This is a genomic window from Providencia sp. PROV223 (assembly GCF_028479245.1).
Taxonomy (GTDB): domain Bacteria; phylum Pseudomonadota; class Gammaproteobacteria; order Enterobacterales; family Enterobacteriaceae; genus Providencia; species Providencia rettgeri.
Genome location: NZ_JAMPNG010000014.1, coordinates 57,672 through 111,091 on the forward strand (window position 1 = coordinate 57,672; position 53,420 = coordinate 111,091).

The window sequence follows — 53,420 nt, forward strand, 5'->3', positions numbered from 1 at the left end:
CATGTTCTTTAGCGGGTACACTGAAATTAAATAAACTGATCGCATTCTATGATGACAACGGCATCTCAATTGATGGTGAAGTTGAAGGTTGGTTTACTGACGATACCGCAGCACGTTTTGAATCTTATGGCTGGCATGTTATCCGTGATATCGACGGACATGACGCATCACAGATCAATGCGGCAGTGAATGAAGCGAAAAACCAAGCTGATAAACCAACACTGATTATGTGTAAAACTATCATTGGTTTTGGCTCACCAAACAAAGCTGGTTCTGAGTCTGTCCACGGTGCACCTTTAGGTGATGCTGAAATTGCAGCAACTCGTGAAGCTCTGGGTTGGAGCTACGGTCCATTCGAAATTCCTAAAGATATCTACGAAGCTTGGGATGCTCGTACCGCAGGTAAAGAAAAACAAAGCGCTTGGGATAAAAAATTCGCCGCATATTCAGCCCAATTCCCTGAATTAGCTGCGGAATTTACTCGTCGTATGAATGGTGAATTACCAGCTAATTTTGACGCGGATGCAAAACAATTTGTTGAAAATCTGCAACAAAACCCAGCAAATATTGCCAGCCGTAAAGCATCACAAAATGCATTAGAAGCGTTTGGTAAAGTGTTACCAGAATTTATGGGTGGTTCTGCAGACTTAGCACCAAGTAACTTAACCATGTGGTCAGGTTCGAAAGCGCTGAATGTTGACCCAGCGGGTAACTATATTCACTACGGTGTTCGTGAATTTGGTATGTCAGCTATCATGAACGGTATCGCGTTACATGGTGGTTTCATTCCTTACGGCGCGACATTCCTGATGTTTGTTGAATACGCGCGTAATGCGGTTCGTATGGCAGCACTGATGAAAGTGCGTAGCATCTTCGTTTATACTCACGATTCTATTGGTCTGGGTGAAGATGGCCCGACTCACCAACCGGTTGAGCAACTGGCAAGCCTGCGTGTGACACCAAATGTCAGCACGTGGCGTCCTTGTGACCAAGTTGAATCTGCGGTGGCGTGGAAATATGCTATCGAGCGTAAAGATGGCCCAAGCGCATTAATCTTCTCTCGCCAGAACTTAGAGCAACAACCTCGTAGCGCTGAACAATTAGCCAATATCGAGAAAGGGGCTTACATTCTGAAAGATTGCGCAGGTACGCCTGAGTTAATCTTTATTGCTACAGGTTCTGAAGTGGAATTGGCTGTTAAAGCGGCTGATCAATTAACATCAGAAGGCCGTAAAGTTCGTGTTGTTTCTATGCCATCAACGGATGCATTTGATAAACAAGACGCGGCATACCGTGAAGCGGTTTTACCTGCCAATGTGACAGCACGTGTTGCTATCGAAGCGGGTATTGCAGATTACTGGTTCAAGTACACTGGTTTAAACGGCGCCATCATCGGTATGCATACCTTTGGTGAATCTGCTCCTGCCGAAGTTCTGTTTAAAGAATTCGGTATCACAGTAGAGAAAGCAGTTGAAGCTGCGAAATCTTTACTGAAATAAAATAAGAAGGAATGAGTTCCGAATTTCGGTTCTCATTTCTAATTATCTTGCTGAACAACGCCTAGCGATAAACTAGGCGTTGTTTTTTTGTGCACCAATATAGGATTTTCTATTGCGTTCTATAAATATATCCCTTAATCTAATCCTAGATAAGCTGAACCGTTTCAGTTGTATGTTGCAGAATGAAAATATTTTTTAAAAATGTCGGTTGAAGCACACTTTTGATGTTTGACAGCTAAAATGAGCAGTAGAGTTGGTGTGAGTCAGTTATCCTTAGCAACCGTGTGATTTTGCTCAGATACAAGGTGTAGAATGGCAATCAGGGTAGCAATAAATGGCTTTGGCCGCATTGGTCGAAGTGTTCTAAGAGCGTTGTATGAGTCTGGCCGTCGGGCAGAGATTGTCGTGGTGGCGGTTAATGAACTTGCTGAACCTGAAGGGATTGCGCATTTGCTGAAGTATGATTCCAGCCATGGGCGTTTTGCTTGGGATGTACGACTTAACGGAACACTTTTACAAGTTGGTGATGATAATATTCGTTTATTTCACCAATCTGAGCTGCATGAGTTGCCTTGGAAAGAACTGGGGATTGATGTTGTTTTAGATTGTAGTGGGGTTTATGGTTCACGGGATGACGGCTTATTGCATTTAGCGGCAGGGGCGAAAAAAGTATTATTTTCTCACCCGGGTACTGATGACCTTGATGCAACTATCGTTTATGGTGTTAACCATGAAAGTTTAACCGCTCAAGACAAGATTGTTTCCAATGCTTCTTGCACCACCAACTGTATTATTCCTATTATTAAATTGCTTGATGAGGCATTTTCGATTGAATCGGGAACCGTGACGACGATTCATGCGTCAATGAATGACCAGCCTGTTATCGATGCCTATCATAAAGATTTACGCAGAACTCGTGCAGCGAGTCAGTCTATTATTCCTGTTGATACCAAGTTAGCGGCAGGAATTACGCGAATTTTTCCGAAATTTAAAGACCATTTTGAAGCCATTTCTGTCCGTGTACCGACGACGAATGTGACAGCGATTGATTTGAGTGTTACCGTACATAACGATGTTTGTGTTGATAAAGTCAACCAACTACTGCGAAGCGCGGCACAAGGCCATTTTCGTGGTATAGTGGACTACACTGAATTACCGCTAGTTTCGATGGATTTCAATCATGATCCACACAGTGCTATTATAGACGGTACACAAACGCGAGTTAGTGGTAAGCATTTAATTAAAACCCTAGTTTGGTGTGATAACGAATGGGGGTTTGCTAACCGGATGCTAGATACAACATTAGCGATGGCAGCGACAGGTTTAAACTAATTGGCGACTGACAGACAGCAGGGCATGATAACTTTATTGTTTTGCACAGTCGCTGATGGAAACTTTATAGAGAATCAACGAGAGGATTCACCATGTCTGTAATTAAGATGACCGATTTAGACTTAGCGGGTAAACGCGTATTCATCCGTTCTGACTTAAACGTTCCTGTAAAAGATGGCAAAGTTACTTCTGATGCACGTATTCGTGCTTCATTACCAACAATTGAAGCTGCTCTGAAACAAGGCGCTAAAGTCATGGTCACTTCTCACCTTGGTCGCCCGACCGAAGGCGAGTACAACGAAGAGTTTTCACTGCAACCTGTTGTTGACTATCTGGCTGACAAAATGGATTACCCAGTCCGCTTAGTTAAAGACTACCTTAACGGTGTTGAAATCGAAGCTGGCGAGTTAGTTGTGCTGGAAAACGTTCGCTTTAATAAAGGCGAGAAAAAAGACGATGAAACCCTGTCTAAACAATACGCTGCATTGTGTGATGTTTATGTTATGGACGCATTTGGTACGGCTCACCGCGCACAAGCGTCAACACATGGTGTTGCTAAATTCTCTCCAGTTGCTTGTGCTGGCCCACTACTGAGTGGTGAGTTAGAAGCGTTAGGTAAAGCATTAGATAACCCAGCTCGTCCAATGGTTGCGATTGTTGGTGGTTCTAAAGTGTCAACGAAACTGACTGTATTAGATTCCCTATCTAAAATCGCAGACCAGCTGATTGTTGGTGGCGGTATTGCAAATACCTTTATCGCAGCGGAAGGCAATAATGTTGGTCGCTCATTATATGAAGTGGACTTAATCCCTGAAGCGAAAAAATTACTGGCAAACTGCCAAATTCCAGTACCAACGGATGTTCGCGTTGCAACCGAGTTCTCTGAAACTGCACCAGCAACTCTGAAAGCGAGTACTGAAATTAAAGATGACGAACAAATTCTGGATTTAGGTGATGAATCTGCACAGCGCTTGGCTGAGATCCTGAAAAATGCCAAAACCATTCTTTGGAATGGCCCAGTAGGCGTGTTTGAGTTCCCTAATTTCCGTAAAGGTACCGAGATCGTTGCAAAAGCGATTGCTGATAGCGACGCATTCTCTATCGCTGGTGGTGGTGACACCCTAGCAGCTATCGATTTATTCGATATTGCTGACAAAATTTCATATATCTCTACTGGTGGCGGTGCTTTCCTTGAGTTCGTTGAAGGCAAAAAGCTCCCTGCCGTTGTGATGCTAGAAGAACGTGCTAAAGCGTAATTAATTGTTCATACACAACAGGCAGCGTAGGCTGCCTGTTTACCACAGGACCTTTTCACATGTCTAAAATTTTTGATTTTGTTAAACCGGGTGTTATCACGGGTGATGATGTACAGAAAGTTTTCGCAGTTGCCAAAGAAAATAACTTTGCATTGCCAGCGGTGAACTGTGTTGGTACGGATTCAATTAACGCCGTACTTGAAACGGCCGCGAAAGTGCGTGCGCCAGTTATTGTTCAGTTTTCAAACGGCGGTGCCGCATTTATCGCAGGTAAAGGTTTGAAAGCAGAAGGCCAACAAGCTGCAATTTTAGGTGCAATTTCAGGTGCTTATCATGTGCATCAAATGGCAGAGCACTACGGTGTTCCTGTTATTCTGCATACTGACCACTGTGCGAAAAAATTACTGCCATGGATCGATGGCCTGTTAGATGCAGGTGAAAAACACTACGCGAAAACCGGTAAACCACTGTTCTCTTCTCACATGATTGACTTGTCAGAAGAATCACTGGAAGAAAACATCGAAATCTGTGCTAAATACTTAGCACGTATGGCTAAAATCGATATGACATTGGAAATCGAATTAGGCTGTACAGGTGGTGAAGAAGATGGTGTTGATAACACCGGAATGGACAGCTCTGAGCTGTATACTCAACCTGAAGATGTTGCATACGCATACGAAAAACTGAATGCAGTAAGCCCACGTTTCACTATCGCTGCATCTTTCGGTAACGTTCACGGTGTTTATAAACCAGGCAACGTTCAGTTAACGCCAAAAATTCTGCGTAATTCACAAGACTACGTTTCAGAAAAATATAATCTGCCACACAACAGCTTAGACTTCGTATTCCACGGTGGTTCTGGCTCAAGTGCTGCTGAAATCAAAGAAGCAGTTAGCTACGGTGTTATCAAAATGAACATCGACACTGATACTCAGTGGGCAACTTGGGATGGTATTTTACAGTACTACAAAAAGAACGAAGGCTATCTGCAAGGTCAGTTAGGTAACCCAGAAGGTGCGGATAAACCTAACAAAAAATACTATGACCCACGTGTATGGCTGCGTAAAGCACAAGAGTCAATGGTTGTTCGTTTAGAGCAAGCATTTAAAGAACTGAACTGTGTCGATGTTCTGTAATTAACACGCATTAAGTTTCTTGTGATGAATCCCTCAGTAAGGTGACTTACTGGGGGATTTTTTGATCATGTAGATAGCGAAGTTTCACTTAATTGTCAAAGTAGTTTTAAAAATAATGCTTCACTTTGTGTTAGCGGTTTACTGGCCTCAGTGATCGCACATATGCGGTTATGAAAAACAGGGGAATCGTTCATTTCTACCAGTGAATGGCGAAAATTAATATGAGAGGCATAGTTCTCGGGCAGAATTCCGACATAGTGACCTGAAGCGATAAAGGTGGCAACGGCCTCAAGGCCAGCGGCTTCAGGGCCTCGACTAAATTCACCCGATGCTAAAATACTTTCAGTGAATGGATGTGGCCGGTAAACCAATGCTAGATTATGCTTGTTGCTGGCGGTATTGGCAGAAACATAAAGCTTATGGTTTTCTATAAATAAGAATTGATAATTATAACGGCTATTTTCGTGATACTGCCCCCGAATACCAATTTGAATTGTTCTGTCGCTAAGTGCTTTATTTAATTGATTATGGTTGAGTATGCTTAGCTCTAATTTGACATTAGGCGCCTCTTGGGTAAATTGAGCGATAGTGGCTGATAAATGGCAGAGTGGATCCGTTAAAATATGTTCAATAACACCAATAACTAATGTGCCAGATAAAACCCCATGGCGTTCATCAACTTCAGTTTTGATATTATCTAATGCTTTCAAAGCAGTTTTTGCTTTTTCGATAACAAATAAACCTGATTCAGTTAGCTTAAAGCCTGAAGGTCCTCTTTCACATAATTGGACTCCGAGTTTTTCTTCAATTTCACGAATATGGCGGCTTATTGACGCTTTTGACATATTTAATTTTTTTTCTGCAATGGTAAAGCCACCGACTTCTGCAACAGAAGTAAAAACACGTAATGATTTTAAGTCTTTTTCCGTTAATTTTTTATTATGCATATTTATACCTATTACGTGAAATGAATCACTAAATGCTAATCTAGCTTAATTTTTGTTGGGACACAAATGACACAAATAATGTTGTTTTATTTTAATTATTAAAATTATTTTTATTTTCTATAAAAGGTTTCATTTTATGAAACCATAGGATCAAAAATATCACTTTTATTCCTATCAGATACGTATATCTTAAAGTTGTAGTTGTTAATAGATTATTACCAAAGTGGCGCCACAAAATAATAATTAATCCAAATATATATAAATACAAAAGGATTCTAATTTATGGTCACAGATGAATTGTTAACAATAAAATTAGATATGATTACATTTACAGCATTAGGGGCTTTATTATTAATCGCTAGCAATGTAATTATAAAAAAGTTCCCATTTTTTATGAAGTATTCAATTCCTAGCCCTGTTATCGGCGGGTTTATGTTTTCTATTGTAATGTGGTTAGCTTATCAATTTAATATTGTAGAACTTAATTTTGATAACACATTATATGACTTATCGATGTATATATTCTTCGTCACAATTGGTTTAATGACAGGTGTTAAACTATTAGTGAGCGGTGGGAAAATATTACTGATTTATATGGTAATTTGCTGGGGACTGGCATTTATGCAAAATGGCGTCAGCATTGGTTTATCATATGTTTTAGATATTGAGCCATTAGTTGCCATGATGGCAGGCCAAGCCTCGATGCAGGGTGGTCATGGTATGGCGGCATCTTTAGCACCACTGATTGAATCCTTTGGTCATGACCAAGCACTGAATGTTGGGTTAGCGGCTTCAACGTTTGGTTTGATTGCAGGGTCAATTCTAGGGGGACCAGTTGGGAACTGGTTGATCCAAAGAAATAAATTAAAAATTGAAACTGACCATGTTGATTTAGAAAATTTAGCAGAAAGTAACAGCAAAGAAGATAAAATTACAGCCCAACAATGTATTATTACAGGGGCGGTTATTTTAAGCATACTCGCTATCGGAATGCCGACAGCGAAATGGATAAGCACAGCAACAGGCTTTACCATTCCCGGCCATATTTTTAGTTTATTTGTTGGTGTTGTATTTCATTCAATTAATGAAAGAAAGCCGATAATTAAAATATCTCGTAATACAGTGGTGTTAATTTCTACTCTATCACTAGAAATGTTTTTAGTGATGGCAATGATGAAGTTAAAACTTTGGGAATTATATGAGTTAGCCTTGCCACTAACGATTATATTAATATCTCAGGTTATTACAACAATATTAGTTGCTATATTCGTTGTTTACCGTGCATTAGGTAAAAACTATGATGCCGCTGTTATGTCCGCTGGTTTTATTGGACATGGTTTAGGTGCAACACCAAATGGCTTAGTGGTTATGGACGCTATTTGTAATAAATATGGGTTATTCTCACGAAAAGCATTCATTATTATTCCAATTGCTGGAACAGTATTAACGGATATTGTTGGCGTCCCTCTATTTGTATTCCTAGCTAACACATTTGGTGGCTAAGAAATAAAAAATAAAAGAAATAAAACTAAATCTAAGAAGGAATAGTTGGTATGAAAAAATTAACGACACCCCCACATGTTGGCCATAAAACATTTTTATATTCAGAATTAGTGACTGAATTGGCCGGCATTGAAGCGGATATTGCCATACTAGGGATGCCATTTAGTTCTGCTTATAGTGCTCACGCATTTACCAATGACCAATCTCGAGCTCCACAATATTTACGTGATATGAGTGACCGAATTGTTAGGCATCCAGATCATTATGATTTTGATATTGATGGGCCACTATTACAAGGCCGAAAAGATATTAAATTTGTTGACTGTGGTGATGTTATTCCTGATTTATCAAAGCCTTTGGGGGAACATCATCAACGTGCGGCTGAGGCGGTTCGGCAATTACTAAGAGCTAAAGCACTTCCTATTGTTTTAGGGGGCGATCATGGCATCACAACACCTATTTTGCAGGGATTTGATGAAATAGGACCGATTACACTTGTGCATATTGACGCGCATTTAGATTGGCGTGAAGAGGTTAATGGTGTCGATACTGGCCTTTCAAGCCCGATCCGCCGCGCTTCAGAAATGAAACATATCGGTGAAATTTTCCAAATTGGTTTACGTGCGCAAGGTAGTGGGCGCCCAGCGGATTACCAAGCGGCTAAAGACCATGGGGCGCATGTTATTCCAGCCTACGAACTGCATGAGGTTGGGATGCAAGCCATTTTAGACCGGATCCCTGATAATTCGAACTACTATATTAGTATTGATGCAGATGGGATTGACCCAAGTATCATGCCTGGAGTTGATGGCCCAGCTCCTGGTGGGGTGACCTATTTGCAAGCTCGGAGCCTAATTCACGGTTTAGTGAAGAAGGGTCGCGTTGTTGGTATGGATATTGTGGAAATTACCCCAGCCAAAGATATTCCATCTAAGCTAACGGGGGTGACTGCTGGGCGCTTCGTGGTGAATCTTATTGGGGCATCTATCCGAGCGGGTTATTTTGATAAGTAATCGTCAATAAAAAACAGCAGTCTTCAAATGGAGGCTGTTGTTTTTCAGTAGGCTTCAAATTTTTTAGTAGAGAGTTATATTGGGGTTCCTTGATGAAACCGCAGCTGCCATTGGTTTTCTGAATTTTTTAGCCAAATAGATGAACGATGGGTGGGTTTGATTTTTTTACCATAGTGTAATTCAAAACTGGTATAGGTCATTAACACGGTATTATCGCTCAAGAATGAGCAGTGATAATTTTCTGAATAAATAGATGTTTCCATTTCATTTGCTAATGACAAAAGCGTATCTCGCTTATCACTGGTTCCTCCAGAACGAGCAAATTCAAAAAAATCTGCATGCAAAATCTCACGAAGAAAATGGCTATTCTGTCGGTTAGTACTGTTATGTAATTTTTTTTCTAATTCAATCAGTTTATGTATCACTCGCGTTCCTCCAATTTTTGTGCCAGTTTCTCGGCTAGCTGAGTAACAATATCCGAAGTATTTGCGTGGAAATGCATGGCAATTTCCATTTCTTGAGCGGCTGGGAAACCTTCTTCTTCTGTTAAAATTCGATGTTGAGGTAGTTTTGCTCGCAAAGGTAATAAGCTGACCCCTAACCCGTCAGCGATAGCACTTTGAATGCCCGCGAGGCTAGAACAAGTATAAGTTATGTGCCAAGGGCGCTGTTCATTGTCTAATAACTTAAACATATCATTACGATACAGACCATTTTCAGGAAAAACTACCAAGGGTACGGAATCATTATTGAAGTGTTTATATTGGTTGCTAATTAGCCAACATAATGGTTCAGGCCAATGGTAATCGCTTTTAAATTCGCCTTTTTTCTGTTTCACAATAATTAAATCTAACTCACCATGTTGGTAGCGCTGATGAAGCTGGCGGCTTAGGCCACTCGTGACTTCTAGCCGTATATTGGGATTAGCTTGCATAAATGCAGCAAGTGTTGGGGTAACTTGGCCAGAAGCGAGATCTTCTGGAAAACCGAGCCGAATAGTTTGAATTACCGCATTGCCAGTGATTTTCATAAAGAAGGTATCATTAAGTACTAAGATATTTTTTGCATAACTCAACAAAACCTCACCAGTTTCGGTTAAGGTAAGTATACGGTGTCCCCGGATGAATAAAGGCTGGCCGACTAAAGTTTCTAGCCGTTGAATCTGCTGGCTCAATGTTGATTGCGTTGAATTTAAATGCTGTGAAGCCACGGTGAAATTCCCTGTTTCAGCAACAGTGACAAAGGTTTTCAACAAAACAAGATTGAGCAATGGATTCATTTTATAAATACCTATCATTTAGTTATTTAATTTTTAAATAGCATACTTTTTCAGTAGATTAAAGAGTCATCGGGGAGATTAATCATGAAAACATTCTTTTTACGTGCGAAATGGTTGGTTCACTTAGCTAGCATTCTTATGGTTTCATTGGTATTTATGGTGAAAGGTATGGCGAATCCACAACTTGATTCTTTGGTGTCATTGGCGGAACAAGGTAATCTACAAGCTGTTAAGTCCTTGGTTGAGCAAGGCGCGAATATTGAACAGCGCGATTTACGCCAACGTACTGCGTTGATGGCGGCAACCCATGAAAACCGTGTGGATGTGGCGCGCTATTTAATTGAGTGCGGTGCAGATGTGAATGCGAAGGATAACATGCAAGATTCACCGTACCTTTATTCAGGGGCGCGTGGGCTGCAAAATATTTTACTATTAACCCTGAAAAATGGCGCTGACTTGAAAAGCACTAATCGCTACGGGGGAACCGCGCTGATCCCTGCAGCAGAACGCGGACACGTAACGACAGTCAAAACCTTGATTGATGCAGGGGTTGATGTGAATCACGTTAATCGGTTGGGTTGGACTGCACTGATTGAAGCGATTATTTTGGGTGATGGTAGCGATAAGTACGCACAAATTGTCACTGAATTAATTAAAGGCGGCGCAGATGTCAATTTAGCGGATGGCTCGGGGATATCACCGTTGACGTTGGCAAAAAGTAAAGGTTACCGTAATTTGATTGAAATTCTTGAGAATTCAGGAGCGAAATAATGTCGGATACGCAATTTTTGCAACAAGCTATCAACTTAGCAATGGAAAACGTGCAAGCTGGCGGACGACCTTTTGGCGCAATTGTTGTCTGTGATGGGCAAGTCGTTGCAAGTGGCGTCAACCAGATGCTTGAACTCAATGACCCAACTGCCCATGCAGAGCTGATGGCGCTGCGTCAGGCAGGGCAAAAATTAAGCCGCGTGAAATTAGATGACTGTGTGGTTTATGCGAGTGGACAGCCTTGTCCCATGTGCCTTGCTGCCATGCGAATGGCGGGTATCTCTCGGGTCGTTTACGCCTATTCAAACGATGATGCCGCACCTTTTGGGCTTTCTACGGATGCCATTGCCAAAGCGCTGAGAGTCGCGCCTGAACAACAATCAGGTTTACTGTTTGAGCAATTAAAGCCCAACGGTGAAATGCGCAGCACCCTATACCAACAGTGGTGGGAACGGCAATCTAAATGAGTAAAACAGCACCATCTTCGTTGGCGTTGATACTGACCATTGTCTTAGTAGGGTTGAATTTACGGCCCTTTATGACGGGCCCAGGGCCCGTTATCGACAATATCATTCAAACGACAGGGATGAGTTATCAAAGCATTTCGCTTTTAACCTTGTTACCCATGTTGTTGATGGGAGTTGGGGCATTGGTTGTACCGATGTTAAACCAACGTATAGGCGAGCGTGCAGGGATCAGTACTGCAATGCTATTACTGCTAGTCGGTTCACTCGCTCGTTACTTTGTTGTTGATGGTGCGGCTTTATTATTAACGGCTTTTTTATGTGGTGTGGGGGCGGCTTATATTCAGTCGGTATTTCCTGGGCTCATTAAAGCGAATTTCCCCCAAAAAATGGCGATGATGACAGGGTTGTATTCCGCCACGTTAATGGCGGGGGGAGCAATTGGCGCACAGCTCACCCCTTTAGTTGATGAAATGACAGGCCATTGGCAGAGTGCCTTAGCGTGGCTTGCCTTCCCAGCTTTGCTGGCGTTGTTGGCTATTTGGGCGAATGTACATACAGAGCGGAGTTCAAAAGTAGAATCAGTTTCAGTATTGGTGTTCTTACGAAAGCCGAGAGCATGGTTATTGATGGCAGGTTTTGGGCTGATTAATGCGGGTTATGGTACCGTAGTGACTTGGTTGGCACCTTTTTTCCAAGAGCAGGGAATGAGTGCTGCACAAAGTGGCACGTTTGTTGCCATATTAACGGTATTTCAGGCGTTATCTGCGCTAATGATCCCTGTATTTGCTTCGCATAATATTGATCGTCGCTTTTGGTTGATAGTCACGCTCAGTTGCCAAGCACTTGGTTTTTCTGGGCTGATGCTGTTTGCCAGCGATGTGCCACTTTTGTGGGTGGCGCTATTAGGCATGGGGTTAGGCGGCTGCTTTGCACTCAGTATTATTACGGCTTTAGATCACCTTCCTCATCCCGTTAGCGCAGGCGCATTAACGTCGTTGATGCAGGCTGGTGGCTTTATTATTGCTGCATTTGGGCCATTAGTGGCGGCTTGGTTACATCAAGTCAGCCAGAGTTTTACATGGGTATGGGCAATGCATGTGGTCTTTGTATTAGTAACATTGATTCTTTATTTGCGTTTGAACCCTAAAAGCTATAGTCAAATCTTCAATTTAAGATAATTAATCTCCTCTTTTTTATTGCGAATGATAATTATTGTTATCTTGGTGTTTTTTTGCCACTATAACTGTTTATTTATTCGTCTAGGTAAGAGCTCTATGCAGCAGCGTATTGAAGATAAATTCACACAAGCACATTCAGCCCGTGAAGAACAAACTGTTGGTGAATTTATCCGGATCCGCCGCGGTGAGTTTCTGATTAACCGTGATTTAGGTATTGAAGAAGAACAAGCCGCTGGGCTCAAAATTGTGGCTATCCATCAAGGGGCAATGGGTTGCCGTAGTAGTGCGGGACAAAATGTTGAAGTCAATTCACCTTCTTTGATTTTATCGAGCAGCTCGCAAAATTATCTATTGAATAATCAATTTTATGGCCAGCAAACCATGAAATACACCATGATAGATATTTCTCCTGAATGGTTGGAAATGCAACAATTAAGTTTACCAGATACTTGTTATCATCCTCGTTCCCCAAAGCTATTACAGTTGGTTATTCCACCGAGTGTACTGGCGATCACTCATCAGTTATTTGCTTGCCCAACTCATTCGTCATTACGCCAACTCTATTTAAGCGCTAAAGTGTCTGAAATTACGGCACTGTGCTTACATCATTCGCTATCTCATACAAATACGCCTGTTATGAGCGTACTACGCCAGAGAGATATTGATATCTTGCATATGGCAAAAACTATATTGATTCAGGAAATGGAATCCCCACCCAGTTTAGATGAATTGGCTAAACGGTTAGGGGTCAATACCCGTAAACTCACGCAAGGCTTTCGCCAATTATTTGGCAATAGTATTTATGGCTGGTTGCAGGAGACCCGTTTGGAAACAGCTTTCCAGCTATTGAGTATGAATGATGCAAATATCTCAACAGTGGCTTACCAAGTCGGCTATACCCCCGCTCATTTCTCCGTTGCATTTCGCAAACGTTTTGGCATTTCACCTAATCAACTCAAAAAATAACAGTGTGTAGCCGGATAACGATAGACAAATTCCGGCGGTCGAAAGTATCCCATTACATTAATTGTTAAATTGATAACAATTATCATTTAACTTTTTTAGGGTGGGAAATGCTGTCCGTTTATAACATTAAGTCACGCGGAAAATTCCGCTTAACACCTTGTGCCCTTTTGTGTGCAACAGTGAGTTGCTCTGCGATGGTGAATGCAGCACCTATGCAACCGAAACAGGATGTTATACAAGTGACCGCATCTTCAGAGATTGATGATGACTATGTTGCACCGGGGGTGACAACACTCGGAAAAATTGCACTCAAACCACGGGAAGTGGCGCAATCTGTTAGCGTGATTGATAGAGAGCAAATTGAAAAACAAAACCTACAAACGCTTGATGATGTAATGCAACGTGCAACAGGGGTAACCAGTGCGCCCTATGTGAAGTTAACAACGGCTTATTATGTGCGCGGCTTCCAGATTGATTCATTTGAAATTGATGGTGTGCCAGCTCTATTAGGTAACATGGCCAGTTCTCCTCAAGATATGGCGGTATATGAGCGGGTTGAAATTCTTCGCGGGTCGAACGGCCTTTTACATGGTATGGGAAACCCCGCCGCAACCGTCAATATGGTAAGAAAACATGCGCCAAAAGAAAATATGGCCAAGTTGAGCTTAAGTGCGGGAAGTTGGGATCGTTATCGTGGAGAAGTGGACGTTGGGGGCCTACTGAATCAATCAGGTTCAGTGCGTGGGCGGTTTGTCATGGCATGGGAAGATAAAGACTATTTTTATGATATCTCTGACCAACAAACACGGTTGATGTACGGTACTGTTGACATCGATGTTACCCCAGATACTTTACTGCGTATTGGGGCACAATTCCAAACAATTGATTCTGTTACCAATATGGCAGGTGTTCCTTTCGGTAAAGATGGCAGTGATTTACATCTACCACGTAAAACCTATTTAGATGTGGATTGGGACCGCTTCAAGTGGGATACCTCCCGTTCATTTGCGGGTATTGAACATAAAATCAATGATGATTGGCAATATAAGCTTAACGCAGAGTATCAACATGTAAATGCCCGATTATTGTACGCAGGAGCATGGGGAAATATCGACCCTGTAACCGGTGATGGTGCAATGTTAATGGGGGGAGCGTATAAATTCCGTAACGAACAAACCAGCTTAGATACCAGTTTAAACGGTAAGGTAGACGCATGGGGGTTAACCCATGATGTAGTTGTCGGTGCAAGTTACTCACATGCCAGTGAAAAGCAATATAGCGCAGATTTAGACCCCGCCTTAAATGTGCCAGTGAACGTGTATCGTTGGGACCCTCACAGTGTACCAAAACCTAATGTTGGCGTTTATAGTTCCGCAGGGCCAACCAAAACGACGCAAAAGGGTCTATACGGGATGGGACGTATCAAAGTGATCGAACCTGTTACTGTTATTGCGGGGGTGCGTGATAGCTGGTGGGATGTCAAAACACCAACAGCAAACTTCACCGAAAATGGCCGCCTTACTCCCTACGGTGGTGTGATTTGGGATTTTACGCCGCAATGGTCATGGTATAGCAGCTATTCAACAGTCTATCAGCCACAAACAGGAAAAACGTGGAGCGGAAAAATGCTCAAGCCTGTTGAAGGGCAAACGCTTGAAACGGGTGTCAAAGGCGCGCTATTCAATGGCGGATTAAACCTATCAGGTGCTATTTACCAAATTGATATTAAAAATAACCCACAAATTGACCCTGCACACCCAACAGGGGGCTTTAACAATTATTTCATTAGTGGTGGTAAAGTTCGTAGCCAAGGTTTTGAGCTTGAAGGTATTGGCTATCTAACACCTTTCTGGGATGTATCGGTGGGTTATACCTATACGGATACGAAATACCGTGATGACAGTCAGCATCAAGGGGAGTCTTATAACACTTTAACCCCTCGTCATATGCTACGCGTGTGGTCTAACTATGACCTACCTTGGAATGAGCGCAAATGGAGCTTGGGCGGTGGTATGCAAGCGCAAAGCGCCTACAGCACTAGCAATGGTAATGTAACCTTGCGTCAAGGTGGGTATGCCATTTTTAATGCCCGCTTAGGTTACCAAATCGATGAGACATGGACGGCAGCGGTTAATGTTAATAACTTGTTCGACCGTCGTTATTACTCAGGACTCTTCTCTCCACAATGGAATAACCGCTATGGTGATCCACGTAATGTAATGTTTACATTGAAGGCTGATTTTTAATGAAATTAGTCAGTTGCCTAGCAGTTGTTGGCACGTTGTTCGGTGGGATCGTGCTATCAATGTTGATAGCACGTTTTTATCCATCAGCAGATCCGCTCGAACGCGTATATGGTGCAATATTTCTAAGCGTTATCATCACGATGGGATTATTAGTTTATAACTTCAGTGCACTAAATTGGCGAAAATTATTAGTACGTAGCTATAGCTGGTGGCTATTGCCGCTTTTTTTAATGATGGCGGGGTGGGTATGAAGCATAAACAGCCTCTCACTCGTCGTTTAGACCAATTACATCGCAGTGCGGGGGCGCTATTTGGCGTTTTTCTGTTTGTGATCCTATTCACAGGGTGTTGGAGCTTAGGTAGTGATGCATTGCGGTTATGGTGGAACAATGTGCCACTTTCAGGTGAGTTATTACCACTCGAACAGCTTCTTGCGTTGCAACCAAGTGCAACCATGATCCAGCTGCCTGAGCAGCATAATCCTGAGATCACTTTTTGCCAAGGTATGGGAAGATGTGAATTAAGCTATAGCGCGATTAACGGTGAATTGGTTGCCTTAAACAGCCCGACAATGTGGCTAGTAACATTACATAAAAACTTATTTATGGATTTTCCTGGGCGAGTTTTTATCAGTTTATTTGGTTTTGCATTCGCCGTTTTGTTAATCACAGGGCTAGTGATACAACGCCGCAGAATATCCACAATGGTGCGCTTGCCGCGTGTGACACACTTGAGAGTGTTTCTCCATGATTTACATAGCTGGCTTGGCCTATGGTGTTATCCGTGGCTGGTTTTATTTGCGTTTACCGGAGCATTATCAGGCCTAGGGGCGCTAGGAACGGTTTCCCTTGGTGAAAGGGGTGCACCGGATAATCCACAAATTATCATGAAAACCTTGATGGGCGAGTTTAAACCACTGAAAACACCGGTTCCCGTGGCTGAAAGCTCGATTACTGCGGCAATCAGCGCATTACAGCAAACAGTCCCTAGCTTTATCCCTCAAATCTTGTTCAAGCAAGGTGATACGTGGGTGATTGGCGGTGTGCGTAATGGACAGTTATCTACCTCTAACTTTGAACAATATCAATTTGATAGTAAAAAGCGCCAGTTAGTTGCAGTGCGGGATTCTGCACAGCAAGGTATTTGGACACGTGCTTTTATCGCCATCCAACCTTTGCATTATGGGCAATATCAATGGTTACCTAAAATAAGTAATACATTGAGTTATCTGCATTTTATCGCAGGGGTGAGTGGGCTGATATTGGTTTCTGTCGGCCTCGCCATATGGTGTTGGAAAAGAAGTTATAGCCTAGCGGCAAGGTTCATTGTGGGCAGTTGTGGTGGATTGCTGTTGTCCGCATGCGCACTATTAGCGCTAATACCATGGTTCACTGCTTTGCTACCAATGCACTTTTTTATGGGCTGGGGGATAGCCTGTATAGCGAGTTTACTCTGCAAAAATGCACAGTTGAGCTTGCAGGCATGCCTTTTATTCTCCGCTGTTTTGTTGCTATTCGCATTTATAGCCTCCTATCTGTTTAGTTCGTTGCCTTTTTCTCGTATCAATCTCGTTTTGTTATGTGGCGGAATAGGGCTTTTATGTATTTTATTCGGTTGTCGAAAATTGTCAGGCACAGCAAAACGTGCGCGGAGTGAGTATGAAAGATCTATTACAAAATAAACAGTTAGTGGTGACGTTGGGGTTACTTTATCTTGCGCAAGGGATACCGATGGGGATAGCAATGGATGCATTACCTACTTTTTTACGCCATGACGGAGGCGAACTGAAAGCATTAGCTTTTTTGCCATTAGTCGGTTTGCCATGGGTGGTGAAATTTTTATGGGCTTCGTTTGTTGATAACCATTGGGGGAATCGTTTAGGTCGCCGTAAAAGTTGGATTATTCCAATGCAAATTATTGTCACGATAACGATGTTCGCACTAAGCACCATCGGGTTATCGGTTGAGAATGCTTTACCCTGCATTGTATTGTTGTTTGCCGCTTCCCTTGCCAGTGCTACCCAAGATATTGCAACAGATGGTATGGCTGCGGAGCAGGTCAGTGGCACAATGTTATCAAAGATCAATGCGTTACAGATAGCAGGGGTGATGGCGGGCTTTTTTATTGGTGGCGCAGGGTTGATGATCATGAGTGAAAGTTTAGGCCAACACCTTGCTTTGGGGGTTTTAGCCTGCGTGCCGTTACTCAGTTTATTGTTTATTAGTGTCTGTCCATTAAAAACGCCATCAATAACACAGGATATGAACGAAAAAGCGAGCCTATTAAAAACGGTAAAACGTCGTGGTGCTCCGCGTTTATTGTTATTAACTTTGCTTTCTGCGGTGACGGCTGTTTCCGGTTTTGGTTTAGCCAAACTATTCCTAAATGATGCGGGTTGGTCATTAGCGCAAATTGGTAAAATGGGCATGGCAGGGGGGATAGTCACACTAGTACTGGGCTGTGGTGGTGGGGCGTGGTTAATCGGTAAAACCGGTGTGTGGCGCGCTTTCTCATTTGGTCTGTTATTTGCTTTGTTATCTTCATTGTTATGGCTGTTGCAATCGGCTAATGGTGTTTCTATTTCTTTAGTTGCACTGTGTATTACATTTGGTTCGTTATCTGCGGGGATTACATCAGTCGCGATAATGACGGCCGGGATGCAATTTGCATCGCGCTATCAGCAAGCAGGTACTGATATGACAGCAGTACAAAGTACCCGTGATATTGGTGAATTAGCCAGTTCAATGATGCTTGTAGGTTTAACCGCAGCGGTAGGCTATTCCGGTGGGTTTATATTAGGGGCGTTAATTGCCTTTATTGCGCTGTTAGTGACATTTTCGCACTACCGCTATATGCAGCGATTAGAAACAGAGCGAGTTTAAGATAAATAGATCCGGTGCTATTTTTTACGTTTCTTATTTTGTTTTTTGACTTCTTTATTCGCTTTCTTTGCAATGGAATTGAAGTAGATATCTAAATAGTGTCGGTTGCTTAAAAATGAAATTAAGCAACTGGCAACGATCACCAACCAGACAAGTTGCAACTTAATTGAATTTTCAATACTAAAAAGCAGTAACAGTGGGATCATGACCATCATGCTAATGAAAACGGAACAAAATAAAGCACCTGCAATGTAGAGCGAGTACTTTTTTAACCCGAATATATTGAGGATGATAAGGACGGCAACCGTTAAAAGTAGTGTACCGAATGTCGCAAACATAATGATAAGCCCTGCCTCTTGCTCAATGAGCCAATCGGTGAAACCAAACCAAGAGAAAGGGATACTTATCATTATAAACGCTCCTGTTTGCCATATACTCGTCATACTTCAAGTTGCAAGGGTGTTGACTACACTCAGCTAGCCGAATCACATACTTGTGTATGCTCATCGGCCTATCTTCCTTTGTCGCCTACCTGCAACTCGAATTATTTAGAGTAGAGTAGGGGGATATCTTTAAAACGAAATAATCTGGCAAAAATCAGATTGGGGAAAACATGAATATCTGTATTGTAGAGTGTGACGGTTTGGTTGAAAAATTCACGTCGGTCTGCAATTTGGTCTTCAATATGTTTTACTTGGGTTTGTAATTCCCTTAGGACTGCTTTACTAATTAGTGTTGGGTAGTTTTCTGCAACCGCGAGCAGTGGCTTTATTTTCGCTGTCAGTTGATTCGCAATATCGACTTTGGTTTCGATCGCGCTGCTGGATAAATAGCGCTGGCGGCTGGCAATCAATTCACTAAACAGCTGCTTTTCATGTGCCATCGCTTTATCTGCAACGTGAGTTAATACCGGCACTAATTCAATTTGCTTCTTTAGCAATACATCAATATTAGCAAACGCTTTATGGCAATTGTTTTTTAAAAATACAATATTATTATAAATATTAATAAGATAGCGTATAAAAATATAGCTAATAACCGCAATGATGATGAAAAAAATAAGCTTTTCCATGTTAGTCATTACCATCAAATAATGCGATCTGGTCGAAATGCATATTTAGCTGCCCGTTTTGATAATCCATTGGCGTAACTAAAATCACACCAATCAGAAAAAGTGCAATCATGGCGGTAATAGCTAAATTTCGACGTAATGGACCTGTTTTGTTCCAACGAACGACATAGTCCGAGGGGGAGACGCCTAATAGCATATGAGGTGCTTTACGTATAATAACCGATTCGCCTTTTTCGTTAGCGTCTGCTGTACCAATTAATAAATAACTGCGGTTTGCTTCAAGTAAATACTCTGTGTAACGGCGATTACCGCTTTCAACATCCATATGCGGCTCTAAGCCCGGGTAAACGAAATAATCAGGGTCACATTCTACCTTAACAGAGCCCGTATCATCCGTTAGGGTAAAGCTGTGCATGTTGCACTTACTACTTTGTAAGGTATAGCTTTTTTTACCGTCTTTATCTTTTGATATGGAATATTCAAAATAAAAGGAGCCATAGCAGGTTTTATTACCTAGCTGGCTTTTAATGGACGTGCCCGCCGTGATTTTCCCTTCAACTTCCACAAGTCCCATCGCCATTGAGCGTATTTTAGAGGTGGCTAGGTTTTTCTGAAATTTTAAGAAGCGCTTGGTTGGTGTATTTTCAATTGCTTTAAATACGAAGGCTAAGACAAATGCGATAAAAAATACGCGTATGTCGATAAAGAACCCAGCAAATAGGCAAGTGGCGATCAGCATTCCCACAAGGACTCTAAGAAACGCACTAAACTTTGATGAGCCTTCATTTTGTAAGCGCTGATAACGTTGGTAGGCTACTTTGCTAGAATTGACGACACTACGAGTAATAAAAAAGGTGATGACCAGTACAACGACATAATAAATGATACTGACATAATCACGGGTAGAAGGTGAGAGTGAGTACCACATACCACAAGCAACACCGACGAAAGGAATGATCCCCCAGTTTACTTTTTTATTTACCGAGAATTTATTATCAATAAATAAAATTAAGGCACCAATGGCGGCTCCGAGTAAAAAATACATATTCACGCATTAATACCTTTAGGCTTACATTATTTAAACTGGACGCCTTGATATTTTTTTTCATCTTCAGAAATATCAAGTAATGGCAGTGCTGAAAAACGAAAGGCATTGGCAATTAAGCTATCAGGGAACATTTGTATTGCAGTATTATACTCTGTTGTTGCGTCGTTAAAGCCTTCACGTCGTTGGGCTATTTTATTTTCAACATCACTTAAAGCGATTTGTAATTGGGTGAATTGCTCACCAGAAATGAGGGTGGGGTAATTTTCCGCAATGGCTACAAGGTTACCCAGTGCACGGTTCATTTCATTCGATGCTGCGATTTTTTCATTCATATTTTGGGCATTGAAATAGCGTTGGCGTGCATCACTTAATGAGGTAAATAACGTTTGTTCATGTTCAATCGCTTTTTCCGTAATAGTGACTAGCTGAGGAATCTGATCTGCTCTTTGCTTTAAAATAACATCAATATTGGCAAATTGATTGCTGACTTGATTACGGGTATTGACCAGGCGGTTATAGATAGAGATCCCCCAACCTATGGCCAATAAGAGTAAAACAAATACAACGATAAGTGTGATGGTCATATTGGTACCTTTTAACCCATGATCAGTGATTTGAGTTAAAAATATAAGAGCCTTATCGCTTATGCAATCAGAAAAGAATGAAAGTGAGGTTAGAATAAAGAAAATCTGATCTTGCTTTATGACAAAATCAGATTTTACTGTTTAAACAGTGCTTAAAGATTTATATCGACAAGGGAATGGTTCTCATAGATATTCTGTTCAAGAAAATAATCTAGGTCACACTGCAGTACATTAGCAAATATACATAGTCGATGAATCGTAAAATTCTGCGTACCGCGTTCATAACGGGAAATTTGTTGTTGGCTTAATCCCGACTTTTTCCCTAAAGTGTGTGCTGTCCAGCCCATTTGCAAGCGGCGCTTACGAAGTTGTAGTCCTATATAGGTGTTTGAAATTTCAGTTTGATATATTCTCATAATACTGTCCTGATTAATATAACACTACTTGAGTGAAAATTAGGTTTATTTATGTTTTTTTATACGTTATTTTTTTCTAAGCTAATTGAACTCGATACTCGAATTGCTATGCTTTCGTTATGATAACTACCCTGTGCATAAAAAGATTTCTCTCCATTAAATAGAAATAGCCCAATAATAAATACACCCAATCCAATAATAAATATAATAAAGCTGAATAAATAAGATAGTTGCTTGTTAATATAAAATAGGGATTGTTCTTCTAATGCGAAAGCGGCATCTGAGAATGATAGAAATAATATGACGATCCCCCAGTGTAATACAGAAAGTAAAAAAGGGTATTCAACATGATTATGTATAATAATAGGGGTTATTGATAGAATGATTGCCAATGGGTAACCATTTCCGTTAATTTTATATTTTATAAAAGATTGAAATACGACATAGATACCTCCGGTTAATAATAAAGATAAAAAAATCAAATTAGTGAACCCTCCAGTCATCAGCCAGAGTAATATTTCATTATGTGGATGAGGAACAATATACATTTTAGGGCTGAAAAAAGGAATTGCTGTTCTTTCATAACTGTTTTCAAATAAAAAAGACTGCTCCCATGCATCATAAGGTTTCTCTAAGAATAAAGTAATAGAAAAACGCAACATTTGTTTTAAATGGAATTGGTTCATAATTTCAGTTGCAATATACTGAGGGCATAGCCTTATTAGATAAATTCCAATAAAAATTGCTACAGCAATAATAAAATAACTAGCGCTAACACGTAGAGGGTTTTTCTTGTAAAAAAGGCAAATAAAAATAAATGCACAAACAGTAAAGCTTAGCCAAGCAATAACAGACTGCAGAACAACTAAAGTTAATGTGAAAAATAAAATACAAGTTCCAAGTAATACAACCCTAATTTTTTCATAACGCTCAGATAACAACGAAAATTGTGATAACACAAGAGTCATTAGAGATAATAAGCATGCAGCCGCCATGTTAACTGATAATATATTGACTTGTTGTGATAATCCATTTGACCTCATACCAGATGCAAGATAAAAAATATCGGCTTCAAATATATATTGATATGCAGTGATAAAGGCTTGAGCTACACTAATAGTGATATAACAGTAAATACAAAATGATTGTATTAACCATTTTTTTCTCACTTGTAACCCTGCAATATAGAGTAATACGCCAACAGTAATACCAGAACAATACCAAAAATCAATACTATTATTTTCTCCCTGATAAGATATTAATCCCATCATTAGAATGGCTAAAGAGAAACAGTAGCAAATAGCAGGTAATGTAATGATTATTTTAATTTTCCGATAGAAAACAGTAAATGCAATAATAGATATTGTCAAGGAAATAGATAACCAACTAATAATGTTTTGTGGTAATGATTGTCTTAGGCTTCCTAGGCTATCGATATAAATAAGACTAGCAAGGTGCCAAACAATAAAGATACCAATAAATAGTGCGCGGGATATTATTATCATAGTACACTTACCGCTAAATTAAATAAATGTGGCGATTAACCAAGCATTACCTTTGTAGTCTCCTGGTTCGGCGTTATAACCAGAAACTTTACTTTCAATCATAATGTTTTTTACTTTATCAATTGTTGTTTCAAATGTTTTTCCACTTTGATTATTTTGTTCATCATAAATTGTAAGCTCAGAATAAATAGTGTTATTTCCTGATTTTAAAGGGAGTCTTTTTTGTGGATCGCTATCTGTGGCATAGTCTAAAGTTAATTTTACTTTAACTGGCTGCACTCTATCGCATGTATAGGTAACAGTACGAGTTTCTTTACTATTAAATTCATAAGCATCCAGTGTTTTATGATCAATATTTAAATTATCAATATTGGAACGGCAATTTGACGGATAATTGATAACTGATGTAGCAAGGTCTAATTTAACGGTGGCTTTATCAATAGGTACATAAATATCTGGTGTTCCATAGTCTTGGAATAATCGTGTATAACCTGCGATCATTGCGTTTGGAATAACAATTTTTCCATCAACAGGAATATCTTTGACATAAACTCTAACGGTAAAAGGAAAATGAACAGTAAAAAATGATGTTGCTAATGGCCCCATTTCTTCATTAGAACATCCTCTCCCTGAAATATTTCGCCAGCCACTGGTTATTCCATTCTCAGAATAAAGAGTAAAAAATGTATTGTTGTTTATTTTATATGCGGTCAGCCCACCAATAGTAAAGCCTGCCTCTGGCATATAGGCAAAGACACGGTGGTAGGCGTAGCTCCAAGGAAGACCAGCGGAATAATTACCTTGTAAGAAATTCACAGTACAATATACAGAGCCATAAGGCTGAGATGTACTTTCATTAATAACAATACCGGAGCTATTTGCTGGAGCGATTAAAAAATATTTATTGTTATCACTTCCAATTGCTGGGGTGTTAGAAACAACGGAGTTGTTAGATACTAAGCTCATTTTATAACCACCACCACTTCCTGAATAGCGGGTCGCACTATAGGAATTTAAGCTAATTAAGAGTAGTAACAAAAGTAATGGTGAATATATTTTTATATTTTTCATAAAGACTTCCCAATATTACAGATAATCAACCATCACTGATAAAGCGGCACTAAATGGCCCTGCAGTGAGATTTTCAATAGCTTGATTAGTGACTAATTGTGATTGAATAACAACTTTCCCTGTATCACCACTTACGGATGGAGCAATCCTTTCCCATTTATTAAGGTTGAGTGCATTACTTTTATTTTCTTCTGAAAAACGAATACCCAATCCATTAATAGAGGTCGCAAGCACGGTTTCATTGTTTATTGTTAAAGTACTTCCTTCTCTAGGAGATAGGTAAACTTGTAAATTTTTTCGAAGTTCACATTGTTTAATGAGAATACCAAAGGACTGTTTTTCTTCAGTTAGTCTGTCTAGCGCCACCTCTCGAAAATTAATGACTAATTCTTTTTCGCCATTTTCTGCTGTAAGTACACATGGCGGTCTAACCAATTTAGCAGAAAGAGAAATTAGCACATCCGCTTGAGTACCTAAGGAAACTAATAAGCTAATTAAAGGGAATGAAAAACAAATGAATTTCATTTCAATTCTCCTTATTGATAATCAAGGTTAAAAGTAACAGTTGAGGAAAACCCCCCTGTTTTTAAACGAGTACTAAAGGGTTTTTGAGCATAAACACCAAATAAAAGTGTATTAACAGATCCTTTACCTGATTCAGTAACTGTGCTGACATCAATTGTTGTATTAAGCTCCAGTTCTTTACCACGACTATCAGTCAGAGCTAATAAAACATTAGATTCACCTGTGGTTTTTAAATAATTAATACCATTATGTGTTTCAATATTTTGGGTATTTAACGTTATTTTGATCGTTTTATTCAAAGCCATTGCAGAACAGTCCATGATATCCAACTTAAATGGCTGCATATCTGAACGTCCTAATGTTTCGATTGAAGAAAAACGTAGCCCAGAAAGATATATTTTTTTTTGTGTATCATCATCACTCAGCCGACAACCAAGAGGCACTAGCACACCCTCAAAGTAAACGGTTAGGCTATTGGCAAAGCTGGTATTCCATGTTAGGAATAAAAGGCTAAATAATAATGTTGAGTATCTAGTCATAATTTATTTCCACACGTTGCATCTTATTACTAGCAGGAATAGAGAATAAAATGGTGTTATTGCGTCGTGGTTGTGTTAGCACGTATTGGTTATTGCCTAATTTCAGTGTAAACGGCGCCCAAGCTTGCTTTTGTATTGGTTTGCTACAATGAGAAAAATGCATTTCCACGCTATAGGTTGCTGCAATTAAAGTACTTTCATTTAATTTTAATGAGATATCAGGTAGACAAGGAGCAGTAACAATACGCGCATTGATATATATTGTACCTGTTGTCACAGGCACAGCAGATTCAGCAAAAATAGGTATAGCAAAAGCCCATAGTGCTAGGTAATTCAATTTCATTGTTCTGCTCCTATCTATTTTTTACTCATTATTCCGTCACACTGCACTTTGAAGCTTGGCATTTGAAAGCAAGTGAAGGCTTTCCACCATAATCATTGATATATGTCAGGTAAGGTGTTGAAAATTTGGAGGATTTAATCATTTGATTAGATTTTGGCGGTACCATAACCGCGTCAAAATCACTTTCTTCAGATTGTTTTTGGCTGTTCCCTAAACCAATTACAGTTAAATAAAATGGTGTTGGATTATTTAACGTATAGCCCGATGATGTTGTTGTTAATGTTATATGTTTCGTCCAATCTGTTTTGCTTTGTGCAACAATGTTTTCAGGGCGATAAAATAGTTTTACACGGCTTTGTAATGCAATTTGCAACACACCCGCTTCTGATGATTTAGGCGGGATTTCACGCAGGTTGTAATAAAACAGGGATTCCCTGTCTTGCGGTAACTTTGCAATGTCAGGTGCGGTGCTTAGGCGAACTAGGCTAGTTGATTTGGGCTCCATGCGCTGAATCGGCGGAGTGGCAATAATAGGGCCGGTTTCCAATTTTTGTTCTAATGCATTTTCCAACCACGACTGGGCTAAATAAGGTAGCTCCGGGTTATCATTACGGATCGTAATATTAATAGACGATTGATTTCCATCGAAAATTATACGAGTGCGATCAAGTGTAACCGCAGCATTCGTAACTGAAATTACACTCATAGTCAGCGTGAATACGCTAGTAAGTAATAAAAAAGGGGAATTCAATTTCATCTTAGTTCTCTTATTAACGGCAAATAATAGTTGGGTAAATCTCCTGAGGATTAATCACATCAGGCACATGGGCGCTACACTGGTGTTTATTTCCCCAATAGAGATTGAGTAAGTCTTTAGGTTGGATACCAACAATCCACGTAATACCTTGTTCACCAACAATTCCGAGTTCAATATTGTTGCTATTACGCACGCTAGTGCCAAAAGGTGGATAAGTGTCATCAGCCAGCTTTAAGCGAGCGAACGTTTTTTCACCTTGAATAACGTTGAGGCGACGATATCCGATTGCTCCACGAGTCAAAGTTGCATCGGTGACAGTCTCTAATGCTTCAACATCCTTTGGTAATTTACTGGTATTAATAGATGCACTGGTTTTCCGATAACTACTCACATTTGGCAATACAGCGAGTCCAAAGTGATTAGTTTGATAAACGCCACCACTCAGAGGAACGTTAGCTGCTCCAGGTGTTTCTACAACGAGTCGAGTACCGCCATAAGCGGCTTGGTGCATGGCAATGCCTTCTTTAATTAAGGTAATTCCACCATTAATTGATCCCCCAACACTGTGATATTCGTTCGGGACATAACTTGCGTTTCCTGAAATGGAGGCATAAGGAAGATTTTGGTTTAAATAACCACTAAAGCTGGTTTGGTCATCCTGATGGCTTCCTGTTTGATAACCGACATTTAAGTTATAATTGCGCTGCTCACTATATCCGCTATAGCCGATATTATGTGTTGAGCTGTGTTGGCCATTTTGGTTGCGGGTATAACCTTCAGAAAAGCTGACGCTACTTCCTTGACTTAAAGGAATAGTGAAATATAAGCTGATCGCATCATCTTGATATCCTGCTCTTTTTGAACGAGTTGCAGACGCTGTCAGGTTAATATTTTTTAGCCCAATAGCCGCCCAATTTAAAAGAGTACTTAGGTATAAGCTGTATTGTTCTTCTGTTTCACTATTCCAATAAGTATTATATTGATAGTTTCCACCCAATGAGAAATCATCAAAATATTTATTAATATTAACTTGATAGCTTTCTTTTTGAGCTTGGCTTTCATTACCAGTACGTCGTTCATCCAACGTTTGTTGCAAAGAGCGATAGGTTTCATCAGAGAAACGATACCCTGCGAATGTAATGTCAGTTCTGGCTTCATCAAATGATTTTGAATAACTAAGTCGATAACTTCGGCCAGTTAATGTTTTATCAAGCAATTGAGCATGTGACTGAGTCGCATCGAACGAAAGGCTACCGAATGAAAACAGGTCACGGCCAAAGCCAGCTGAAAATGCCTGATAATTTTTTGATAAAACGGATCCCCCATAGATAGACCAAAGGTTATTTAACCCGTAAGAGAGTTCTCCCGACGCAGTTAAATCACCTTCGAGCTGGCGGCCATTAAAACGTGGTTTACCCGCTGCAAATTTATAGCGGATTTGCCCTGGTCTCGTTAAATAGGGTAATGCTGCAGTGGTAATGCTAAATTGTTGCTCTTCACCATTTTCTTCTCGCACAGTCACATCTAATGTTCCACGAATGGAGCTATCTAGTGTCTGGATACGAAAAGGGCCAGCAGGTACGGTTGTTTCTAAAACTATACGGTTATGGCTTTTGACAATAACAGTGGCATTAGTTTGAGCAATACCAATAATTTCTGGTGCATAACCCGTTAATTTAGGGGGCATCATATTTTCATCGGTTTCAAGAGATACCCCGGTGTACTGCCAAGAATCAAAAATAGCAGAGTAAAAGTAGTTCTCACCTAACGTTAAAATAGATGCAATAGATTTTATTGAGCGATATGCAAATAATCGGCTAAATGTGGCATCGCTATATTGGTTCTTGAAGCTTCCTGTCGATTTTCGATAGTTTGCTTGGTAATCACCGCGTAAACGCCATGCACCAAAATTAAGCCCTGTTGTTCCGTTAGCAGAAAGGTACGATTCTCGTGAACCTGAATCTCGACGCGTTAAAGAACCTGTTAGGTTGTAATCTAATAAAAACCCATTTACCCCCTCCTCCCAACGTGAAGGAGGAACCCAACTGAGATCGGTATATTCTAAATAGCTTTGTGGAATTAAAATGGATAGCGTTAATGTTGATAAATCTATATTTAATGAAGCACCTTCAAGCGGAGATAAATCAAGGCATTTACCCTCATCACGATATTTAATTAATTTAATTGCGTCTTGAGTAAGCCCTAAACGATCAAGAATATTAACGGGAACACAAACGGTATCGAATAAATTATTGTTTTGGGATTGTGGCGCTATCACAGTGATATCTTGTGCACTACCCATACTCTCATTATTGACTTTGAGGGTTAAATGATAAATACCAGGCATAATAAATCCAGCCTGAGAAAATTGGCTAAAGTCAATATTTTGAGTGTCTTCCGTATCTAACATATCGGTATTAAATTCGACAGCATAGGCTAACGAAGAGATTGAAGATACAAAAGAAGTCACAATGATGTAAGAGTAAATATTAAATTTAACCATGATTTTTTCATCAAATTAATTATGAGTTTATTTACTAATCGTAAGTAACGTTGAATTTAATTGTGGTAAAGTAATCGCCAGGTGTAATTTCGTTATTACTTGCACCCAATTCTGTTTCATATTTTAAAAAGCTCTCTTTACTCTTTTTATCAAAATAAACGTAATTATTAGAAATAGGATAGAGCTTATTTGGCATTAATAAATTATTGTTAATATCGTATATATATAGGACAACCCCAGGCTTTGGGCCTGATAGTTTTATTGCATTAGAATACGTATCTTGCGGTGCAAAAAAACGAATTTTAATACCTTTATGATTACTGCTGTCATATTCACTAATACAGTTATTTAATTTTATATAGAAAGGTTTTCGCATTAATTTTTCATCTTCTATATTATTTATACTATAGTTAGAAATATAATCGTAATTTATATATTGATATTGACTATCAGTTTCAATTGAACAAGGTGCCGCAACGATATAACCTTGCATTACTGTTTCACCTCGAAGACCATCTTGAATATGTCCAAGGTTAGAGCTAGTCGCATTAGAGTTAATCGAGTTAAATAATAAGGCAATCCATAGATAAGTATTTTTTTTCATAATGAGCCTTTTATGGGGAGAGAATTCTCTCCCCTAAAAAAATTACTCGTATGTGATTTTAAAATCAGCAATAGAACTAAATTCACCTTCGGTAACGGGTGTTGTACCATCAACACGTTTAGCTAATGCAGTAAATTCTAAAACGTTTTCACCTTGTTTATTACGAATTTGATTCATAACAGATTTGGCTTCATCAAATTTGAAATCTTTGATTTGAATACCGATATTTGAAGCTGTACCAGTAGTACCTAAGAATTCTTTATCAGTACCGACATAGTTTTTACCACCAAAGGTAATTTTAATATCTTTAACAGCAACCCACTTACCTTCAGTGTCTTTGCTAAACTCATCAAAATTACATTCTTTTAATTTAATTGCGATATCTTTCTCTGCTGCATTACCCGCTTCTAAAGATGCACGAGAAAGTTGACCGAATGGAACTTCTTGTTTTGTACTTTCTGATTCAATATTACATGGAGCATTAACAACTTGGCCGCTGAAATGTAATTCACCGCTATTACCACTAGCAAAGATAGAAGTTGAAATAGCAGAAGTAGCGAATAAAACAGCAATGGAAAGTTTATTTAATTTCATATCTTACATCCTTAAAAATAAGTAAATATTTGATCCCTAGTAAGCCTTTATATAAGTACTGGCATAGGAATAAAGTTCAGTATCCATCAATGGATTTTCAAATGTCCTAATCACAGAACGCTTAACATAATCGTTTTTAGCGTGGGTCATTTCGACGGAGGAAATTTTATCCTTCTCAGGTGTAAAGTGGAATAAAATTCTTTAATTTTAATTAAATTCAAAGTTATAGTTTGATATTTAGTTTTTTTTAATGTCTATTAATGTTTTTATGTTGATTTAATTTGCTGTGAAATGTTTAATGTTTGTGCTTTTAAGGTGTTTTAAGGTTGGAGATGTTTAGAAATAAAAAAAATGCATCAAAATATTAATATTTGATGCATTTTTTGTGGTTTTTTTTGAATTTACAGAGTGCAAATAAAAAGTGGAGAGAAATTTTCTTCAAAAATATAACTTGTATCGGTTAATTTTTTTATTTTTAAAAAATAAAGTTGATTCATTTCAGGGACTCCCCGAATATTGATTTTTCCTTGAGCCTGATCACCTGGGTCTATAAATATATTGTCAACACGTAAAAAAAAATGGTCACCTAAGTATTCATGTTTCATCAGAAATTTTCGTGAAATAGTATAGTTATTACCATTTTCATTAATGTTTCCATTCATGATGAATGTGTGTTGGTCAGGTTTGTTTTCATTAGGAATAACACTTAGTAGGTAAAATCCTTTTAAGGTAGAACGATGGTCAGAGATATTTATTTTTAAGGTTGTCTGACAATTTGGAATAACAGGAGTATTAATTATGTGATGAACATATAAGCTAGTAAAAACTAGAGTTATAGATGTAATAAACAAAAAAAGCATTCTTGCTGATACTTTATTTGACATAAAAATTCTCACAGCTCACAGTTGCTCTCTCTTTCGGTATTGTTGGGCAATACGACAAAAATAGGAAATTGTCATATAAATTTTTATCATTCGCAACGATACCAACGTTATAATAAAAAACAGTTGCTGGCTTTTTACAATCAAGGTTTAATTTTGTTAGTTCATTTTGAATTGTCGCAAAGCTGATGGTTGTTGTATCGGGTTTATGGTAACTATTAATGTAGCGGATACTGCATTGATCGATACGACCAACTTCAGGATATTCTGTTCGGCTTGCAAAGAAATAACTTTTAAATAGGTATAATAAGCAAAAAATAATGAGTCCAATAAGTGAGATTTCAACATACCGGTTATTCAGCATGTAGTTTTTTTTATTTTCGTTTGCTTGGGGGGGAGTCCCTTCGGGTGCTTTTGATGAAGAACCTAGTTCAACCTCAGTAGTGAGCAATTCTTTGTCATGATTATCCTTTATTTCCTCACGCTCATTCTCAATTTTCAGGTCAGCAGAAAACTTAATCCCAACTTTAGGTACTGTTGTGATAATTTCTTCATCAGAAAAGGAAGATAAATGGCGTCGTAGTACAGACACACTACTATTCAGGTTATTATCAGAGACGACTTGGTTATGTTCCTCCCAAACCCTGCGTAATATGGTTTCTCGGTCAACGATATCATGGTTGTTTTGCACTAAGACTAATAACAAGCGATTTAAAGTAGTTGTTAATTTTAATGCATTATCAACATTGTCGGTATATAACAGCCCCTGATGACTGTCATAATTAATATGATTATTAATCAAATAGTTCATTTTTAGATTGATTGTATTTATAGGAAAAATATTTATATTATTTGAGTTTATACCTGTTATTTATGTTATGTCAATTAATCATATTTAGTGTAATTTTAAAAACCCTTAAAAATCAGGTGGTTGGTTTTTTGTTTACGCATGTTATGTTTAAAGGTGGGAGGCTAAAGGAGTATTTGTTTTTCCAGAAAAACACTATCCTTTAAAAATTATACAAAATAACTAATAATTTATATGTATAAAAAATTTCAGACTGAAACATTTTATGGGGAGTAAGTCTGTTGCTAGCTATTATTTTGACTAAACGATGAGATATAAAAAAATAGCCTCAAGTATAAGAGGCTATTTAATATAAATACTTTACCAATTATGCGGTTGGTTCAAGGATTTGGTGCATTACAGGGTGGAATTTACGTTTAAAGTAAACGAGACCATGCCCTGTATCGTTAACAATGATTTGTTTCATTTCAACCATGTAGACAGAGTGCGTACCAATATCTTGCACTTGTGTAATTTCACCTTCTAAATTAGCAAGAGAACCTTTTAATTGAGGTTGTTGTAAGAGGCCTTTTTCCCACACATTCCAGCTAAAACGCTCTTCCATTGTGGAACCTTTCATCCCAGCAAAATGGCACGCTAACTCTTCTTGGTCATGGCTCAGCACGTTCACGCACAGGCGGCCATTCTTTTGAAAAACCGCATTCATTGCACTGTTGCGGTTGACACAGACCATCAAAGTGGGTGGCGTATCTGTAACTGAACAGACTGCGGTAGCTGTAATTCCACAGCGACCCTCAGTCCCATCCGTGGTGACGATATTGACTGCTGCACCAAGACTTGCCATCGCATCTCTGAAACGCAGGCGATGTTCATTTTCTAAAGACATTTTGACCTCCTGCTGCCGACTATTTCAGCAGCGAATCTAACTGATTAATATCATTGTTGTTATGCAGGTGTGGACGTTTCCATCCATGTTGATCGTAATCTGATAAGCAGCGATCAACCATATCTGTCATGGCTTTCATATTGCCAGAACCTTGTGCATGACGCAGACATTGCAGACGAATTTCGTCTTGGCTTCCTGCGTAGTTAATTTCATACAATTCATGGCGCCCACCAAATTCACTACCAATAGCATCCCACATTAACTTAAGGATCTTGATGCGTTCAACGTGATCCATTCCGTTCGAACCGCGAACATATTTCGCTAAATACTTATCAATTTCAGGATTATTCATATCACGAACGCTTGATGGCAGATAAATCAAACCACTTGTTACGTTACTTTCAATGATATTCTTGATTTTGGTGTAAGCCATTGGTGCCATAACTCGATAAGTTTGGATAGCTTGGGTATCCGGTAAGAATGCACCGCCTTCCCAGGCTTTGGCTTCAGAAGTCATTGCGTCAGTCAAGGACCAGAACAGGTTACGCCACGCAACCACTTCACCTAAATCTGCTTGTACACCACGGAAATCAATAACACCTGTACATTCTAAACTTTTTTGTAACAATCCGGTAATGAAGTCTAATTTAACCGCTAAGCGGACACAAGCTTGTAATGGGAATAAACGTGCGAATCCACCTTGAACAGCCCAATTACGTGCACGGTCAAAGTCACGGTAGATCAGGACGTTTTCCCATGGAATTAACACGTGATCCATCACCAAGATGGCATCATTTTCATCGAAACGGCTTGAAAGCGGGTAATCAAATGGTGCGCCTGTTGCGCCAGCCACTAATTCATAAGATGCACGTGAGATTAATTTCACACCGTCTGCGTCCATTGGGGCAACAAACATCAGGGCAAAATCAGGGTTATTTCCCATTACTTGTGCAGAGCCAAAACCGATAAAGTTATAGTGTGTTAATGCGGAGTTGGTCGCAACGACTTTCGCACCACTGACGATAATCCCTGCATCTGTCTCTTTTTCGAGTTTGATATAAACATCTTTCACTTCATCAGCGGGCTTATGACGATCAATCGGTGGGTTAACGATCGCATGGTTAAAGTACAGACCGCTTTCTTGAATGCGTTTGTACCAATTGCGCGCGTTATCTGCAAATTGGCCATAATATTCAGGGTTCGCACCTAAACAGCTGGCGAATGCCGCCTTATAGTCTGGAGTGCGTCCCATCCATCCGTAGCTCTGGCGTGACCAATCTGCGATGGCATCACGTTGTTGGCGTAATTCTTCTGGGCTGGTTGCGAAACGGAAGAATTTGTGAGTGTATCCACCGTTACCTGTGTCGGTGTTCCAACAAAGTTGGTCATGAGTCGTTTTATCATGAAGCGCATCATATAACTGTCCTATTGAAGCTGCAGAGTTACGAAAAGCTGGATGAGTAGTGACATCTTTCACACGCTCGCCATAAATATAGATTTCACGGCCATCTTGTAGGCTTTTTAAGTATTCTTGGCTATTAAAAGGGCGTTTAGCATCTGAACGAAAATCTTCTGGTTTCATGTCTACCTCGTTATCTCACAATGAGGGCTTGCATTGATAGGGTATAAAGGTTGCAAGCGAATATGTTAATTTTATGTTTATTTTGTGTTTCTTAATTGAATCGTTTTTCGAGGGGGTTTTAAAGAGATTTTCTAAAGGTTCGCTGGTACTTTTCGTTGAAAATTGTTCTTTGTGAAAGAAATGTGATCACTTCGATGTTTTGATATTAATGTAATGCTTAATTTTATTTGTAACATATTGATTATTATTCAATAATAAAATTATTTCTATATTAATGTTAATTATATTATTTTTTGTAATTGTTCTTTTTTTGATCTCTGCATTCACTTTTGGTTAAGCATTATTGGTATTTTTACAAAGTTAAAACGAAATTTATAAAATATCAAAAATGTTTTTAAAATGTAACGTGATTTGAGGGCGTAACAGTTTATCGATATAAACTTGAAGAGGATTTGAGATACAGCTAAGGAGCTATTGATGATTTTTTCTCAGAAATAAGAATAAAATCACTAAGGCTCCTTTTTAATGAAGGTTTTGTTCCCGCCATAGGCTAGGAGAGCATCCGACTAATCGGTTAAAAAAACGAGCAAAATAGGCAGGGTCTTTGAAACCGAGCTGGTAGGCAATCTCTGAAACAGGGCTATCGGAAAACAGTAACATCCGCTTGGCTTCTCGCAATATTCTGTCAAAAATTAACCTTTTCGGTGGCCGGTTAGCGAACCGCCGGCACATATCTTTAAGGCGTGACTCTGTGACATCAAGTTTTTTGGCATATTCAGGCACTGCGAGGTGTTCATGATAGTGTAAGTCAATAAGCTGATTAAACCGCTGGAATAGGCGGTGTTCGCCTCTAACCCCTGTTGTTGGGTGCTCATCAAGTGGAATAGAGCGCAGTAGAAAGGTAAATAGCGCTTGGGCTAAAGAGGCAAGAACTTGGTCTTTGCCTGTATGGTTATTAGCCGATTCACGAGCCATTAATGCCCAGTAATGGTTAAAGGTATCGATATCATCAGGCTTATCGGCAACAGATAAACAAATAGCAGGAATATCGACCAAATCTGGATTGGCAGGGTACAGTGAGCCAAGAAGCGGGGTGATCAGGTCTTGCCGTACGGTGAGTACGTGGCCGTCAGTGTCTTCTTGAGTGAAAAATGCATGTGCAACCGAAGGGGGCGTAAGAATAAATAACGGGGCTTGAACAGAATAGCGTGACTCATCGAGCTGCAAAGTAATATGGCCGGTAACCAAATAGTGCAACTGAAAGAAACCATCATGGCGATGAGCTTGCATGTCGCGACCAAAGAAGGCGGCCATGTTGCCAAAGGTTTGGTAGTGGACATCGTCGGTGCCTTGGGTTTCGTCGTAGTCTGTACTGATGTCTATATTGGTAATTAAAGTTGAGTTACCCTTCATTCTTCGGCTCGCAGCGTTGTTGGCCTCACAAGCCAACCCTAGTCACATACTTCAGTATGCTCCTAGGGATTAACTTGCTTGCCGCCTAGCTGCAAGCAAGTTATTTTGGGTAACACCCTTTAATAATTATTTGCAGCGTAAGTTATTAAAACATTTAAAACATCAAAACATCAAAACATCAAAACATCAAAACATCAAAACATCAAAACATCAAAACATCAAAACATCAAAACATCAAAACATCAAAACATCAAAACATCAAAACATCAAAACATTAAGGTGTTGCTCTTGGTCTTGAGTTTTTCATTGGGATAGCAATGACTAACAGCGCGCCGACCACCAGCAGACCAGCCACAAAATACAGGCCTGAGTTAAAGCTACCGGTTTGGTCTTTTAGCCAACCAATTAACAGTGGACTGACGGCAGAACCTATATTACCTGTTGCGTTGATAACAGCAATACCGATAGCACGAGCACGTAGACTGATTGATTGGTCTGGCGTTGTCCAGAACACAGCCATCGCAGTAAATGAACCTGTTGATGCCATGATGATACCAATTAATTGGATTACTGGATGGCTAGTCATCGCCGCGAGCACCCATCCCGCTGCCGCAAATAAGTACGGTAAGGCGGTGTGCATTTTCCGTTCTTGTAACCGGTCAGAGCGGCGGCTCCAATAGATCATCCCAAGGATAGTACAAAACTGTGGGATGGCAGTTAACAGCCCAATCATGGCATTACTACTGCCTTGATTGAAGCTTTGCATAATCTGTGGCGTCCAAATATTGATGGCACTTAATGTATTGGTTAAACAGAAGTAGGCCACGGTATACATCAGAATGACTGGAGTGAAGATTTCTTTCCATAAACTTTTATTTTGCATTGCTGTATGGCTTTTTGAACCATGAGGTTGCACAAGCTCTAGTTGGTCCTGGTCCATCATTTCTTGCAATGTGTCTTTATCTTCTTGGGTCAGCCATTTGGCTTTCTTTGGTGAATCATCCAAATAGAACCAAACCAACACACCGAGGATCACGGATGGGAAACCTTCTAGCAGGAACAGCCACTGCCAGCCTTTTAGGTTTAAAATGCCATCCATGCCTAAAATATAACCAGAAGCTAGTGAACCGAATGCCATGGTGACTGGCATCGCAATCATAAATAAGGCATTAGCACGAGCACGGAAATAGGCAGGGAACCAGTAAGTTAAATAAACTAAAATCCCCGGTAAGAAGCCAGCTTCAGCGATACCCACTAACATCCGTAGGACGTATAAACTGGTTGGCCCTGTGGCAAACATGGTGGCTGTAGAAGCGATACCCCAAAGTACCATGATGGTGGCTATCCAGCGGCGAGCCCCAACAATCCCTAACATGATGTTACTTGGAATACCAAAAATCACATAAGTGGCATAGAACAAGGTGGCTGCTAAGCCAAACATGGTGGAAGTTAGGCCGATATCTTTCCCCATAGTTAGACCTGCAAAGCCGATATTAATACGGTCTAAGAAAGAAAAAACAAACAGCACAAATAAAAATACAATGAGACGTTTAAATAGTTTATTAATCACCCGCTGCTGCGGTTCGGTTAAATTTTTATGTTGTTCAGCAGGGTTAGTGCTTGCAAGTTGTTGATTACTCATATTGTAGGGCCCTCAATTCTTTCTTTTGCAGATTATTATAGGTACAAGGGACTAGTAGGCAGTCATGGTGCTGTCTGCCCTATATTGCGATATTGATTTTTTATTTATCTAATTAAGTTATTTGTCTGTAGGGTTAAAATTAACTTATTTAGAGATAGCTTTATTAATAAACACTGGGTGCACTCGAGGTCACCTCTGAAACTGTTTTACCAAACTTTGCTGCTAGTGCTTCTGCGGTACGTGCCAGTAGCGTGGTATCGACCCCGACGGCAACAAATAGTGCGCCGAGTTTAAGATAATGTTCGGCAACATCTGGGGCTGCCATTAAAATACCTGGTGCCAAGCCAGCCTCACGAATTTGGACAATCGCTTTTTCTATCGCGGCTTTGACTTCTGGGTGGTTAGGGTTGCCTGAAAAGCCCATATCTGCACTAAGATCCGCAGGGCCAATAAACACGGCATCGACACCTTCAACTTTTAAGATCTCAGGAAGATTATTCATGGCTTCACGGGTTTCAACCTGTACTATCACGCACATTTCATCATTGGCACGAGTTAAATAATTAGGTACTCGGTTCCAGCGAGAAGCGCGAGCTAAAGCACTGCCGACACCACGGATCCCTGCGGGTGGATAACGCGTTGCGCGTACCGCTTGCTTGGCTTGCTCTGCATTTTGCACCATTGGCAGCAACAACGTTTGTGCGCCAATATCTAGCAATTGCTTAATGATAACTGGATCATTCCATGGCGGACGAACGACGGGTTGTGACGGATAAGGGGCAATAGCTTGTAACTGAGATAAGGTCGTTTGCACATTATTTGGTGCATGTTCACCATCAATTAATAACCAGTCGAAGCCTGCACCGGCAAGTAATTCAGCACTATATGGGCTGCACAAGCCAAGCCATAAACCAATTTGCGGTTGGCCACTTTTTAAGGCTTTCTTGAATTTATTTTCTAACAGATCCATGGGGATTCCTTATACAAATCGGCAGCTAATGGAACCCATATTGCCGTAGTCAACATGGAATACATCGCCTTTACGAGCAGGGACAGGGCGTGTAAATGAACCACCTAAAATAATTTGGCCCGGCTCAAGTTGTACATTATGCGGTGCTAATTTGTTCGCTAGCCATGCCACACCATTCGCTGGGTGGTTGAGTACAGCCGCTGCTACGCCAGATTCTTCAATGACACCATTGCGATAGAGCAGGGCGCTGATCCAGCGCATATCCAAATCGCGTGGCTTGATTGGTCTGCCACCTAAAATTACTGCGCCATTTGCTGCGTTATCTGAAATGGTATCGAACACTTTGCGTGGGCGATTGGTTTCAGGGTCAACGTTGTGGCAACGTGCATCAATTAGCTCAAGTGCTGGGATCACATAATCAGTTGCGTTATACACATCAAAGATGGTGCAGTTTGGCCCGCGTAATGGCTTTGCGAGTACGAAAGCTAATTCAACTTCAATGCGTGGCACGATAAAGCGGTCTGTTGGAATATCACAGCCGTCATCAAAAAACATATCGTCAAGAAGCGCGCCGTAATCAGGTTCATCAATCTGTGAACTGGCTTGCATTGCTTTAGACGTCAGCCCAATTTTATGGCCTTTTAACACGCGTCCTTCAGCAATTTTCACGCCAACCCACTCTTTTTGAATAGCATAAGCATCGTCGATCGTCATTTCTGGGTGATCGAGTGAGATCTGACGAATTTGCTCACGTGATTTTTCAGCCTGATTTAGGCGCTGTGCGATTTGCGATATGACATCTTTTTGTAACATCTTATTTTCCTTTTGCACCTCAGCTCGTCATACTTCGAGCTATAACTGCGTTAGCTTCATTCGCTAACCCTAGTCACATACTTCTGTATGCTCCTAGGGATTAGTCTCATTTGCCGCCTTGTTCTAACTCGAATTATTTAGAGCTAACAAAGAGGCTCTAAAATCATTTGTTCAGGCCATACTTCGAGCTATAACTGCGTTAGCTTCACGATAGACTTGCGCCTATCCCCTAGTCACACGGGTATGCTCCTAAGGGATTAGTCTCATTTACTGCCTTGTTCTAACTCGAATTATTTAGAGCTAAGATTTTAAAAGCGAAGACCGCCAGCTAATGTGTCTTTCTAATTGGAAAGACCACCAAAGCAGAGGTATTTCACTTCCAAATAATCTTCAATTCCGTAGCGTGAACCTTCACGCCCCAGACCCGATTGCTTAATACCACCAAATGGGGCTACTTCGTTTGAAATAATGCCTTCATTAATACCCACCATGCCGCTTTCTAATGCCTCTGCAACACGGTAGATACGCCCGATATCTTTTGAATAGAAATAAGATGCCAAGCCAAATTCAGTATCATTTGCCAGAGCAATAGCTTCTTGTTCATCGCGGAACTTAAATAAAGGGGCGAGTGGGCCGAAAGTTTCCTCTTTGGCGACTTTCATAGATTCAGTGACGCCAGTAATTACAGTTGGTTCAAAGAACAAGCCACCTAATTTTGCCGATTTACCGCCAGCGATGACTTTTGCACCGTGGGAAACGGCATCCGCAATATGTTCAGTGACTTTATCGACCGCGGCTTGGTTAATCAGAGGACCTTGTTGGGAGTCTACTTGTGTGGCAGGGCCGATTTTCAGTTCATTCACCGCTTTTGCCAAACGAGCTGCAAATTCATCGTAAACCCCTTCTTGGACTAAAATACGGTTAGCACACACACAAGTTTGCCCGCTATTACGGAATTTAGCCGCTAATGCACCTTGTACTGCTGCATCTAAATCAGCATCATCAAACACGATAAATGGCGCGTTACCACCGAGTTCCAGAGACATCTTTTTCACCGTATTGGCACACTGTTCCATCAGCAACTTACCGACTCGCGTTGAACCCGTGAATGTGAGTTTGCGAACAATTGGGCTGGAAGTCATAACGCCACCAATAGCTTTAGCATCAGTACCTGGAACAATGTTAAACACGCCAGCAGGAATGCCAGCTTCTTCCCCTAACGCTGCCAATGCTAATGCTGATAATGGCGTTTCTGCCGCAGGTTTTAATACCATCGTACAGCCTGCTGCGAGTGCAGGGCCGACTTTGCGGGTGATCATGGCATTTGGGAAGTTCCATGGCGTGATAGCTGCGACCACACCCACGGGTTGTTTTATCGTCACCAGACGACGTCCTGGCAGAGGTGATGGAATGGTTTCCCCATACACTCGTTTACCTTCTTCAGCAAACCACTCAATAAAGCTGGCACCGTAGGCAATTTCTCCCATCGATTCAGTGATCGACTTGCCTTGCTCAGCACTGAGTAATTCGGCCAATTCCTTTTGGTTATCCATCATTAAACGGAACCATTTGTTTAAAATTTGGCTGCGCTCTTTGGCGGTTTTAGCACGCCATGCCGGCAGGGCTTTTTCTGCGGCTTCGATAGCTTGTTGAGTTTCTAAAGCACCGACATTGCTGACGTTAGCGATAACCTCGTTGTTTGCTGGGTTAGTGACCTCAAATACACTTTTATTTTGGGCATCAACCCATTGGCCGTTGATATAAGCTTGTTGGCGAAATAATGTAGAATTGGTATTTATGCTCATTTTTCGTTGTTCTCCGAAGACACTGATTGGACTTGTGGGCGGATATTTTTAGCTGATAGCTGTTGGCTAGCAAAACTTAACCCGGCACAAAGCGCCATAACAAGTGCCATAGCGAATGGGGATTCATCTTGTAATACAGAAACTGCAACGCTGGCGACAGCCGCTAAGGCAAACTGAATAGAAATGGCAAGTGCACTGGCACTTCCTGCAATTTTCCCGCGATGTTGCAGTAATAGTGACAAACTGTTCGTGCCGATAGCATTGACCATCGATAAGAACAGTACGACTAGAATAACAATTATGGGCAAACTTTGTTGGTAAAATATGAGTAACAGCAGACCAAACGCTAATTGAAACCCACTTTGCATAGTCAGTATGCGCGTTAAACTATAGGTTTTTAGTAGTTTAACGTTCAACAACAGCATGACAATCATCCCCAAGATGTTACAGCCGAACAGCAAACCATAATGTTGTTCAGAAACACCGAAATAATTGATGTACACAAACGGTGAACCACTGATAAAGGCAAACATACCGGCAAAGGAGAAAGCCATGGTGCCAATAATACTCAGTGCTTCTCGGTCTGTGAGCACCTGTGCATAATTCTTGAAAGCGACACAAAGTATATTTTCAGAACCGCGCTGGTGGGTTAACGTTTCAGGGAGTAAGAAAAAAATTGCACACACCGAAGCCAAGCCAATCACTGCCAGCAAATAGAAAATCACTTGCCACTGAAAATGAACGAGTAAAAAACCACCCAATAGCGGTGCCAGTAATGGCGCTATCATGGTCACAAGTGTCATTAATGACAGTACTTTAGGTAACTCATGAGCAGGGTAAACATCCCTAGCGATAGCTCTTGCCATCACAATGGCCGCTCCACTGCCAAAAGCTTGCAGCGCTCGGAATACAATCAAAGTATTTGCATTGGTGGCTTGGGCGCACAACAAACTGGCGACAGTAAAAATGGCAAGGCCACTTAACAACATTTTCCGACGACCTAGAAGGTCACTTAGTGGGCCATAAAACAGCATTCCAATGCAGAATCCGGCAAAAAAGGCGCCAAGAGTGTACTGCATTTGCCCTTGAGTGGCGTGTAACGCAATACCCATTTGAGGGAGGGCAGGAAGGTACATATCGATAGACAATGGACCGAATGCCACTAATGACCCTAGTAATGGGATCAAATAGTGCGGTATGTGTTTATCGAAATTTTTAACCATCTTGCCCTCTAAATAAAACGATAAATAAAGATTTAAACCATTAACCTTTAAACTGTTAACCCTTAAATAAGGCATGAACATTGTTTTGCTTATAATTTAAAACTGGATCAAGCTCTTCCATGGTAAAAGATAATGCGAGGTAGCGTTTTGCCATCAAATCGGCAAAATGTTTTTTGATCAGCTCAAAAATCATTTCCCCCGTTTTTTGCCTATCTTCAAGAGAACGCCCAGCACCTATCTTCAACGTCATATGGACAAAAGCATAATCGTGCTTGCCATCGGCCATTTGCCAAGTATCTAGCCAAATAGCACGACTACGAATGCCACCTAATGGGAAGATACCTGTTCCCGCAAGGGCTTCATTCACTTTGGCGAAGAGCTCAGGTAGCTGAGCGTCATCACGAATGTTTTCTGTACATTCTGCATAAAAATGAGGCATAACAACTCCTTACGCAGTGGTGGCTTGTTTGTCAGTAATATAACTAGGCAGAGGGAATACCGCGTTTAATTGCCCTGTTCCAGAGCTTGCGAACAAGTCAGTTAAAATTTCCACTTTTTCGGCGTATTTATCCCAACCCAGCATACCTAATAGCATCACGGTGTCGTGCATATGGCCTTCGCCATAGCAGTAGTCGGCATATTCAGGTAACATTTTGCAGAATTCTTCAAAACGTCCTTCACGCCAAAGTTTGACGACGCGTTTATCCATTTGCTCATCAAATTCACGTGTGTAGCTGTTCATGCCATCTTCAGCACGTTGGTCATCAATAAAGCGGTGAGATAATGAACCACTTGCTAGTACCGCCACAGTTCCATCGTATTTTTCAATCGCAGTCAGGACGGCTTCGCCTAACTTACGGCTGTCTTCAAAACTGTGTGAAGTACAGAAGGCTGAAATCGAGATGACTTTAAAGTGTCGGTCACTATTCATATAGCGCATAGGGACTAATGTGGCGTATTCGAGGGTTAAGCTTGGAATTTCATGTGCTTGAGCACGAACGCCTAATTTACGTGCTTCCTCACCGATCATTTGGCCCAATACGGAGTTCCCATCATATTCATATTCCATATCACGAATAAAATGTGGAAGCTCATTACTGGTATAAATACCTTTGAAGTGGTCAGCACAGTTAATATGATAGGCGCTGTTAACTAACCAGTGTGTATCAAAAACAATAATAGTATCAACGCCCAACTCACGGCAGCGGCGACTGATTTCTTTGTGCCCATCGATAGCGGCTTGGCGACATCCAAAGTTTTTACCTGGTAGTTCTGATAGGTACATGGATGGGACGTGTGTTATTTTTGCTGCGAGTGCCAACTTACCCATTTCCTTCCTCCTTCGCTTATCCGTCATACTTCGCGCCGTAGCGTTGTTGGCTTCATAAAGTTACCCTAGTCACATACTTCAGTATGCTCCTAGGGATAACTTCACTTGCCGCCTAGCTACAACACGAATTATTTAGGATAAGTAGCCAAATTAATTATCATTGATTCAAAATTACTTAGAATAAAGAATGGTGTAGCTTGCTACGGAATAATTTTGCTTTTTATTACACACCCCAGCGAGGGATGTTGTGGTCTCCGTAGGAGATACAGACGTTCTTCATTTCCGCGAAGACTTCGAAGCTATACTCGCCACCTTCACGGCCTACACCCGAAGCTTTTACACCACCAAAAGGCTGGCGCAGGTCACGTACGTTTTGTGTATTAACAAACACCATGCCTGCTTCGATACTGCGTGACAAACGTAAAATCTTGCTGACATCTTGTGTCCAAATATACGAAGCAAGACCGTACTCAATATCATTTGCCATGCGTAAACCGTCTTCTTCAGACTTAAACGGAATTAAACAAGCAACAGGCCCAAAGATCTCTTCTTGGGCGACACGCATGCGGTTATCGACATCAGCCAATACGGTAGGACGCAAGAAATTACCGCCTTTGAGGTGATCAGGTAGATCAGTCGGTTTGTCTGGACCACCCGCTAACAAGGTTGCGCCTTCTTCCATACCTAAGCGAATATAACCCGAAACTTTGTTCCAGTGCTGCTGGCTGATCAATGCACCCACTTGGGTTTTGGGATCGTTCGGGTCACCGACGATCAGGCGATTTGCCCGCTCAGCAAAGCGTTTAACAAACTCAGGGTAGATGCTTTCTTGAATGAAAATACGTGAGCCAGCTGTACAGCGTTCACCATTAATGGAGAAAATAGTAAACAGAGCTGCGTCTAGTGCACGCTCAATATCGGCATCTTCAAACACCAACACAGGTGATTTACCACCTAATTCCATAGAATACTTTTTCAAGCCTGCATTTTGCATAATGGTGCGGCCAGTAGCCGTACCGCCGGTAAAGGAAACCGCACGGACATCATGATGCTTAACTAACGCATCACCCGCAGTGCTACCGTAACCTTGAACTACGTTCAGAACACCTGCTGGAATACCGGCTTCTAGTGCCAGTTCACCGAGGCGATTTGCCGATAATGGTGATAATTCAGACATTTTCAGAACCGCAGTATTACCCAGTGCTAAACAAGGGGCGGTTTTCCATGTGGCGGTCATAAATGGCACGTTCCATGGGGAAATTAGCGCACAGACACCCACAGGTTGAACCAAGGTGTAGTTCATCATCTTGTCATCAACAGGGTATGTACGGCCGTTCATTTGCTGGCAAATTTCAGCAAAAAATTCAAAGTTATGTGAAGCACGTGGGATCAACACGTTTTTAGTTTGGTGAATAGGTAAACCGGTATCTTTGGTTTCCATTTCCGCGATTTGCGGGACGTTTTCGTCGATCAATTCACCAAGGCGACGCATTAAGCGAGCGCGCTCTTTCATTGGGGTATTGGCCCACTTTGGAAAAGCGTCTTTCGCTGCGGCAACGGCTTGGTTGATTTCATCTTGTCCACCCGCGGCGACTTCTGCTAATACTTCACCCGTTGCAGGGTTGGTGGTTTCGAAATAGTCTTTGCTGGCAACGTTTTTACCGTTGATCCAATGATTAATCTTAGTCATTATACTCGTTCCTCATAGTCTTTTTCGCTGATAATGGTGTTGACCAGTCGGCCAACGCCTTCAACTTCAACAATGACTTCGTCGCCCGGTACCACGTCAGACAGCCCTTTTGGTGTCCCCGTAGCAATCATGTCTCCCGGTTGCAATGTCATAAAGTCACTGAGGTAAGCAATTAAAAAAGGAATATCGAAAATTAGATCGGCAGTGGTGCCTTTTTGGCGTAATTCACCATTAACATAGGTGTACAAAGCCAAATTATGCGGATCTTTAATGGCATCTTTATCGACAATCCAAGGGCCAATCGGCGTTAAAGTATCACGACTCTTAACACGTAAATTTGGGCGATAATAGTTCTCTAAATAGTCACGGATCGCATAGTCATTACACACGGTGTAACCTGCGACATAGTCCATGGCATCTTCTCTTGAAACCTTGTGAGCTGTTTTACCAATCACCACCACTAATTCAGACTCATAATGCATATATTCCACATTATCAGGGCGAACAGAAACTTGGCGATGACCCGTTAAACTGCTTTCTGCTTTTAAGAAAATTAAAGGCTCTTCAGGTGGCTTAAATTCTAATTCGGCAGCGTGGTCGGCATAGTTAAGGCCTAGGGCAAACAAGGTTCCTTGCGCAGGAGGTAACCATTCAACATCAGGAGAATCACCCGCAATCACGTCCCCGTTAGGTAACGTAATGGCTTCGTTATCACCGACGGTGACGGAATATTCAGTGCCTTTAAAAAGGATTTTTGCGTGTTTTGTAATCGTAGACATTATTTTCCTCCTGCTGCCACAACGGTATTTTTCAGGCTAGGAAAGCCTTCCGCTTGAATAACCACTTCGTCACCGGGTTTGATGGTGACACGTTGTTGTGGTGTGCCGAGCAGGATCACATCCCCTTGCTTTAAGGTGGCGAAGTCACTTAATGCAGCAACTAACTCACTCGCATCACGGATCAGATCTTTTGTTGACCAGCGATCCACTTCTTTACCATTTACTAGGGTGATGATATCGACAGGATTATTTAGCGAAGTTGCAACCATTTCACCAATTGGACAAAACGTGTCGCGGCATTTTGCTTTAATGGCAGGGCGATAGAAGGTGTCTTCTGGCAAGCTCACTTCATTTGCCAGCGCAAACCCAGCAATAAACTGATGTGCATCTGTCTTACTGACTTTACGTGCATTTTTACCGATCACCAAAGCAAGCGTAGCGCCACTTTGCACTTCTTCACCAGCGGGATGCAAAATTTTTTCGCCTGAATTGATACGCGTATTACGCGGCTTAATAAACCACACTGGGGTTTTTGGTGGGGTTTTATAAGGGGCTTGCTGGAATGCCTCAAGCCAGTGGCTAAGCTGGCTTTGATGATTGAGGGCAACGGCAAATACAGTGCCTTTCATTGACAACTCCTTAATGAAAAGAATTCAACTTTCGAGTAATTGTTAATATATTAATAAAGTATAATTTTGAAATTAGCAATAGGTTTATGGAAATGTTAATTTTAATTGTGATCTCATTAACATAATTAAGTTATCTTTTTGTAAGTTAATGTTATAAAAGAAATTATTATTTTTTAAATTTTTTTTGATTTACAAAAAATTAACTTAAAAATGAGTTTTTAAATTATTTACTCATTAATATTTTAGGGTTTTTCTTTGAGATTGTTATTTGACCGTGCTACTCTTAAATAAGGCAAACTGGTGATGTGAAAGCTCATAGTTATGGTATGTGATTTCATCAAAGTACAGGGCCAACAAAGCGAAATGGCAACTGCCATAAAATGCCAAAATTGGGTTAAGTAACGTTAATTAAGTGGTGAGTTTTAATCTTATGCATGAATCATTGACAATTGCATTATTGCAGGCAAGAGAAACCGCAATGGGTTTTTTCCGGCCGATATTAAAGTCGTATAATTTGACTGAACAGCAATGGCGTATCATTAGAGTTTTAGCTGATAAGCGTTCAATTGATTTTCATGAATTATCAGTTCAAACCTGTATTCTGCGCCCAAGTTTAACGGGGATCCTAACCCGTATGGAGCGCGAAGGTTTAATTTTCCGCTTAAAACCGTTGAATGACCAACGTAAATTATATGTCTCTTTGACACCTGCAGGGCAAGAGCTCTATGACAAAGCACGGCAGGAAGTGGAAGAAGGCTATCAAAAAATAGAGCTGGCATTTTCACCAGAGAAAATGCAGCAATTAACTGCGTTGTTGGATGAGCTAATCGCTTTAGAGAGCCCAGATTATAGTAATATCGCTGCTGATAAGAGAAAGAGCGCTTAAATTTTCGTCATATTTCGAGCTCTAGCTGTGTTGGCTTCTTTCGGCTATTTGGGTCACATACTGGTGTATGCTTCCCAAACTATCCTCAATTGCTGCCTTGCTAGAGTTCGAACTATTTAGCAAATTAATTTGCCTTGGTCATATTTCGCATGGTGACGTTGTTGCTGGCATTCGGTGACTTGGTTCACATGTTGATGTATGTTCATCGAGCTATCTTCATTATTCCCTTCCTGCAATACGAATTATTTAGAGTATAGTTATCACTTGAATAATTCCCTTTCCCTGTAGATTCACTGCAATCGAACTTTACTTATACTCATTAGATAAACGCTAAATTCCCCACTGTCATATCCTTTTTTGCAATTGTGAAATTACCTGTAGGGCTACTTGTGACAAAGTCTTCAGCAAAATTATTTTCTAATAAAATCAATCGATTGATTTTCAGTGTGTAATATTAAATTTTATCGTTAATGAAGTATTAACCGAAATAATGGAATGAAATAAACACAAAAAACCGTATTAAACAGGAAAGTGTTCAATTTTAGTCATAGTGAATATTTTTTATCTAAAAACAGTTAATGAGAATAAGTTACATTACGGTAAATTTACTGTTTTTGACGAAAATTTAAATAATATGACAAGTTATCGCATTCTGTGGCGTTTATTCTATTTATCGTTATTCATAATTTCGCCCTATGGCTACACAGAAAATCAATTACTCCCCTCTGTGCAGGAAAGCATTCAATTTGAACAAAAAAAACGGTTAGAGTCGGAGTTAACCCAACGTAAGCTATTGGAAAAACAAAGCACTATTTCCATTGAAGATGCATTGCCATCTCCTTCCCAAAATAAAATCTGTTTCCCGGTCGATAAGATTCAATTTGCCGGCGCCACACAGCTGACGACTAAAACTCAAACTCAGTTAACCTCACTTTATTTAAAACGCTGCCTCACACTGAGTGAAATACAAGAGCTCACCAAGCATGTAACTAATTACTATATGGAACAGGGGTTTATTACCTCTCAGGCCATTATTCCAGAGCAAGATTTATCCTCACATCAATTGTTATTACAAGTGATTGAAGGGCATATTGAAACTATCGAGATTGAAAATTCCCCTGAGCGTTTAGTTCATCAAATATTTCCTCATCAACAAGGCAAAATATTAAATCTACGGCATATTGAACAAGGGTTGGAGCAACTCAACCGGTTATCGTCCGCTAAGTACACTATTGATATCCAACCAGGAAGCCAAAATGGCTATTCTCGGGTTATTATTCATCAACAAGGGAAAAAATGGCCTATCACGAGCCAGCTAAACCTCGATAACACGGGTATGAAGGCAACGGGAAAACAGCTAGTTACGGGGAGTTTAACGGTAGATTCCCCGTTAGGGTTTGGTGAACAATGGTCATTAAGTGCCAGTACCGATACTGACTTCAGCCGTTCTCATCACAGTCGTTACTCTGTTGCGGCAATCAATGTCCCTTATGGTTACTGGTCTTATCGTTACCAGTTTTATCGTAATAATACGCTACAACCGTTTCATGCATCTGGTCAGCAATTCCGTTATGAAGGCAAAAATACCAACCAACAGTTTGATGTCAGTCGCTTAGTTTATCGTGATGGGAAGCAACGACTTACACTGCAAGGTAGCTTAAAACATAAAAATGCGACGACACAATTAGCGTCCCAAACCTTGACGATTAGCAGCCCAACCTTAACCTCGCTCTCGTTTACCCCACAATACAGCACCACGCTCGGACAAGGTTACTTCACGTTTAACCCTGCCGCTGAATGGGGGATATCTGCCTTTGGCGCCTCACCGGATACCCTCGCGAAAGATTCACCGCGCAGCCATTACCGCAAATTCAGTCTAAGCAGCAGTTATCAGTATTTTTTCTCTAATGGTGTGACCTATTTAACCTCATTTTACGGTCAATATTCGCCCGATAATTTATACGGCATTGAACGCATCAGCATCGGTGGTCAGTACTCTGTCCGTGGCTACCACGAGCAGTCTTTAAGTGGTAACCGAGGTGGCTATTGGCGTAATGAAATCAATAAAGACATCGCCAATATGGCAATTGGGCAACTGCGTTTTATCGGCGCGTTAGATTACGGGTTTATTGCCTCAGATAAATACCTCGTTGAACCTGACACTTTAGCAGGTGGAGCCGTTGGCCTCTCTTTTATTGGTAATAGCCTGTTTTATTCTCAGTTTTTACTCAGTAAGCCTTTGCATTATCCCTCACAACTTAAACCAGACAATTGGTCGGCTTATTGGTCGGTCTCATTCTCTCTGTAGCTTTACGTTTTTAAAGGATTATTTATGCTAAATGAACAATTGCCTTCACGGCCTAAACGGTTATTAAGTTATACCCTTATTTTCTTAACCGTTGTCTACCCCTTACACCCCGCTTGGGGAGCAGCCATGACGGCGGCCGATAAAAACACCCAAATCAGCCAACAAAATAACGTCCCGATTATTAATATTGCCACGCCGAATGGGGCGGGAATATCGCACAATAAATTTCAACAATTTAATGTGGATAAACAAGGTGCGGTACTCAATAACGCCACCACTAATGTGAATTCCCAAATTGCAGGGCAAATCAAAGCCAATGCCAATTTAAAAGGAAATGCTGCCAATCTGATTATCAACGAAGTCACGGGCAGTAGCCGCTCAGAATTACAAGGTAAGTTGGAAGTGGCAGGCAAAGGCGCAAATGTTGTCATTGCCAACCCGAATGGGATTACCTGTAATGGCTGTAGTTTTGTGAACACTCCAGCAATTACTTTGACCACAGGGAAACCTATTCTGGACAACAAGGGCGCATTGTCTGCGGTTGAGGTGAAAAAAGGCAGTGTGGTTATCGGCGAAAATGGCATGAATGCCGAAGCACAAACCTATGCCGATATTATCAGCCGCGCCACCGAACTAAATGGGCAAATCAAAGCCAAGAATCTGACCTTAATGCAAGGCACCAACCGTGTTGATTTTCAAAAAGGCACCGTGACACCGATTGCAGGCGAAGGGACAAAACCCAGTATTTCCGTAGATACCAAAGCACTGGGTGGAATGTATGCCAATCAAGTGAAATTGGTCAGTACGGAATCAGGGGTTGGGATTAACCTCAGCAATGTGCAAACCAACCAAAATGACCTGACGTTAACCGTCGATGGCAAAATTACCCTTGCAGGCAATATTCAAGGGAAAAAAGACATCAATATCAGCACCAAAAACCTGCACATTAACGCTAATGTCAACGTGAATGCTGCCAAAGACATCACATTGGCCACCAACACCCTCACCAATAACGGGAAAGTTATCGCTGGTAAGGACATGCGAGTCTTTGCCGAGTCAGTAAGCAATACGGGCAATAACGCACTCATTCAGGCACAAGATAATCTGTGGATACAAAAAAATGCCAAGGGGGATTTGAGTACCCTGATTGAGAATAAATCAGGGGCGATAAAGACCAATGCAGGGGATTTGGTAGTTCGGACGAAGAAACTGACAAATACGGCGAATGCATCTCCCATAAAAACTTCTAATATCAATGCAACAACTAACTATAGTGAAGATTTTGTCTCATCTTACTTTGGAAAAAGGCAAGGTGTTGTCTCGATTATTTCACTCTATCCTCGATTAGAGAGCTTCTCCTATAAAAAATGGTTCGGAAAAATTGATTTAATCAACAGTGACAGCATTAATGTTGAGCGGAAACAATATCTAAATCAAGGGGGGATTGGCGTTATAGCAGCAGGGAAAAACGCCTATATTAATGCAAATGATTTAGTGAGTGATTTTGGACAAATCACTGCAAAAAATAATGTGATATTGACGGGACAAAATGCATCTATTTCCGTGTTTAATTCAGGTAAATTAGACCATTGGTATAAATACGATACCTCTTATAAAGATTTAGGGAAATTTGCAGATGAAAGCGATGATGATGGAACTTATGATATTTTTTATGTTAGTGAGCCGATAGATTTTAAATTAATCGATAAACTTTATTCTTGGGCTCCCGAAGCCTTAAATTATAAAACGATATCGGCAGGAAATAATGTTGTCCTTGATTTTAAAAACGCCATTAATCTTGAAAGTAAGCTTCCTAGCACTGAAAAACCTATAGCAAAAATAGTACAAGTAGGTAATCCATCTTTTGCCGTTACTGCAAAAAATATTATCTTAAATTCTAATAATATAAATATTTCTACCAACTTACAGTCTGAAAATGATCTGTCTATTATCGCTGGTCAAAACATCAATATCCATGATGCACAGCTCGTTGCAAAACAATCCCAAAGCCTAATTGCCAACAACGACCTTAATCTTAAACAGGTTAATTTAACGGCTAAAGACAGTACCTTAATTTCGAAAAATGGCAATCTTCAATACAGCTTAAATCCTGTCTCTGCGTTTAAGGATAATGTCTTATCTCCTCCGGTTATCAACGCCGCAAACTCGTTACATATCCAAGCGGGTAAAAACATCTCTTTTGATAATGCGCAATTAACCAAAACCAATAAACTCACCTTCAGTGCCAATGACAATATTGTTATTCGTCGCGATGAACTCAACTTAATGAAACTCGCGGCCTCAGAGCCTGCTGCCAATATCAATGCGTTACTTACCAAAACAGGAAATTGGGCAAGTTCAGGGGAAATAAACCTCACCGCAGGCAAAAGTATTGAAGCGCATGGCATTGCCTTCAACAGTGGAAAATCACTGATGTTCAATGCAGGCCAAGATATTTTGTTAGGTTCAAAAGCGATTAAAGATGTCGACAATGTATTTAAAACTCATCGCTACCCAGAGCTGCGCTCTCAACTCATCGCAAATGGCAATATTACGTTAAATGCAGCTCGCGATATTGACTTGCAATCTGCCAATCTTCAATCCAAAGACAAAATTATCGCGCTCTCAGGTCGTGATATTAAATTAACCGCGACTGCCTACTCTGCCATTCCCAACCCCAATGAAGATAACCAAGATGTACGTTATGTCACCTCGACGCTTTCTGGTGACAAAGGCATTACGCTGGCCTCCAATGGCGCCTTAACCGCACAAGGTAGCACAATCAAATCTCTGGGAGACATTACGATTTCGAGTGGCGGTAATGTGCGCCTAGAGTCGGTGAAAACCCATTATCGCAAACAATCCGGTAAACGATTAGAGGATTTATATCGCCAAATTGGCACCGAAATTAATAGCGGTAAAACACTGACCATTTTGTCTGAAGGGAGCATTCTCTTCCAAGCGTCTCGTCTCGTTGCTAAAGGCGCGATGGATATCGCGGCAAAAGGCGGGTATCTCTATGCGCAAGCCATGGAAGAAATCAGCCACTATGAAGAGCAAAAGAAAAAATGCAATAAATGGACACTTTGCATTACCAAAAAAGAAGTGAAAAAAACGCGCAGTGAAACCAAAAATAAAGTCACTGAATTTACCGCAGGTGGTGATATTAACCTATATGCCAAGGATGATGTCACCTTAGAAGCCACCAAAATTAATACGGGCAAGAATGCCAAAATCACCAGTCAAACCGGTAAGGTGAATTTTAAGGCTGTCAAAAACTCGCAATTTGAACAGGTGATTACAAATTCTAACGGGTTTTATATTACACAGCGCAATAAAGGGTATACCTCAGATAAATGGATTCTACCCAGCCTTCATATTGGTGGCAAGCTGACGGTTGATGCGAATAAAGGGATCACTGCGGATGTCAAAACCAAAGAAGGACAGTCATTCGAGCAGGCGCTAGCCATATTAAGTCGCACACCGGGGTATGAGTGGCTCGGGGACGTTAAAAATAACAAAAACATCAATTGGGCTGTTGTAAAAGATGCTTATAGTCAGTGGGATAAAAAAACAGAAAGCCTCAATCCAGTCGTCGGCGCTGTAATTGCCATTGCCGCCGCAGCGGCAACCTACGGAACGTCTGCAGCCGCCAGTATTGGTGGACTTGCGAGCTCGACTGCCACAACCATGGGGGCTTCAGCGACAACAGCGTCAATGGCTTCTGCTGCGGCACAGG

Annotated in this window: 49 protein-coding genes (1 of these 49 only partly in view); 17 read left to right on the forward strand and 32 right to left on the reverse strand. The window is 40.7% G+C overall.

Features of this window, described 5'->3' with window-relative positions; genetic code table 11:
- The 4 genes from tkt to fbaA form a co-directional block, all read left to right on the forward strand.
- Nucleotides 1–1,499, forward strand: the 3' portion of a protein-coding gene (gene tkt / locus PR767_RS15440) for a transketolase (RefSeq protein ID WP_109911908.1). It extends 496 nt beyond the left edge of the window; 1,499 of the gene's 1,995 nt are visible here — the last part of the coding sequence; its start codon lies beyond the left edge, outside the window; the stop codon is at nucleotides 1,497–1,499.
- Between the two features lie 312 nt (nucleotides 1,500–1,811).
- Complete coding sequence (gene epd, locus PR767_RS15445; RefSeq protein ID WP_004914418.1) at nucleotides 1,812–2,831, forward strand: erythrose-4-phosphate dehydrogenase; 1,020 nt, start codon at nucleotides 1,812–1,814, stop codon at nucleotides 2,829–2,831.
- A 92-nt stretch (nucleotides 2,832–2,923) separates the two neighbouring features.
- A complete protein-coding gene (gene pgk / locus PR767_RS15450; protein ID WP_272520572.1) occupies nucleotides 2,924–4,087 on the forward strand; it encodes a phosphoglycerate kinase in 1,164 nt (387 codons plus the stop codon).
- A gap of 59 nt (nucleotides 4,088–4,146) precedes the next feature.
- On the forward strand, nucleotides 4,147–5,223 hold the full coding sequence (gene fbaA, locus PR767_RS15455; RefSeq protein ID WP_004914411.1) for a class II fructose-bisphosphate aldolase: 1,077 nt from the start codon (nucleotides 4,147–4,149) through the stop codon (nucleotides 5,221–5,223).
- A 95-nt stretch (nucleotides 5,224–5,318) separates the two neighbouring features.
- Here fbaA and PR767_RS15460 read toward each other — a convergent pair whose 3' ends face one another.
- Nucleotides 5,319–6,170, reverse strand: a complete 852-nt coding sequence (locus PR767_RS15460; protein ID WP_272520573.1) for a LysR family transcriptional regulator — start codon at nucleotides 6,168–6,170, stop codon at nucleotides 5,319–5,321.
- 282 nt (nucleotides 6,171–6,452) lie between these two features.
- On the opposite strand from PR767_RS15460, the gene PR767_RS15465 reads away from it, so the two are divergent.
- Both PR767_RS15465 and PR767_RS15470 read left to right on the forward strand, forming a co-directional pair.
- The gene (locus tag PR767_RS15465) at nucleotides 6,453–7,673 is read left to right on the forward strand and encodes a sodium/glutamate symporter (protein ID WP_004914405.1); all 1,221 of its coding nucleotides are present in this window, start codon (nucleotides 6,453–6,455) and stop codon (nucleotides 7,671–7,673) included.
- Nucleotides 7,674–7,723: 50 nt separating this feature from the next.
- The gene (locus PR767_RS15470) at nucleotides 7,724–8,686 is read left to right on the forward strand and encodes an agmatinase (protein ID WP_272520574.1); all 963 of its coding nucleotides are present in this window, start codon (nucleotides 7,724–7,726) and stop codon (nucleotides 8,684–8,686) included.
- Between the two features lie 74 nt (nucleotides 8,687–8,760).
- On the opposite strand, the gene PR767_RS15475 is transcribed toward PR767_RS15470, so the two are convergent.
- Together PR767_RS15475 and PR767_RS15480 are read right to left on the reverse strand one after the other, a co-directional pair.
- On the reverse strand, nucleotides 8,761–9,111 hold the full coding sequence (locus PR767_RS15475; protein ID WP_109911913.1) for a nuclear transport factor 2 family protein: 351 nt from the start codon (nucleotides 9,109–9,111) through the stop codon (nucleotides 8,761–8,763).
- On the reverse strand, nucleotides 9,108–9,965 hold the full coding sequence (locus PR767_RS15480) for a LysR substrate-binding domain-containing protein (protein WP_164528454.1): 858 nt from the start codon (nucleotides 9,963–9,965) through the stop codon (nucleotides 9,108–9,110). The genes PR767_RS15475 and PR767_RS15480 overlap by 4 nt, the downstream gene beginning before the upstream one ends.
- Nucleotides 9,966–10,049: 84 nt before the next feature.
- On the opposite strand from PR767_RS15480, the gene PR767_RS15485 reads away from it, so the two are divergent.
- The 8 genes from PR767_RS15485 (at nucleotide 10,050) to PR767_RS15520 (ending at nucleotide 18,475) form a co-directional block, all read left to right on the forward strand.
- The gene (locus PR767_RS15485; RefSeq protein ID WP_272520575.1) at nucleotides 10,050–10,736 is read left to right on the forward strand and encodes an ankyrin repeat domain-containing protein; all 687 of its coding nucleotides are present in this window, start codon (nucleotides 10,050–10,052) and stop codon (nucleotides 10,734–10,736) included.
- Nucleotides 10,736–11,203 carry a nucleoside deaminase gene (locus tag PR767_RS15490; protein ID WP_109911916.1) on the forward strand — a complete coding sequence of 156 codons (468 nt, stop codon included), beginning with the start codon at nucleotides 10,736–10,738 and terminating at the stop codon, nucleotides 11,201–11,203. The genes PR767_RS15485 and PR767_RS15490 overlap by 1 nt, the downstream gene beginning before the upstream one ends.
- Nucleotides 11,200–12,381, forward strand: coding sequence for a cyanate transporter (locus tag PR767_RS15495; RefSeq protein ID WP_109911917.1), 1,182 nt, complete (start codon nucleotides 11,200–11,202; stop codon nucleotides 12,379–12,381). Before PR767_RS15490 ends, PR767_RS15495 begins: the two co-directional genes overlap by 4 nt.
- Before the next feature lie 96 nt (nucleotides 12,382–12,477).
- On the forward strand, nucleotides 12,478–13,347 hold the full coding sequence (locus PR767_RS15500) for a helix-turn-helix transcriptional regulator (RefSeq protein WP_109911918.1): 870 nt from the start codon (nucleotides 12,478–12,480) through the stop codon (nucleotides 13,345–13,347).
- A 107-nt stretch (nucleotides 13,348–13,454) separates the two neighbouring features.
- Entirely contained in the window at nucleotides 13,455–15,593 is a 2,139-nt protein-coding gene (locus PR767_RS15505) for a TonB-dependent siderophore receptor (protein WP_272520576.1), read from the forward strand.
- Nucleotides 15,593–15,844 (forward strand): hypothetical protein, encoded by a 252-nt coding sequence (locus PR767_RS15510; RefSeq protein WP_210782783.1) that lies wholly within the window; start codon nucleotides 15,593–15,595, stop codon nucleotides 15,842–15,844. Before PR767_RS15505 ends, PR767_RS15510 begins: the two co-directional genes overlap by 1 nt.
- Entirely contained in the window at nucleotides 15,841–17,274 is a 1,434-nt protein-coding gene (locus PR767_RS15515) for a PepSY-associated TM helix domain-containing protein (protein ID WP_272520577.1), read from the forward strand. The genes PR767_RS15510 and PR767_RS15515 overlap by 4 nt, the downstream gene beginning before the upstream one ends.
- Entirely contained in the window at nucleotides 17,252–18,475 is a 1,224-nt protein-coding gene (locus PR767_RS15520; protein ID WP_272520578.1) for a RhtX/FptX family siderophore transporter, read from the forward strand. The genes PR767_RS15515 and PR767_RS15520 overlap by 23 nt, the downstream gene beginning before the upstream one ends.
- Before the next feature lie 17 nt (nucleotides 18,476–18,492).
- Here the strand turns inward: PR767_RS15520 and PR767_RS15525 are convergent, their stop codons facing one another.
- The 29 genes from PR767_RS15525 to PR767_RS15665 all read right to left on the reverse strand — a co-directional run bounded on the left by PR767_RS15525 (nucleotide 18,493) and on the right by PR767_RS15665 (nucleotide 46,487).
- Nucleotides 18,493–18,885 carry a hypothetical protein gene (locus PR767_RS15525; protein ID WP_109911923.1) on the reverse strand — a complete coding sequence of 131 codons (393 nt, stop codon included), beginning with the start codon at nucleotides 18,883–18,885 and terminating at the stop codon, nucleotides 18,493–18,495.
- A gap of 134 nt (nucleotides 18,886–19,019) precedes the next feature.
- Nucleotides 19,020–19,547: a LemA family protein gene (locus PR767_RS15530; protein ID WP_110732251.1), complete on the reverse strand. Its 528-nt coding sequence runs from the start codon at nucleotides 19,545–19,547 to the stop codon at nucleotides 19,020–19,022.
- A gap of 1 nt (nucleotide 19,548) precedes the next feature.
- On the reverse strand, nucleotides 19,549–20,592 hold the full coding sequence (locus tag PR767_RS15535) for a hypothetical protein (RefSeq protein ID WP_181937081.1): 1,044 nt from the start codon (nucleotides 20,590–20,592) through the stop codon (nucleotides 19,549–19,551).
- 29 nt (nucleotides 20,593–20,621) lie between these two features.
- Nucleotides 20,622–21,179: a LemA family protein gene (locus PR767_RS15540; RefSeq protein ID WP_109911925.1), complete on the reverse strand. Its 558-nt coding sequence runs from the start codon at nucleotides 21,177–21,179 to the stop codon at nucleotides 20,622–20,624.
- 152 nt (nucleotides 21,180–21,331) lie between these two features.
- Nucleotides 21,332–21,595, reverse strand: a complete 264-nt coding sequence (locus tag PR767_RS15545; protein WP_109911926.1) for a helix-turn-helix domain-containing protein — start codon at nucleotides 21,593–21,595, stop codon at nucleotides 21,332–21,334.
- 59 nt (nucleotides 21,596–21,654) lie between these two features.
- Nucleotides 21,655–23,100: an O-antigen ligase domain-containing protein gene (locus PR767_RS15550; RefSeq protein WP_226538033.1), complete on the reverse strand. Its 1,446-nt coding sequence runs from the start codon at nucleotides 23,098–23,100 to the stop codon at nucleotides 21,655–21,657.
- An 18-nt stretch (nucleotides 23,101–23,118) separates the two neighbouring features.
- A complete protein-coding gene (locus tag PR767_RS15555; protein WP_272520579.1) occupies nucleotides 23,119–24,171 on the reverse strand; it encodes an adhesin in 1,053 nt (350 codons plus the stop codon).
- Between the two features lie 15 nt (nucleotides 24,172–24,186).
- Nucleotides 24,187–24,696: a fimbrial protein gene (locus tag PR767_RS15560; protein WP_004905345.1), complete on the reverse strand. Its 510-nt coding sequence runs from the start codon at nucleotides 24,694–24,696 to the stop codon at nucleotides 24,187–24,189.
- An 11-nt stretch (nucleotides 24,697–24,707) separates the two neighbouring features.
- Nucleotides 24,708–25,235, reverse strand: coding sequence for a fimbrial protein (locus PR767_RS15565; RefSeq protein WP_102139511.1), 528 nt, complete (start codon nucleotides 25,233–25,235; stop codon nucleotides 24,708–24,710).
- Nucleotides 25,228–25,578 carry a hypothetical protein gene (locus tag PR767_RS15570; protein ID WP_102139510.1) on the reverse strand — a complete coding sequence of 117 codons (351 nt, stop codon included), beginning with the start codon at nucleotides 25,576–25,578 and terminating at the stop codon, nucleotides 25,228–25,230. The genes PR767_RS15565 and PR767_RS15570 overlap by 8 nt, the downstream gene beginning before the upstream one ends.
- A 28-nt stretch (nucleotides 25,579–25,606) precedes the next feature.
- Entirely contained in the window at nucleotides 25,607–26,335 is a 729-nt protein-coding gene (locus PR767_RS15575) for a fimbria/pilus periplasmic chaperone (protein ID WP_109911929.1), read from the reverse strand.
- Nucleotides 26,336–26,348: 13 nt separating this feature from the next.
- Nucleotides 26,349–28,838 (reverse strand): fimbria/pilus outer membrane usher protein, encoded by a 2,490-nt coding sequence (locus PR767_RS15580; protein ID WP_272520580.1) that lies wholly within the window; start codon nucleotides 28,836–28,838, stop codon nucleotides 26,349–26,351.
- Nucleotides 28,839–28,872: 34 nt separating this feature from the next.
- The gene (locus PR767_RS15585) at nucleotides 28,873–29,442 is read right to left on the reverse strand and encodes a fimbrial protein (RefSeq protein ID WP_109911931.1); all 570 of its coding nucleotides are present in this window, start codon (nucleotides 29,440–29,442) and stop codon (nucleotides 28,873–28,875) included.
- Between the two features lie 42 nt (nucleotides 29,443–29,484).
- Nucleotides 29,485–30,036, reverse strand: coding sequence for a fimbrial protein (locus tag PR767_RS15590; protein WP_109911932.1), 552 nt, complete (start codon nucleotides 30,034–30,036; stop codon nucleotides 29,485–29,487).
- A gap of 401 nt (nucleotides 30,037–30,437) precedes the next feature.
- The gene (locus tag PR767_RS15595; protein WP_272520581.1) at nucleotides 30,438–30,920 is read right to left on the reverse strand and encodes a hypothetical protein; all 483 of its coding nucleotides are present in this window, start codon (nucleotides 30,918–30,920) and stop codon (nucleotides 30,438–30,440) included.
- Nucleotides 30,910–31,728 (reverse strand): winged helix-turn-helix domain-containing protein, encoded by an 819-nt coding sequence (locus PR767_RS15600; RefSeq protein WP_272520582.1) that lies wholly within the window; start codon nucleotides 31,726–31,728, stop codon nucleotides 30,910–30,912. Before PR767_RS15600 ends, PR767_RS15595 begins: the two co-directional genes overlap by 11 nt.
- A 364-nt stretch (nucleotides 31,729–32,092) precedes the next feature.
- Nucleotides 32,093–32,611, reverse strand: a complete 519-nt coding sequence (gene hpaC / locus PR767_RS15605) for a 4-hydroxyphenylacetate 3-monooxygenase, reductase component (RefSeq protein WP_109911935.1) — start codon at nucleotides 32,609–32,611, stop codon at nucleotides 32,093–32,095.
- Nucleotides 32,612–32,630: 19 nt separating this feature from the next.
- The gene (hpaB, locus tag PR767_RS15610) at nucleotides 32,631–34,193 is read right to left on the reverse strand and encodes a 4-hydroxyphenylacetate 3-monooxygenase, oxygenase component (protein ID WP_004914324.1); all 1,563 of its coding nucleotides are present in this window, start codon (nucleotides 34,191–34,193) and stop codon (nucleotides 32,631–32,633) included.
- Nucleotides 34,194–34,715: 522 nt separating this feature from the next.
- A complete protein-coding gene (gene hpaA / locus PR767_RS15615; RefSeq protein WP_004914320.1) occupies nucleotides 34,716–35,606 on the reverse strand; it encodes a 4-hydroxyphenylacetate catabolism regulatory protein HpaA in 891 nt (296 codons plus the stop codon).
- A 274-nt stretch (nucleotides 35,607–35,880) separates the two neighbouring features.
- Nucleotides 35,881–37,248 (reverse strand): 4-hydroxyphenylacetate permease, encoded by a 1,368-nt coding sequence (gene hpaX / locus PR767_RS15620; protein WP_004914317.1) that lies wholly within the window; start codon nucleotides 37,246–37,248, stop codon nucleotides 35,881–35,883.
- A 163-nt stretch (nucleotides 37,249–37,411) separates the two neighbouring features.
- Nucleotides 37,412–38,218, reverse strand: coding sequence for a 4-hydroxy-2-oxoheptanedioate aldolase (hpaI, locus tag PR767_RS15625; protein WP_272520583.1), 807 nt, complete (start codon nucleotides 38,216–38,218; stop codon nucleotides 37,412–37,414).
- A 9-nt stretch (nucleotides 38,219–38,227) separates the two neighbouring features.
- Nucleotides 38,228–39,031, reverse strand: coding sequence for a 2-oxo-hept-4-ene-1,7-dioate hydratase (hpaH, locus tag PR767_RS15630; protein ID WP_004914311.1), 804 nt, complete (start codon nucleotides 39,029–39,031; stop codon nucleotides 38,228–38,230).
- A 341-nt stretch (nucleotides 39,032–39,372) separates the two neighbouring features.
- Nucleotides 39,373–40,836, reverse strand: a complete 1,464-nt coding sequence (locus PR767_RS15635) for an NAD-dependent succinate-semialdehyde dehydrogenase (RefSeq protein WP_004914309.1) — start codon at nucleotides 40,834–40,836, stop codon at nucleotides 39,373–39,375.
- Nucleotides 40,833–42,059 (reverse strand): Bcr/CflA family multidrug efflux MFS transporter, encoded by a 1,227-nt coding sequence (locus PR767_RS15640; RefSeq protein ID WP_004914300.1) that lies wholly within the window; start codon nucleotides 42,057–42,059, stop codon nucleotides 40,833–40,835. The genes PR767_RS15635 and PR767_RS15640 overlap by 4 nt, the downstream gene beginning before the upstream one ends.
- A 55-nt stretch (nucleotides 42,060–42,114) precedes the next feature.
- Nucleotides 42,115–42,498 carry a 5-carboxymethyl-2-hydroxymuconate Delta-isomerase gene (locus PR767_RS15645; protein ID WP_004914298.1) on the reverse strand — a complete coding sequence of 128 codons (384 nt, stop codon included), beginning with the start codon at nucleotides 42,496–42,498 and terminating at the stop codon, nucleotides 42,115–42,117.
- A gap of 9 nt (nucleotides 42,499–42,507) precedes the next feature.
- Nucleotides 42,508–43,389 (reverse strand): 3,4-dihydroxyphenylacetate 2,3-dioxygenase, encoded by an 882-nt coding sequence (gene hpaD, locus PR767_RS15650; RefSeq protein ID WP_004914293.1) that lies wholly within the window; start codon nucleotides 43,387–43,389, stop codon nucleotides 42,508–42,510.
- A 223-nt stretch (nucleotides 43,390–43,612) separates the two neighbouring features.
- The gene (hpaE, locus tag PR767_RS15655; RefSeq protein ID WP_004905295.1) at nucleotides 43,613–45,079 is read right to left on the reverse strand and encodes a 5-carboxymethyl-2-hydroxymuconate semialdehyde dehydrogenase; all 1,467 of its coding nucleotides are present in this window, start codon (nucleotides 45,077–45,079) and stop codon (nucleotides 43,613–43,615) included.
- The gene (locus PR767_RS15660) at nucleotides 45,079–45,858 is read right to left on the reverse strand and encodes a fumarylacetoacetate hydrolase family protein (RefSeq protein ID WP_004914288.1); all 780 of its coding nucleotides are present in this window, start codon (nucleotides 45,856–45,858) and stop codon (nucleotides 45,079–45,081) included. The genes hpaE and PR767_RS15660 overlap by 1 nt, the downstream gene beginning before the upstream one ends.
- Nucleotides 45,858–46,487, reverse strand: coding sequence for a fumarylacetoacetate hydrolase family protein (locus tag PR767_RS15665; RefSeq protein ID WP_109911939.1), 630 nt, complete (start codon nucleotides 46,485–46,487; stop codon nucleotides 45,858–45,860). Before PR767_RS15665 ends, PR767_RS15660 begins: the two co-directional genes overlap by 1 nt.
- Nucleotides 46,488–46,917: 430 nt before the next feature.
- Between PR767_RS15665 and hpaR the strand changes: the two genes are divergently transcribed.
- The 3 genes from hpaR to PR767_RS15680 form a co-directional block, all read left to right on the forward strand.
- Nucleotides 46,918–47,373 carry a homoprotocatechuate degradation operon regulator HpaR gene (gene hpaR, locus PR767_RS15670; protein ID WP_004905292.1) on the forward strand — a complete coding sequence of 152 codons (456 nt, stop codon included), beginning with the start codon at nucleotides 46,918–46,920 and terminating at the stop codon, nucleotides 47,371–47,373.
- Nucleotides 47,374–48,007: 634 nt separating this feature from the next.
- A complete protein-coding gene (locus PR767_RS15675; RefSeq protein ID WP_272520584.1) occupies nucleotides 48,008–49,681 on the forward strand; it encodes a ShlB/FhaC/HecB family hemolysin secretion/activation protein in 1,674 nt (557 codons plus the stop codon).
- Nucleotides 49,682–49,705: 24 nt separating this feature from the next.
- Nucleotides 49,706–53,420, forward strand: a 3,715-nt coding sequence (locus PR767_RS15680) for a filamentous hemagglutinin N-terminal domain-containing protein (protein WP_272520585.1), incomplete at its 3' end; no start/stop codon positions are given.

Excerpts from the sequence above, each read along its gene's own strand:
- epd (WP_004914418.1), top strand. The coding sequence starts at position 1,812 with ATGGCAATCAGGGTAGCAATAAATGGCTTTGGCCGCATTGGTCGAAGT.
- pgk (WP_272520572.1), top strand. The coding sequence starts at position 2,924 with ATGTCTGTAATTAAGATGACCGATTTAGACTTAGCGGGTAAACGCGTA.
- fbaA (WP_004914411.1), top strand. The coding sequence starts at position 4,147 with ATGTCTAAAATTTTTGATTTTGTTAAACCGGGTGTTATCACGGGTGAT.
- PR767_RS15460 (WP_272520573.1), bottom strand. The coding sequence starts at position 6,170 with ATGCATAATAAAAAATTAACGGAAAAAGACTTAAAATCATTACGTGTT.
- PR767_RS15465 (WP_004914405.1), top strand. The coding sequence starts at position 6,453 with ATGGTCACAGATGAATTGTTAACAATAAAATTAGATATGATTACATTT.
- PR767_RS15470 (WP_272520574.1), top strand. The coding sequence starts at position 7,724 with ATGAAAAAATTAACGACACCCCCACATGTTGGCCATAAAACATTTTTA.
- PR767_RS15480 (WP_164528454.1), bottom strand. The coding sequence starts at position 9,965 with ATGAATCCATTGCTCAATCTTGTTTTGTTGAAAACCTTTGTCACTGTT.
- PR767_RS15485 (WP_272520575.1), top strand. The coding sequence starts at position 10,050 with ATGAAAACATTCTTTTTACGTGCGAAATGGTTGGTTCACTTAGCTAGC.
- PR767_RS15490 (WP_109911916.1), top strand. The coding sequence starts at position 10,736 with ATGTCGGATACGCAATTTTTGCAACAAGCTATCAACTTAGCAATGGAA.
- PR767_RS15495 (WP_109911917.1), top strand. The coding sequence starts at position 11,200 with ATGAGTAAAACAGCACCATCTTCGTTGGCGTTGATACTGACCATTGTC.
- PR767_RS15500 (WP_109911918.1), top strand. The coding sequence starts at position 12,478 with ATGCAGCAGCGTATTGAAGATAAATTCACACAAGCACATTCAGCCCGT.
- PR767_RS15505 (WP_272520576.1), top strand. The coding sequence starts at position 13,455 with ATGCTGTCCGTTTATAACATTAAGTCACGCGGAAAATTCCGCTTAACA.
- PR767_RS15510 (WP_210782783.1), top strand. The coding sequence starts at position 15,593 with ATGAAATTAGTCAGTTGCCTAGCAGTTGTTGGCACGTTGTTCGGTGGG.
- PR767_RS15515 (WP_272520577.1), top strand. The coding sequence starts at position 15,841 with ATGAAGCATAAACAGCCTCTCACTCGTCGTTTAGACCAATTACATCGC.
- PR767_RS15520 (WP_272520578.1), top strand. The coding sequence starts at position 17,252 with ATGAAAGATCTATTACAAAATAAACAGTTAGTGGTGACGTTGGGGTTA.
- PR767_RS15525 (WP_109911923.1), bottom strand. The coding sequence starts at position 18,885 with ATGATAAGTATCCCTTTCTCTTGGTTTGGTTTCACCGATTGGCTCATT.
- PR767_RS15530 (WP_110732251.1), bottom strand. The coding sequence starts at position 19,547 with ATGGAAAAGCTTATTTTTTTCATCATCATTGCGGTTATTAGCTATATT.
- PR767_RS15535 (WP_181937081.1), bottom strand. The coding sequence starts at position 20,592 with ATGTATTTTTTACTCGGAGCCGCCATTGGTGCCTTAATTTTATTTATT.
- PR767_RS15540 (WP_109911925.1), bottom strand. The coding sequence starts at position 21,179 with ATGACCATCACACTTATCGTTGTATTTGTTTTACTCTTATTGGCCATA.
- PR767_RS15545 (WP_109911926.1), bottom strand. The coding sequence starts at position 21,595 with ATGAGAATATATCAAACTGAAATTTCAAACACCTATATAGGACTACAA.
- PR767_RS15550 (WP_226538033.1), bottom strand. The coding sequence starts at position 23,100 with ATGATAATAATATCCCGCGCACTATTTATTGGTATCTTTATTGTTTGG.
- PR767_RS15555 (WP_272520579.1), bottom strand. The coding sequence starts at position 24,171 with ATGAAAAATATAAAAATATATTCACCATTACTTTTGTTACTACTCTTA.
- PR767_RS15560 (WP_004905345.1), bottom strand. The coding sequence starts at position 24,696 with ATGAAATTCATTTGTTTTTCATTCCCTTTAATTAGCTTATTAGTTTCC.
- PR767_RS15565 (WP_102139511.1), bottom strand. The coding sequence starts at position 25,235 with ATGACTAGATACTCAACATTATTATTTAGCCTTTTATTCCTAACATGG.
- PR767_RS15570 (WP_102139510.1), bottom strand. The coding sequence starts at position 25,578 with ATGAAATTGAATTACCTAGCACTATGGGCTTTTGCTATACCTATTTTT.
- PR767_RS15575 (WP_109911929.1), bottom strand. The coding sequence starts at position 26,335 with ATGAAATTGAATTCCCCTTTTTTATTACTTACTAGCGTATTCACGCTG.
- PR767_RS15580 (WP_272520580.1), bottom strand. The coding sequence starts at position 28,838 with ATGGTTAAATTTAATATTTACTCTTACATCATTGTGACTTCTTTTGTA.
- PR767_RS15585 (WP_109911931.1), bottom strand. The coding sequence starts at position 29,442 with ATGAAAAAAAATACTTATCTATGGATTGCCTTATTATTTAACTCGATT.
- PR767_RS15590 (WP_109911932.1), bottom strand. The coding sequence starts at position 30,036 with ATGAAATTAAATAAACTTTCCATTGCTGTTTTATTCGCTACTTCTGCT.
- PR767_RS15595 (WP_272520581.1), bottom strand. The coding sequence starts at position 30,920 with ATGTCAAATAAAGTATCAGCAAGAATGCTTTTTTTGTTTATTACATCT.
- PR767_RS15600 (WP_272520582.1), bottom strand. The coding sequence starts at position 31,728 with ATGAACTATTTGATTAATAATCATATTAATTATGACAGTCATCAGGGG.
- hpaC (WP_109911935.1), bottom strand. The coding sequence starts at position 32,611 with ATGTCTTTAGAAAATGAACATCGCCTGCGTTTCAGAGATGCGATGGCA.
- hpaB (WP_004914324.1), bottom strand. The coding sequence starts at position 34,193 with ATGAAACCAGAAGATTTTCGTTCAGATGCTAAACGCCCTTTTAATAGC.
- hpaA (WP_004914320.1), bottom strand. The coding sequence starts at position 35,606 with ATGAAGGGTAACTCAACTTTAATTACCAATATAGACATCAGTACAGAC.
- hpaX (WP_004914317.1), bottom strand. The coding sequence starts at position 37,248 with ATGAGTAATCAACAACTTGCAAGCACTAACCCTGCTGAACAACATAAA.
- hpaI (WP_272520583.1), bottom strand. The coding sequence starts at position 38,218 with ATGGATCTGTTAGAAAATAAATTCAAGAAAGCCTTAAAAAGTGGCCAA.
- hpaH (WP_004914311.1), bottom strand. The coding sequence starts at position 39,031 with ATGTTACAAAAAGATGTCATATCGCAAATCGCACAGCGCCTAAATCAG.
- PR767_RS15635 (WP_004914309.1), bottom strand. The coding sequence starts at position 40,836 with ATGAGCATAAATACCAATTCTACATTATTTCGCCAACAAGCTTATATC.
- PR767_RS15640 (WP_004914300.1), bottom strand. The coding sequence starts at position 42,059 with ATGGTTAAAAATTTCGATAAACACATACCGCACTATTTGATCCCATTA.
- PR767_RS15645 (WP_004914298.1), bottom strand. The coding sequence starts at position 42,498 with ATGCCTCATTTTTATGCAGAATGTACAGAAAACATTCGTGATGACGCT.
- hpaD (WP_004914293.1), bottom strand. The coding sequence starts at position 43,389 with ATGGGTAAGTTGGCACTCGCAGCAAAAATAACACACGTCCCATCCATG.
- hpaE (WP_004905295.1), bottom strand. The coding sequence starts at position 45,079 with ATGACTAAGATTAATCATTGGATCAACGGTAAAAACGTTGCCAGCAAA.
- PR767_RS15660 (WP_004914288.1), bottom strand. The coding sequence starts at position 45,858 with ATGTCTACGATTACAAAACACGCAAAAATCCTTTTTAAAGGCACTGAA.
- PR767_RS15665 (WP_109911939.1), bottom strand. The coding sequence starts at position 46,487 with ATGAAAGGCACTGTATTTGCCGTTGCCCTCAATCATCAAAGCCAGCTT.
- hpaR (WP_004905292.1), top strand. The coding sequence starts at position 46,918 with ATGCATGAATCATTGACAATTGCATTATTGCAGGCAAGAGAAACCGCA.
- PR767_RS15675 (WP_272520584.1), top strand. The coding sequence starts at position 48,008 with ATGACAAGTTATCGCATTCTGTGGCGTTTATTCTATTTATCGTTATTC.